We start from the raw sequence: 57,671 nt of genomic DNA, 5'->3' as shown, positions 1-57,671 counted from the left end.
ATCTCCATTACGATAGAGGACCCCTGACTCAGATGCTCGTGCCGATAATGAAATCCCCATGCATATGAATAAAATAAAATATAGTTTATCTCTTAATATTCTCACGTTTTACATATCGGTCACTTACATACCTTACCTTAGTAAAAGGGTAAGACTTTCTAAAATTTCATATACTTATATCAACTTAATCTGCTATAAATTAGGCGTGAAAAACAAAATCCAAGTCCTATTTGAAGATGATCACTACATTGCGGCCACAAAGCCCAGTGATCTTTTAGTTCACCCTTTTAAGGAAAGAAGCTCTGATCGTAGAAGTCTTCTTAGATCTCTAAAAAAGCAAACAGATCTTTACCTCTTTCCAATACACAGGCTTGATAAACCTGTTTCAGGGGTTGTCCTTTTTGCAAAGTCGAAAGAAGCGACAAGGCTTATGAAAGATCAGTGGAATAGTGATCATGTTTCTAAACACTATGTTGCCATGGTTAAAGGAATCTCAGAGAAAGAAGGTGTTTACGATTTCCCGATTAAAACGGACAAAGGTGTTCAAGATGCTAAAACAGCATTTAAAAGAATCACTACCAATGAAGAGTATAGCCTTGTTGATATTGAAATTTTCACAGGACGCCAGCACCAGATAAGAAAGCATTTTTCTCGTCGAATGCATAACTTAGTGGGTGATACTAAGTACGGACACTCTTCGATTAACAACTTATTTAGAAAAGATTATAAATTCTATCGTATCTTTCTTCATTCATACAAACTGTGCTTTAAGCATCCAATCACTCAAGAAGATATTATTATAGAATCTCCAGTGACTGAAGATTGCCTTAAAATTGCAAAGGATCTATTTGCTTTTGACCTCAGCAATATAACCAAGAAGATTGAAGAAAACTGACCATAGACTAGGATCACTTAACTTCTCTTCCTCTATATCTTCCACGGCAGAAATAATTGTTTCGTGACTTCTTAAATTAGAGATGAGTTCAAAAATTCCCTCTGAGATAATTTGAATTTGCATCTTCTCTTCTTTTTTATAAAGAATGACTAGCTCATTACCTTGAATGTCATCAAAGCTCTTATTACTATCCCCTTTTCTCATCTGCCATAACTGGGACAATTGAACATCAGACGAAAAAAGAGCGAAAGTACCTTTTAGTTCTAAAGGCGTTTCAAAGATTCCCTCTCCTAGCTCTTGAGGATTAAAAGCTTTAGAATTGTCTTCTTGATGAAATAAGTGCCAAAACGTTTTTTCAAATTCTGCAAGATCTTTAATGAAAGAAAACTCTTTCACTCGAGAGGTAATGAAATCAGGAAAATCATCACCGTAATGAAGAAGATTAGTGAACTCTGAAGGCCTAGATTCAACATAAGAAAGCGAGATATCCAGAAAATCTTCATCTCCTAAGACAAACCAACATGTTTCATAATTATCACCAATCACTTCTTGCAAGCGTGCACGATAGTCATTTTGATAAACCTCCAACACCTGCTCATTTGATAATTCTCCAATTGGTATCATCTCAGTCATAATATCTTCTGAGATATCCTTAGCAATGACACCCTTTAAAAATTTATTTTGAAACTCATCATGATTCATAAGAGAGCTCCTTCAAATATTTCTTTCGCCTTTAAGACTTCAGCTTCTAAGACAGGAAACTCTGGTATGTCTTCGTCCCATTCAAGAAGAATTGGAACATCGAATTTATGACAGTATTTTTTGAACAACTGCCATACTTCGGCATGAACGGAATGAGAATGAGTATCAAAGAGATGTGTACCAAGATCAGAGTAGCCGGCCAAATGAATCTGGGAAACATTCTTCGACTCAATTGACTCGAAAAACTCACTTGCATCAAATTTTTGGTTAATTGCATTCACATAGACATTATTAAAGTCTAAAAGAATTTTACACCCACTCTTATTAGCCAATTCATTTAGAAATTGGGCCTCAGTCATTGTCGAATTCTTAAGTGTAAAATAAGCAGAGAGGTTCTCGAAGGCAATCTCCCTACCATAGAAATCTTGGACCCTCATGACTTTCTCTGCAATGAAACCGAGGTTTTCTTCGGTATACGCAAAAGGCAAAAGATTGTGTAGATTTGAATGGGCATGCCCTGTCCAACACATATGATCACTTATCACGAAAGGATCAAAGTTATCATATAATTCTTTTGCCTTTTTCATGTAGTCAAAGTTTAAGTCTTCGCTAGATGCAATCGATAGAGAAACTCCATGAAACGCTATTGGATAATCTGCTCTAATCTTCTCTAACATTTTATATGGCCGTCCAAATGTCCCCATATAATTTTCGAGAAGGGCCTCAAACCACTCAACACCTTCTTTTGATTTTGAGTGCTCACTTTCCAAGTAGGGAAAATGAGTATGTCTTAATCCAACACCGTACTTTTGCATTTCTTACCTTTTGGCTACTTTTCCGCCTTTAGCATCACACTCATCTTTTGTAAGTTTAATTAGACCTTTTCCTTTACAAGAGTTTTGTCCACCACATTTAAGCTCAGCTTGGCATCCGTTTTTACCGTTACAAGCATCAACTTTACCATGACATGCCCCTTGTCCTTTACATGAGTTTACTCCGTAACACATTACTTCATTCGCTGAAGTTTCAGGCATTTTCTTTGTTTCAGTCCCTGTACAAGAGATCATTAGTCCTGCTACAGCAGCACCCATTAATAACGATTTTTTAGAATTCATAATATTCTCCTTTAATATTTCTTTTAAGAAGATTAGGGCCTTCTTACTTTGATATTCGAACTAATAACTAATATTGTTACACTCTATCTAATATTTTTAGTTAATTTAAAAATTAATAAACCTAAAGTTGTAATCACAATAATCGGAATATAATGAGATACAACTAAGTGTTGAGTTGAGAATGAACATCCAAAATATAGTATTACTAATGGAATCATTCCGCTTGTTAATAAGCCTGTTGCAATAGTTGCACTATTAAAAGCAATAAGGCCCTTTTTGAGCATATAATAATTGTGAACAAAGCCAATAATCATTAGTGCACTTAGCTCTTGATAGCAATTTGTACGATGCTCATGTGCAAGATCAACTCCTACAGGGTAAATAATATTGAAGATAATAAGTCCTAGTAAAATAATAAATGGGATAAAGGCAAGTTTGGCCTTTTTTTCGCTAAGAAGTCCGGGAATAGTATTAGTAAAACCAAGATAAGACCCAACTCCAAGAGCAATAATGGCAAATATCACTTGAATAACAAATTGTGTGTTTAATAAATACTTAAACTCAATTGGAGAGCTTATTGATATGGCAATAACGCTTAGAAGAAATTGTGGCACGGCCCATAGCATTGCACGAATACCGGGAGAGGCCAATCGTTTAATAGGCCTTAAATCACTCACTAATGAATTTATTAATTTTTCATTTACCATTATTAATCCTAACCGCTTTTTTTAGTTTTGCCATTGCACGAGAAATTCTCGTTCGAGTTGCTGCTTCAGAAATTCCAAGCACCCTTGAGATCTCCTTCGTCTTGTGCCCCTCAAGCTTTGCCATTAAAAGTGGCCTACGTAATTCTTCAGTCAGATACTTTTCAATAAGCATCTCTAATTGCTGTTCAACAGCAAGTCTTTCTACATTGTTATTCGTTGCATTAGTCTCTTTTGTGACGGCCTCATCAAAGATTTCTTCTCTTTCTTCTAATTTCGTGTATTTACGGATGTAATCAATAATTCTGCGCTCAATAATACAATTAATCCAAGGCATGATTGGCCTTTTAGGAGAATAAGTTGGGAGTGAATGATGAATACTTATTAATATTTCCTGACATATGTCGTCGCGATGTGACTCGTTAAAAACCTTAAAGGAAACAATTCGTTTTATTGTTTGCGATATCGTTTCCAAAAAGACGTGATATGCCTCAGTGTCACCGCCTTGGGCAAGAATAACTAGTTTCTTTAAATCATTCACAGAGCAATTTTAACATAGTATATTTATTACGAAACTAAATCATGAGGTGTATTTTTGAAAATTTATCATATCGTATGGTCGATGATTGCCGTTCTTGCTTTCCTCTTTATCCTTACTCCTTACTACCGAAAGAAGGAAGAGAAAAAGAATAAATTAGAAAGAGATTATTTCTCTCTTCTTAAGAATGAAATAGATAAGGAAGAGCCTTCTAAAGAGTTAATCGAAGCAGCTAAAAAAGTTCATACATCTAACTATATCGACACAGATGAGAAATTAATTGCGCAAATTAAAAACGATAAACAAATGATGAAAGCAATTTAATAGGAAATTAATATGAACGATGAAAATAATAATGAGAACCTATTAGAAAGATTAACAAATGACATTGATGATGCGAAGTGGGACCTTCTTAAGCCTCACCATGAAAGAGAAGCATTATTTATGATCACTGAAGAACTTGAACTTGCAGCTGTTGGATTTACAATGGCACGTGACGAAGTTGAATATATTAAGAAGTGGCTTGCTGACGAACAAATGTTTCGCCCTACGGATGAACAAATTGGAACATGGGAACAAGAGAATACAGAATTCCAATACCTAATTGTTCAACCATATGTTTTAGTTAAGATTAAAAGAGAAGGACTAAACTAATGATGAGACTCACTAGACTATCACTGATTACCGCTATTCTTTTAATAACAATATCTTGTTCAAAAGAGTTCCTTATTCAAGAGTCTACGAGTCTCGATAATTTTACCTGCCCATCAATCGATAATTGTCTTTCTTCAAAAGAAAAGAAGGCTTCCTCTAGCTATATCATGCCTTTCAAAATGCTGGGTGCAACGTCTGAAGAAAATATTGAAAAGCTTGCAAGTGTGATTAGAAAAATTGGTGGCCACAAGATAGAAAGAAACGATGTCTACCTAAAAGCAACAAATGAAGAAGTTCAACTTGAATTTATCCTCAACCAGAAAACTAAGCAGATTGAAGTACGCTCCCAAGTTTTAAAACATAGTTTCTTCTCATATAACCAGGGTAGAAAGGATATTGAGACGATTCGCTTCAACTTCTTCCAGGGCAATTTCTAGTCATTTATACCTAGTTAAAGACACCCCTAAGTTATGTTAAAATTTCTTCAGTGAAGAGATTAATCCTACCTATATTCTTACTAATATCATCAACTACTTTTGGCGCCGTTGACACAGGCGATGGTAGTGACCTTTCATGTAACTGGGTAGGTGCTATTCCTAGTGGAACCTATAATTGTACAGACCTTACAACAACAGGTGCGATTACAATTACAGGAGGTAATCCCCTTATTATCAAAGTTCAAGGTGACGTGACAATTGATCACACAATATCAGTAGCAGAAGGAATTGCAGGAGGCTACGGTCCAGGATTAGGTCCAGCAACACTTCCAGGTTCAGAAGGTTCAAGTGCAACGAATGCATCCTGTGGTGGCTCAAGCTTTGCAGATATTGGTGGAAGCGGTGGCGCTGGTGGTTCACATACAACTCTTGGTAGTAATGGCGGCTCAGGTGTTTCTTCTGGCCCAGTTGATGGCTCCGACACTCTTAGTGCTCCGGGATCAACATCTGTTACATATGACTCGGCCCTAAGCCTCGAATCACAAATGCTTGGTGGCGCTGGTGGTGGAAATGGCGGCGGAGGCTGTGAGCAAGGCGGAGGAACTGAACCCGGAGGAACACCTGGTGGAAGTGGTGGTGGAATTATTCACATCGCGGCCGGTGGAGATATGTATATCAATGCTTCAATCTTGGCCAATGGTGGAGCTGGACAGCCAGGAACAACTTCAGCTTCTGGAGACTCTGGTGGCTCAGGTGGTGGTGCCGGTGGAATAATCTTTTTGCAGGCAAATGGTAATATCGAACTCAATTCAGCTCTCGATGCCTCGGGTGGAAACGGTGGTGCTGCCGGTGGAGTACTTGGACGAGCAGGAGGAGATGGAGGCGATGGAATTATTCGTCTTGATGAACTAGACGGAGTTATCACTGGTGTTGGTGGTTCTTACTCACCTAGCCCAACGATTGTAACTCTTGGAGCAAGTGGCTTTGAAACTCTTCAATCAGGAATTGAACCAGGATGTGCAGTAAGAGAAGATATGACACCGAATAATGAAAGTCTACTCGGTGCTATTGTTCTTATGATTTTATTATTTGGAATTAATTGTTTAAATATCAAAAAGGGCAAGGAAACTTGCTAGTACTGGCGACTCATCATCACCTATAGACTCAGTGTTTCCATTACCAAGTTGTCCCTTACTACCATTTCCAATACATTTTACAAGGCCTTCATCTGTCGTTAAGAAACAGTGGTGATTCAGCCCACCAGAAACTTGAGAAACACTCTTGCCAAGTTCAACTGCGGGAAGATTTGCAAGATCACCTGTAATCTTCGTTGTCCCAACTTGTCCTAACTTACCTGATGCTCCATTTCCCCAACACTTTGCATCTCCAGCTTTAGAAATTGCACAAGTCGCTGTATTAGAAGCAACAACAGAGGCCACTTCAAATCCTAGATTTAGGGCCGTGTGATTCTCTAGTGTTTCATTATCTCCTATGGCCTCACTTGTTCCATCTCCTAGCTGTCCTTGAGAGTTATGTCCAAAACAGTAAACAGTAGAGTCAGAAAGAAGTGCACAAGTATGAATACCACCAGTAGTAACAGCGATAACCCCTTTAGGTGTTGGTGTTGCTAAACTTGGAGAATAAACGCTATCGGTGTTTCCTAAGCCAAGTTGCCCGTGTGTACCACGTCCCCAACATTTTAGAGTACCACCTGATAAAATTGCGCAGGCATGGTAACTCATAGATGAAATATCCATCTGAATTGCTTTAGCACCAAGAGCAACAAGACTACCTTCGGCCGGTGTTTCATCATCTCCAATTATTTCCGTATCTCCTGTTCCTAATTGGCCATAGTAATTTTGTCCCCAACAACGAACATCACCTGTCGTTAAAAGTGCACAGTTATGATAAGTGCCGCCATAAAGCTTCCTTACAATGCCACCAATCTGAGTGTATCCATAATCAGACAGCTGTTCATCATCTCCTAAAGTATCAATTGACGCCATTCCTAACTGTCCATATGTATTATCACCAAAACACTTCACCTTATTAGATTCAGTAAGTACACATGTATGAAGATTACCTGCAATAACTTGTAGAGCAAGCTCTCCATTTAAATCAATAGCAGGAATTGAATTTATATCTTCATCATCACCACGGTTAATAGTGTCTCCCTGTCCTAGTTGACCTTTTGAATTGTCACCCCAACACTTTACTTCACCATTAGCAATAAGGGCACAAGAGTGAGAACCACCAGCAACGATCTGAATGACTTGTTTTGAGACGGAAGGTTTTTCACAGTATTGAACAGCTGCAATTGAAAAAGGGCCTCTTTCTTCATTTAAAGAAACAATATTAAGTTCAGCATCATATGAATACTCCACTTCCTTTCCATCTACAAAAGTTCTAATTGTATTCGTATCAATATTTGCAACTTCTAAATTAAAAGAATTAACTGGATCAATGCGTGACATGGCAAGTGTACCTAACTTAGATAAGCCATCACCGTACTCCCCCGTAGCCATATCAACAGTAAAGCCTCCACCAAACTCAACGAACTCTTTATATCCATAACCAATCTCATTTTCTCCACCAAATGGAATGGTACTTAAGTTGTTATAAATAACACCACCAGTAACTAATGGACGATCCGTATAGCGTGCCTTTAGTTTTTCAAAGACACTCTTTGGAGTTACAATCTGCGTGTCTCCATCAAAACATTCTGTAATACGTGAGCGATCCTCACCACCTTGTGGATCAGGAACAGGTGTTACACCTTCAGGATAGATCGCACAAATATCTTGCTCATCTGCTACAAAGACTACAACAAGGGCAGCATCCTCTCTAAAGAAGCCTTGTGTTTGAATACTACTATAGTAATCATCTTCAAGTGCACGATTAAGGGAAGCAAGACCGGCCTCTCCACCGTCGGTACGATAATCACCTGCAGGGTTTTCCATCTTAGTTTTTAAGTGTGCTTTAATCTCTTCAATTGTCAGAGAACGATTTGAAAGAATTGTTGGTTCAGTTGACTTTGTATAAAGCGCTCCAAAATGTGAAGAGCCAGAACCGTGGCCAAGCATAACTGCGATATTCACATCCGCTGCAGCAGGAAGAACATCTAAGAAGGCATTAAAACCCTCCGCAATCTGTGCTCTTTCTGCAATAATCGAAGCTGATGTATCAGGAATGACTAGGATATCGATATTTCTCGTAATATCTTCTTCTTTAGGTGCATATATATCCTGGTAACAAGCAACATCTAAGTTTGGAAGTGTTGGTAGGTCAGCTCCTGGAACATTAACTAAATCGTCAACCTCATCTTGTGGAACACAAGAAGAAGTTGTCACTAAAACTCCCAAAAGAAAAGCAAGTAACTTTACCGAATATAAATGTGAATGTGGCCTTCTTCTTTCTCTCATCAAAATGCCCTCACAAGCTCTAATTTAAATCTAACTTAATTATAAAGCGCCCTTTGGCATGCCTAGAAACTGGCCTTGTTTTTTGTAGTTTTCAGTAACTTAGGAGGGGAGAATAAAGATAAATAGGCCCAGAATCTGGCCCATATACTGGTCAGTCCATAAAATATATTTCTTAATAGTTATACTGGATACGAAGGGCAATATTACTTGCTTCGGCCTCAATCTTGGAATGACTTCTAGTTTCTAAACTAATCCCGACTTCGTAATTACGTTTTATTGTATAACTAAGCTGAGTGCTTAGTCCTGCGTAATTTAAGAAGAAATAATCGACGTAGAAGTTAATATTTTCATATTGCAACTTACTACTAAGCCCTAGATTAAAATAGAACTGCGCATTTGAAGTAACTTCACTGCCATTGTAATCAAGTTCACTACGATACTCTAAAAGTGAAGTTAGTCCATATTGAAACTGATGATATTCCTTAAGGGCCTTTGCCTTAAGAAGCGTTTGATTAAAGCCAAGATCATTAAAGACAACTCCAGTTGATTGCTTCAGTTCAACAAGGTATTGATAGTTATCTATTTTTTCCTTAAGGCCACCATAGAAAGAAATGAAGTTCATATCATCAACAACTATCTTCTTTCCACTGCTAATGACTTCATAACTTATTTTTTCAGGAGCATAACCAAAATACCATTTCTTTTTATTCATTGTTTTTTTTGAAATCGTCACACTACCATTCTTTTTAGGCCGAACGACTTCTTTTCTAGAAACATCGACTCTTCTCTTCTTAGAATAAATAATATCTTTTTTCTCAATGGCCTTAACACGCCAATAAAAACTTGTCCCCAACTTATTTCTAAACTTATATGTCGTTTTTTTCCCAAGTGGTATTTCTTTAATACTTGTAAAGTATTTATCCATAGAGATTTCAATAAAGAATTCATCACCACGGACTTGATTAAATTTCATTTCGACGACATCGCCTTCGTCAATATTGATACCATGTTTTGGAGTAACTAGATCAATCCCTTTTGCTCCGCCAAACTTCTTTGTTATGATTAAATCTTCTAGCGGAGAAAATGGACTTTCTTGATTCCAGAAATCAATAGCAGAAACTCTCCATTGAAAGTGACCTGTTAAGTAATCGTTCCATTCGAAATGATTAAGTTTTACTTTTTCATCAACAATAACTTTTTCACCATCAAGAATCTGAATACGATACTCTTTCACGTCACTTACAGGCTCCCACTTTAACTCAACACTATCTTTAGCAAATGCCTGATCAATCAACATATCTAATATGGCCAAAGGGATAGATTTTTTTAAAACCTGAACTCTCTTTTCTACTTTATCAATTCGAGGTGCCTTTGGAGGTGGCGGAGGAACAATAATTATTTTCACAGGAGGTACAAATTTATTCTCTTCATTCTTCACGCGCCAATAATGTACACCAAGCTCTTTAATAAGAAGTTTAGTATTACTACCAGTCGTTTTTATCGATTCCTTTATAGATTTAAAATTTCGTTCTCGTGAAACTTCTACAACAAATTTGTCACTCCCCTGCTGCTGCCAAGTTAAGTCAATAACATCTCCGGGCTTCTTTACAACAATCTTGCGTCCACTTTCAAGTGCACTATTATCATCATCAAAAGTTACACGGTATTTATTTTCTTTGGAACGTGCAATCACTTCATTATTTAATACATACTCTAACGACCAGAGATATTCTCCACTCTCAGTTACAGGAGTAGAAAAAGAATTCCCTGCAACTAATTGCCTTTTTCCATTCAAGACGAGATAAGTACTCACTTCACTAAAGAGGTCTTGTGTTTCCCAAGAGAACTTAATAACGTCATCATTATAAAAATAATACTCTTCCCCATTAAATGGTCTCTTTAAAACAATCTCCTCAGGCTTTGCAACTACCTTTATTAAAGATGGTTTTGAAAAAAGAGCATGTGGTCGCACTTTGGCTTTATTTCGGTAAGAAATTTCGTAGTCACCGACTTCTTCAAAAGTAAACCTAAGTTCACCATCGTCATATTCATAATCATTCCATACTTTTCCGTTAACCATTAATTCAATGTCATCAAAAGCTTGTGTATAAATAATCTTTTCATTATCAACTAAGATTGTATTTTGCGTCTCATCCAGGTTCTCAAACTCAGGCATCACTTCATATACAATTTCAAAAGACTTCTCTGTTGAAATATTACTTTCATCATTTACCTGCCAATAGAAAATCCCCTCAGGCAAGTTCTCAAGTTCAACTGTAAGGCCGTTGACCTCATGGGCTTCGCCATTTTCAAAGGCCGAGCGAGACTTTGAAAGAAATAGTTTCCCTACTTTTTCATTGAAGTTAAATTTAATTAAATTCTTCTCATTGACGTAAAAGACATCGCCATCAACTGGTGAAAACTCACTTGGCCAACTCTGCTTAACCGTATAGCTTTCGTCTGTAAGTAGAACTCTTACACCCTTTTCAATTGTTTCCTCGCGATCTCCAAGCCTAACACTTGCCTTCCCATCGAGAACAGAAAGTTCCTTATTACCACTTGAGTTTGAGATTTTAATCTTTGAATCATTCGAAGTGATTTCATATACCTGATCGCCTACTTTTACGACAAAAGCTTCGTTTGCATTGTTAAGAGTTGCAAATATAATACCTTGCTCGATATTCAGATTAATCCCATCTGTTTCTTGAGTAATTTTAAAAAGACTTTCTTCTGACACTTTGATGCGATTACCAGAACTAAATTCTAACTGCGCGGTAGAGTCTTTATCAGTGAAAATACGATCGTTATGAAAGAGCGCCTCATTTGAACCTAGGTTATGCCAAGAGAAGTTATCAAAGCTTCTTCTTCTCACATCATTTTGTAACTCGAAGACTTGACCTAAAGTAATACGCTCCCCACCCATAATCGGTGGAATATATGATGTATTAAAAACTTGGTTGCCAGCAAAGGCCGCAACACAAATGCACATCAAGATTAGAAATGTATCAACTAATGAATTTAGTCGCCCCAAATTTGTTCCTGGTACTCTTTTCTTATTCTTGCGCATGGCGCAAATCGTTAATATCATTGTAGCTAAATAATCAATAGACTTCTACATAGGTAAATAATGGGCAAGAGACCGACATTTCCGATCAAGCTTAAATTGATATCGCTAAATACAGCGCTGCTAATTATCGTTATCGCTTTTTTAACGAAATATGCTACCCACCTCTTTGAAAAAGATAAGAAGGCTTACTTATACGAGAATTCACTATTTAATGTCACAAGTGTAGCTAAGGAGATTAATTACACTCTTAATAAAATAGAGAATGATCTTCAAAACTTAGCTCTTATAAAAAATAATAAACTAAGAGCAAAGGCCGTTGCGGAAAGTAAATATATTCTCGCTTTCGTTGAAAAGAACCAATTCATCATTAATAAAGATTTTGAAAAGAATGAAAATGACTTTAAATTAGCAATTCCAAAAGATACAAGGGACAATTCTCTTAGCTCTTTTAAGTACAAGGATGACCTTTTTGTCATCCTTACTAAAAAGGTAAACAAAGGTCTTACTTCAATCGTAATTAAGGCCAATATCTTAAATAATCTACTTTCACAAAATAGAACCTATAATACGATTGTCTTTAAAGATGGAAGCCTCGTTCTTGGTAATGACCTAATTGGTCTTCACAATTATGATAAGAGTGAACTTAAAGGTAATAATATCGTAAAAAAAGTTTCCTTTAATGAAGATGACTACTTGGTTTCTCTGGCACAAACGAAGGCCTTCGCCCTCTCTATAGTGTCTACAATCTCTGAGTCAGATGCCTTATCTGTAACGAAGTTTCTTGTCCAAAGAGCAATCTTCTTTGCCATCTTTATCATTGCCTTGTCGACAATCATTATCATCTTATTGTCTAAAACAATTTCCAAACCAATTGAAAAGCTCTACCAAAGGGCCATCAGCATTGGACAAGGAGACTTTGAATCAACAGTTGAAATCAAAACAAGAGATGAGCTTGGGACACTTGGAGATTCTTTTAATCAGATGAGTCGAGAGATTCTGGAATATATTGAAAAGATGAAAGAGAAGGCACGCCTAGACGAAGAAGTTAAGGTAGCAAAAATGGTGCAAGAAGAATTCTTTCCACCAAAAGATATTGATACTCACTATGTTAGACTTAGCTCTTACGCAGCTCCAGCTTCAGAATGTGGTGGCGATTGGTGGGGACACTATGAGTTTAATGAATATATCATTACTATTATTGCAGATGCTACAGGTCATGGGCTACCTGCTGCTCTACTTACCTCCGCGATCAACTCGGCCTTTAATAGTATTAAAATAAGACTGTCAGAAGATGGGACTCAAATCTCTCCTGCGCTAATTACTTCACATTTAAATAAGGTTATTAACCTTTCAAATAATAAGATCCTTCTTACGGCCTTTGTATCTGTCTACAACACAAAAACAAAGGAGTACTCATATACAAATGCCAGTCACCTAGAAGTACTTAAAGTTCCAAAGAAGTCTGAAATATCAAAGGCAGATATACTTCCCCTACTTGAAGCAAAAGGTCCACGATTAGGTGAAAGCTGTGAGTCTAAATATGACTATGAAACCATTATTCTTGAGCAAGGAGACCTTCTTGTGTACATGACCGATGGAATCACTGAAGCAGAAAATAGTGATGGTAAACAGTGGGGGCTTAGAAACCTACTAAAGATCTTAATGACATACGGGGATCACACGGGTCCCGAGATTCGTGATACAATAGTTTCTATTGTACACAATCACAGAGGAAGTAATTCATTTGACGATGATCTCACTCTGATCTGCCAGGAAATAAAGTGATGTGCTTATGGGGATAGAATTTAAGATTGAGAATTCAAAATTCAACGAGGTTGAAACGCTAGATTTTCAAGTTCCAAATGTGAACCTTAAAATAAGTGATGAACTATCAGGTTCATGCGATATCTTCTTAAGTCGTTATGAAACGCTCGTGAATATAAAATATCTAAAAGATAATAGAACGAATCATCTAATAGGAAGCTCCCCTTGTTTAGAGGATGAAATCACAAATATTATTTCATACTTAACAAAACAAAAGCCAAATAATTTTGAAAGTAGAATTAATTCTAAGAAATCAAATAAGGTGACGATTAATCTTGAAAAAGAATTTGATCAAAAATGTAATATTCTCTTAAAGGGTATTGACCTAAAAGATTATCACGATAGTTTTGAAAATAAACTAAAATTAATTACAAACGAGTTTTACACAAATGATATTTTTCATCGATTAAGCACTCAAAAACACGGAGAAATTGAAATTTCTCAAGATGAATACAAAACGATTGTGCACTACAAGAGTTATACTAGAGTGGCCAAATCTTCAATCATTGACTCTCTCTACCGAGCAGCTATAGAGAAGACCCCAAGGCAAGAAGGAAGAGGTGCAGGACTAGGACTTTACTTAATTTTCCAAAACTGTGATCGACTTCATATTGTCGCAAATGAAGATAGCACTAGTTTCTACCTCTATATAGAAAAGAATAAAAGGTATAAAGAAATTAGTAAGAGAATACCATCGATAAGTTTTTATAATTTAAAGGATTAAAATATGAGTAACTTAAAGGTCGAGATAAAGACTGAAAATGATGTAACAAATTTAAATTTAACGGGAAGAATTGATGAAGATGCAGACCTTTCTCCAATCCTTGGAGTGAAGGATAAAAATCTTCATATTAATTTTAATGCTGTTGAAATGATTAACTCGTGTGGAATTCGAGAATGGATTAACATGCTTGGACAACTATCTGGTGCAATCACCTACTCTCATTGTCCACAGACCGTCATTGAACAAATTAATATGGTCCATGGCTTTATTAAACCAGGAATAAAAGTAGAAAGCTTTTACGCTCCCTACTATGAAGAGTCTTCTGACGATGTAAAGATGATACTTATTAAAACGAATGATGTCGTTGATAACAAAGCACCAGTCATGAAAAATGATAATGGTGAAGAACTAGAATTTGATGCTATTGAAGCACAGTACTTTCAATTCATTAAACAAATGAAATAACCAAAGAAGTAACTGATGGCCAAATACGAATTATATGACTCTATTTTTGAACCAATCTGTGTCATTAATCATGATAATGAAATTATCTACTACAATCACTTCTTTGCTTCTTTCTTCAAGAAGTCACCAAGAGTGTTAAAGAAGTCTCCTAAACTTAGTGCCCTATTTTCAGGCTTTGATATCGAACATTTTCTAGAAGATATACATGATGTTAAGGTTGGGCCTGAAGTAGAGATTTTTCTCGATGACCAAACTTTTTATCATGTTGTCATCAAAGTTATTGAAAGTGAAAACAATGAGAAAGTAATATGTTTTAATGACATCAGTATCGAAAAGAATCTCTACACAAAGTATCGCTTTCAAATTGAAGAACTTAAGCAAATTCATAATCAAATTATTCAAGCTGATAAACTAAGCACAATTGGTGAAATTACTGCAACCATTTCCCATGAAATCTCAAACCCATTAACTATTGCTTCAGGAAATATTGAATTGATAAGTGTCCTTTTGTCGGGGGAAGAACTTAAAGAGCAAAGTATTATCAATGAAAGCATTAGTGATACTCGAGAGTCTATTGATCGTATTACAAAAATTGTTAAAGGATTAAAGAGCTTCCTTCATAATAAAGATAGTGAAAAGAAGTTTATGTCTTTAGAAGATATTATTGATAAGTCATTATCGCTTTTAAAGCTACCACTTGAGCAAAATCAAATTGAATTAGACTTTACCCCATCTATTTCTTCGATTGTAAAAGTTAACCCAATTGAAATTGAGCAAGTTATCATAAATTTAATAACAAATGCCATCCATGCACTAACTGAAGCACAGACAGCTTCACCAAAGATTAATATCAAGATTTCAAGTAATGATGTTTGTTACCTCTTAACAATTAATGACAATGGACCAGGTATCCCAAAAGAGAATCAAGACAAGATCTTTGATTCTTTTTTTACAACAAAGGAAGTTGGCGAAGGTACCGGCCTTGGACTTTCAATCTCATCTAAGATAATTGATTCTTATTCAGGATCACTCGAGTTAATGGATACAAAGTCAGGATGTGAATTTCAAATAACTCTTCCAAAAATGGAGACGACAACATTTACGGATAGTGAGTTAAGTACAAATAATGAATTTAAGAAAGTACTCGTGATCGATAATGAACCAAAGATTCTAAATCTCTTTACTAACTACTTTGCTCAAGGGCCAATTACTCTCATCTTTGCATCAAATGCTATTGAAGCGAAAAGAATTTTAGATGGGACTGATGTTGATGCTATTATTTCAGATTATGATATGCCCAAGGTAAATGGTGTTGAGTTTGCAAGGGATATCATCGATCTTGGTATTCAAGCTCCAACATATATTATGTCTGGAGTAGCAGATCGATCAAAGATAGAGAAAAATAAAGAAGTAAAAGGCTTTATTGAAAAGCCGTTTAGTAAAGAAGATATTTTAAATATGCTTGGTATTAAAAATGAGGAGCAGGGCTAATGGCGATGTCCCCTTCTAAAAATACACTTACGCCTAAAAAACCTTCAATTCTCATCGTTGATGATGAAGAAAAAATTTGTTTTTTAATAAAAACATTCCTTGAGCAAACAGGTGCTTTTAGAAATATCGTCACGGCCGACTCAGTAAGCGTTGCTCTTTTGAAGTTGAGAAATGAAGAGTTTGATCTTGTTATTATTGATTACAAGCTACCTGATAAGGATGGTACCTATTTCATCGATATCGCTAGTAAATCCATGAAGTATCAAAAAATGAAATACCTTCTTATTTCAGGGTTCTTAGATAACCGATCGATGGTGAGTGTCATCAACTCAGGTGTAACGAATGTTCTTGTTAAGCCTTTCTCTAGAGATGATCTTGTGGATAAGGTCTTTAATCTTTTAAAACTTAGCAAATAACTTCGACGTCGTTTAAGTACTCATCTTTTGTAATTAAGTACGACTTATAGTGATTACTATACTGCTCCACCTCTTGTGGTGTTAGCTTTCTTTTTACAACTGCAGGAGTCCCAATAATGAAACTCTCAGGAGGATAAACCTTTCCAGGAGGAACAACACTTCCGGCCGCTACAATTGAGTTCTTACCAATGACTGCACCATCTAAAACTGTCGCCCCCATTCCAATAAGACATCCCTCTTCAACAGTACAAGCATGAAGTGTCACACTGTGACCAACACTCACATTCTCTTTAATAATTAGGGGAATATTGTCTTCTACATGAAGCATTGATAGGTCTTGAATATTGCAATTGTCGCCAATATGAATTTCATTCACATCACCGCGGGCCACTACTTGAAACCATAGAGAAACATTCTTTCCTAGGAAAACCTTCCCTATGACATCGGCCGAGCCTGCGATAAAACATCCTTCTGCAATAGTTGGTTCAATATTTTTGTAACGATATAAAGTCATTTATCTCCACCCAATTACTTCGTAGCCTTTCTCTGCAAGACATCGATTTACAAAACGCTGCTTAATCTGATCTTCACTAAGTCCTTCTCGAGCTGCACCACTAGCACCACCAATAGCGGCCCCCTGAGCTGCCCCCTTACCTGCATTACCACCAAAGACAGCACTTGCAACGGCACCTACGATAGCCCCCCATGCAGCGCCTTTGCCACCTTCACGGAGCATTTGTCTTCCACGATCACTCTCTAGAAATTCATCTGCCTTGGCCATACAAATCTCAATATCGCGCTCAGCCTGTACCTTTCCATGCTTCTGATAAGCTGAATTTGGATAAAGTTTTGGCTTCGACGCACAAGCTACAATCGTTAAAAGAAGTAAAAGTGAAAAGATCTTCATAATTTCTCCCAAAAAAAAAGCCGCTTAAAAAGCGGCTTCTTATTGAAATTCGATTTTAGTTTTTAACTCCGCCCCATGGCACCTTTGATAAATAAGCCGCTAGGTCTGCAATATCTTCAGCCGAAAGCTTTTTTACAATCGTTAACATTTGCTGGTTAACACGGGCCCCTGATTTCATATCAAGAAGTTGCTTCTCAATATACCATTCCATTTGGCCACCGATTCTTGGTGCTTTATTTGCAGCTTTTCCTGAACCATCTTTAGCGTGACATGCAATACATTGCTTATAAAGTTTGTCAGCTCTTACTAGCTGTGGAGTATCAAGTGGGATTAAAGTTTTTTCTTCAATAACTTCGTCAGTTACTTTAGGAGGTGCCGTTACTTCAGCATGCTTTTTCGCAAGTTCTGCTACTTCAATAACATGAGCAGCGTGCGCTTTCTTTGCATCTTCAAAATTATATTTCTCATTGTTGACTTCAATACTCTGATAACCAGAAAGATTCATAACAAGAACTAGCCCTACTAGAGTAAGGGAAAAAAGCACTAAACGATACATCGTTTCTCCATTCAAAAAATTAATCTACTTTTAATGGCTTAAGTATAAATCCACTGACTTATTTTGGCAATTCCTTTAGCAGGCCAACTCCAAGATAACGCAACACACATAATGGACGATCTACATTATAGGGTTTATAATTCGCCCTGATATTTTACTAGTAAATTCAGGAGCTTTTAATGCAGTACAACTTTGGTGAAATTGAACCAAAATGGCAGAAGTTTTGGGACGACAACAAAACTTTTAGAACAGACTCAACAGACAAATCGAAACCTAAATACTATGTATTGGACATGTTCCCATACCCTTCAGGAGCTGGCCTTCATGTAGGTCACGTTGAAGGTTATACAGCAACAGATATCCTAGCTCGTTTTAAGAGAATGAATGGACACAATGTTCTTCACCCAATGGGTTGGGATTCATTTGGACTTCCGGCAGAAAACTATGCCATTAAGACAGGTACTCACCCTAATGTGATCACAAAAGAAAATATTGGTAACTTCACAAGACAACTAAAAGCTTGTGGTTTCTCATATGACTGGGATCGCGAGATCGCAACATCAAGCATTGACTACTACAAGTGGACTCAGTGGATCTTCACTCAACTTTACAATAAAGGTTTGGCCTTTGAAGATGAAATCTCAGTCAACTGGTGTCCAGAACTTAAAACAGTTCTGGCCAACGAAGAAGTCATTGACGGAAAGTCAGAAGTTGGTGGTCACCCTGTAGTTAGAAAACCAATGAAGCAGTGGATGTTAAAGATCACTGAATACGCTGACCGCCTCTTAGAAGATCTAGACGATCTAGACTGGCCAGAGTCTCTAAAAGAGCTTCAAAGAAATTGGATTGGGCGCTCGGAAGGTGCTCAAGTTTCTTTTACTGTAAAAGGTGTTGATTCAAAGATCGATGTTTTCACAACTCGTCCTGATACACTATTTGGTGCAACATATATGGTCCTAGCTCCTGAACACGACCTTGTTGCACAAATTACAACTGACGATAAGAAAGCTGAAGTTGAAGCTTATATCAAAGAAGCATCTCTTAAGTCTGATCTTGATCGAACAGATCTTAATAAGAATAAGTCAGGTGTTTTCACTGGCGCTTATGCAATCAATCCACTTAATGGAAAAGAGATTCCAGTTTGGATCGCAGACTATGTTCTCATCTCATACGGAACAGGTGCAATCATGGCCGTTCCAGCTCACGACGAAAGAGACTGGGAGTTTGCTAAGAAGTACGATTTAGAAATCATTCCAGTTCTTGAAGGTGGCGATGTAAATGAAGCGGCCTTCACTGGAGACGGAACACATATTAATTCAGGATTCCTTGATGGCCTAAACAAGGAAGATGGTATTGCAAAAGCAATCGCTCACCTTGAAGAAAATCAAATCGGTAAAAAAGAAATCAACTACAAGCTTCGCGACTGGTTATTCTCTCGCCAAAGATACTGGGGTGAACCATTCCCAATTCTTAAATTCGAAGACGGAACTGTTAGATGTCTTGATGAAGATGAGCTTCCTGTTGGTCTTCCAGAAGTTGAAAAGTATGAGCCATCAGGTACTGGAGAATCACCACTAGCTCGCATTGATGACTGGTTATACCTAACTGATCCAAAGACTGGTAAGAAAGCAAGACGTGAAACAAATACAATGCCTCAGTGGGCAGGTTCTTGTTGGTACTACCTTCGCTTTATCGACCCAAAGAACTCTGAAGTTGCTTGGGATAAACAATTAGAAGAGTACTGGATGCCAGTCGATCTATATGTTGGTGGTGTTGAGCACGCAGTTCTTCACCTACTCTATGCTCGTTTCTGGCACAAGGTTCTATTTGATCTAGGACTTGTTTCAACAAAAGAGCCATTTCAAAAACTTTTCAACCAAGGTCTTATCTTAGATGAGCATGGTGAAAAGATGAGTAAGTCAAAAGGAAATACAGTAAACCCTGATGATATCATCAAAGAATACGGAGCCGACGCTCTAAGACTTTATGAGATGTTTATGGGGCCACTTGAAAAAGTTAAGCCATGGCAAACAAAGGGTGTTAAGGGTGTATTTAACTTTCTAAGAAAGTCATTCTCTTTCTACGGAAACCCAGAAAATACTTATGAAGGTGAAGAAACAAATCAAGACGTTCTAAAGCACCTACACAAGACAATAAAGAAAGTTACTGAAGATGTTGAGAACCTTCGTTTTAACACGGCGATCTCAGCGATGATGGTAATGAATAACGAAGTTATCAAGCTTGGAAAAGTCTCAGTTGAAACAGCTAAAGCATTTACAAGACTTCTTTCACCATTTGCTCCACACGCAGCTGAAGAGATGTGGGCAAACCTTGGTGAAACAACTTCTTGTTCACTTGCAGCTTGGCCAGCATTTGATGCTGATCTTGCAAAAGATGACCTCATCACAATGGCAATCCAAGTTAACGGTAAGACGAGATCAACAATTGATGTACCTGCTGATATCTCAAAAGAAGACTTCCTAGCTCAAGCAAAAGCTGATGAGAAGGTTGCGAAATTCCTAACGGGAACTATTGTTAAAGAGATCTATGTACCAGGAAGAATCTGTAATATTGTAGTTAAACCTTAAGTAGTACTCACCCTAAGAGCAAACTTGTTTAAAGGAAACTTGAAATGACTAAAAATACATTCTACGCAACTACTGCGATTGATTATCCAAACGGAAGACCACACATTGGTCACGCTTATGAAAAGATCGTAACTGACTCATACGTTCGTTGGAATAAAATTCTTGGAAAAGAAACTCACTTCCTAACAGGAACAGATGAGAACGGACAAAAGCTAATTGAATCAGCAAAAGCTGCAGGACTTGATACTCTTGAGTTCGTAAATGCTAATGTTGAAATTTTCAAAGAGCTTTGTACAAAAGCAAATATTCAATATGATGACTTCATTAGAACAACTGAAGATCGTCATGCTGAAACTTGTGTTGAACTGTGGAAGAACCTAGAAGCAAAGGGACTAATCTACCACGGTCACTACTCAGGGAATTACTGTCTTTCATGTGAGTCTTTCTATACTGAAGCGCAAGCTCCAGATGGTAATTGTCCAGAACACCACAAACCACTTGAGCTAAAGGAAGAAGAAGGTTTCTTCTTTAAGCTAAGCGAATATCAAAAATGGATTATCGATCACCTAAAAGCAAATCCAGACTTTATCGTGCCAGCTGCACGCTACAAAGAAATCCTCTCTCGCCTTGAAAATGACGACCTAAGAGATCTTGCTATCTCTCGTCCAAGCCAAGGTTGGGGTGTAAGCGTTCCAGGAAATGACAACTTTGTTATGTACACTTGGTTTGATGCTCTCATTAACTACTACTCTGCTTTAGATAAAGAGCAAGAAGCTAAGTTTTGGCCAGCTGATATGCACGTTATTGGTAAAGACATTCTTTGGTTCCACTCAGTAATTTGGCCATGTATGCTAAAGGCCGCAGACCTGCCACTTCCAAAACAAGTTTATGTTCACGGAATGGTTCTTGCTGAAGATGGAAAGAAAATGAGTAAGTCTCTTGGAAATGTTGTTGATCCATTTGAGATGCTTGAAAAATACCCAACGGATACTTTCCGTTACTATATGCTAAAGAATATTTCTTCTTCAGGAGATGGAAAATTCTCTGAACAAGAATTAGTTGATAAGCACAATAGTGAACTTGCAAATGACTACGGTAACCTTCTTATGAGAGTTATCAAATTAGGTCTTAAGAGCTTCCCTGATAAGGTTTATACTGCACAAGGTGTAACTCAAGAAATCGATGCGCTTCCACACTTTGAGCGCGCTAAAGAGTTTATGGAAAGACGTGAGCACAATAAAGCAATCGATGCGATCTGGGACCTAATCGTTAGCCTAAACCAATACGTTAACGACAAAGAACCATGGAAACACAAAGCTGATGAAGCAGCATTTGCACCAATCGCTTATAACTGTTTCTATGGAATGGCCGCCGCATCTTATATGCTTCAAGCTTTCCTTCCTGAGTGTACAAAGACTGCTCTTGAATATATTGGTTCAAGTGTAAACGGGTCTGAGCTTATGGAATTTGGTAAGGCGACTTATACGCCACAACCACCGGAAGCGCTTTTTCCTAAGGTTGAACTTAAATAACTGCGGTATCTTAGCGAAGCTAAGATTTAACGTTGTTATAGCTCCCTTACACTTTAGCTAGAAAACAATTTCAACAAGCCTGCGTTTATGCAGGCTTTTATGTTAAGGATGAATTGTATGTCAGAGAAAGGCAGGAGTCGCAGCTCACTGTTGCCTCTGGAGCAATGGTATTTTCCACAACTTCATATGTACTTGATAATCTGAGCAATATAGCGCTCGCCTGCGATGGCCAACTTCGGCTTAAATTTTAATCAAATGAAATTAATAACACGGAACGTTTACGACATAGTCCCCATACTTATTTACTGAATATTTTTTGAATTTTTGCGATCCACTTCTTGGTAGCTCATATGAATGTGGGCCACTAATGATCGATTTCCAACTTCTATTTTTTGCTGCTAAATAGAAGACACCATTTCGACTTACAGCAAGCTCTCTTCTCTCTCCAGCACCAACACTATAGAAACCTTTCTTTACCCACTCATCATCAAGATTTTTGAAATTTAAAGCAACTCTTGCTTCGTTATTATGACAAGTATTCTTTACAATAATTCGTACAAGTTGATCTTGCTCTATTTTCTTTGTTACCCACTGCTCCTCAAATTCATTTTCTGTTGAAAACTTTCCTTCAAAAATACTATTAAAGATTTTATATCGTTCTTTTGAAATAAAGCTTCCGTAATTTTCTTTGTACATAGTACTTTCACTTGTAACAACACCATGAATATAGAAATTATCGTACTTAGCATTATAGACAAAAATAGGTGAACCACTTTGTCCGCTAAAAACATCACAATCCATAACAAGTTTGTTTTCAACCTCAATATCAACTTCACAACCTGTTTCAAAAAACTGTCTTGCGTCTGGCTTATCTCCAGGGTAGCCAATTAATAAAGTTTCACCTTCAGGAAAATATTCTTTGCCCGAAATGCCACTAGTCCCTACCTTGCTTCCAGCAAGAGATCCATCACTAGCAGCTCCAAGCTCAACAATTGCGATATCATTTGTTGAATAAGGGCGCATATTATCGTAGTTATCTGGGTGGTAAACACGAATAACAGGATAACGTCCCTTATCAGCGTTGTTGAAACCATCGATTCCAGGATAAAAGAAAGTGTTCTTATGTAATTCATTTGTCTTTCCAAGATAAACACAATGAGCTGCTGTAATGATGAAACTTTTATTCACAAGAGCAGCACTACATGTTGAAGTCTTCTTAAGACCTGAATTAGAAAATGTGATATCTGTTCTTAACTGACCTACTTTTTGGTAAAAAACTTTATTTAAGTTATCAGCACTTAATCTACGATCTTCATTACCAATAACAATATTACTACTACTGGCTTCCACTAATTGTTCAATAGTTACACTATCATTTTGACAAGAAGTAACCCCCATAAGGATTGCCGTAAAACAAATAAGCTCTTTTGCTCTGATCATATTAAAACCTTTCATTAAGTTGATTAATATTTAGATTTTAGAGCTCCTGCGGGTAAATATCTTCTATTGTGAACATATTTCATAGGCCGTTCAAGAAAAACACAGTCAGAAAACACGTATTATTAAGCACTTAGATAATAGAAAGCCTCCATTCGGAGGCTTTCTATGTTCGTTGTTTCCCAAATTCGATCAATGCCTAGGCACTGATAAAACTAGTCGTTGTCGTATTGATTTGAACAATTCATATAGATTGGTAAATGGTCACTTATTACCTCTTTTAGATAGCTATAATAAGTCTTATCAAATAATTGAGAGTCGATCACACGATCGTAGAACTCTTGCTTGCTTTCTTCGATATCAAATCTCTTCACAAGCTGACCACTCTTTACCGTCATTTTATTTTCAATAGAGCGTACATAATTGCTTACAAGTGATTCTACTTTTTCACGGCCACCAGCTTTTAAGCGGTACATCTCTTTCTCTCTTGTCGTTGAATAATACATGGCATTTGAACGTACAAGGTATCTTCTGTTAATCAGACGAGAAAAATCTCCTTCAATAAAATTAAAGATTTTAGCAGAACCGTCACCTTGGCAGTTAGTTGTTTCACTAGGATCAAAAAGAAAATGATCATAATTACTCTTTGTCCCATGAGTAATTGTTCCATCTGAAAGGCTCTTTCCAACGGCCATTGAAGTTGCACCTTCAATTTTAATCTCTAGATTACTAAAGTCTTTAAAGAAAGTTTCCCAGTAATTATTTGAACTCTCTAAATTAAAGTCACCCAGAATAATATAGTCTTGTTCGTAGTATGACTTTCTTAGATAGTCGACAAACTCGGCCATTAATCTAACTTCGGCGAAACGAGCATACTTCAGTTGAGTAACACCTGGCCCAATATCTTTATAGTCTTCAACACCATAAACATTTTTAAGAATTTTTTTCTGAAGATCTTCGTCTGAAGGAGCATTATGAATAACGTGTGTTGCAAGAAGAGTAAAATCAAACTCTCCTGATTCAAATGTAGAAATAAATGGCCTTCTAGAAAATAGCCCATCAACATCACGGCCAAAAGTCTTCTCATCTAAAACAGGAAGACAACCAAATTTACCACTTCTTCCATAACGATCACGACAGTAGTTAGTCTTCTTTAGACTCACAACACTACTTCTATAGTAGAAACCTGTAAGTTCCTTTACTGTTGCGTTCTCACTTCCCTCTTGCTTACCAGATAGAACAAGCGACCAAGAAGGGTCTAGCTTTTGTAGTTCTTTAAGAAGAAGAATATATCCTGGAAAATCGTATTGCTCACGAATAAGGGCCAATTCATTTCGTGTTGTTAAAGAATTTAAGTCAGTACTAGTTGTTTCAATTTCAGTTAGACGATTTGTATAGTACTCAACGATTGCGTCATTGTGCCTCTTGCTTAGTCCGTTGTTTGAAGTAAGCTCAATTGCTGCAACAACATCCCAGTGATTAACTACTTCAGCAACTAATTGATGATCTTTGTATTCTGTCTGAGTAGCACCTGGCTTAAATAAATTAAAGGCACCAATACGAACATTCTTTGATTCATTTTTTACTCTCTGGCGATCGTAGTTCCCGACAAACTTAGAGTAGATCTGATATTCAGTTTGGCATTCTACTTCACCAACAGCTCCAGCAAGAAAAATTCTTAGACGGCGACAAGTTTCAATCTCAGATTCTGTCGCTCCATCGATACTTGCCAATGCCAGATTTGGTAGTAAAAAAGTAGATAAAACTAATACTTTAAATAAGTTTACCATAATATGTTCCCCAAAGTGAGGCGTCATTGTACCCAAGTGAATATCTTAATTCAAGAATTGTTCATCTTCATAACATCCTGATTTCCTTGATATTTCAAGGATTCACACTCGTAACACACAGCTCCTTACTAAATATTTGATCAAATTTAGCCGATATTTTACTTAAGAAATTATCAGAAGAGGGTTTGAATGAAATTATCATCAAAAATAGTATTCCTAATGCTTACGAGTCAATTGTCATTTGGTTCGGTATTCAGTGTATTTAAGTCAGCAGGTCACGGCCTAGATGAGCTTTTAGTAAAAAGTGGAATCGCAGATCAAGAAGTAAGGTCTGTAGTTGCCAACAATATTGAATTAGCAATGAAAGATCTTTCTCATACTGGAAAGAAAGAAGACTTTAGTATGAATACATTAAAGATGATGGTTTCTGGATCTCAAGATAAGGCCCGCTTTCAGAGAGTAGAAGAAGTCTTTTCAAAAGAGTCTGCTACAGCTGAAGAAATTAAGAATGCAATCAATAACTTTGTCTACCTGTCGCAACGTTATGGTTATAATAAGAGCGGTATACTTTCATGTGCACCGTGCGTGAATAAGAATCTATCTGATGCTGGTTTCAATTTTGTTCTGTCTGAGATGAAAGATGATTACTCTCAAAGAATCTTTAAGGTAATGTCTCGTTATAGCTCACCTGTTAAGCTAACACGCCAAATTAACTCTGCAGTTAAGTCTCAAAAATGGTCAAGCCGTACACCAATGCTTAATGCAACGGATGAAGAAGCACTACTCTACTTTTTAACAGCGGAGAAAGTCGGTTCACCTGTACAAAAAGATTTAATCGCGGCCATCAGAGATGTTTCAGTTAGTGGTGGGAAGGTTGATCTATTCAGTAATACAAATGGACACAAGTTCTACTCATTCCTATCAAGTGGCTTTAGTGACGCAGAAATGACTGAGTTAACTCGTCTTTTAAAAGCGACATCTGATGAAATGAAAGATACGAAAAAAGGTACGATGGATGCTTTCTTTGATGTTCTTCAAAGAGAAGCCGATGAAGCAAGAACACCAGCAACTCGTCAAAAGAAGCTGGCCTTGCTTGAATATTTAAGAGATCCAGATACTAAATGTTTTTCTAAATAGTCTAAAAAATTTCGACGCTACCAAGTGTTCCATTGTCCTTAATTTGTAGTACTTTGAGAGCATTTAGGTAGCGTTGTAAACTTCCAATATTATCTTTTTCAATTGTGTCTCTCATAACTTTATAAGCTAAACCTGAAAATTCAGGGGCCTTAAATAGTCCTTCAACATCAGCACTTGCCCACAGATAGCGAGAAAGAGTGTTTTCAATAGTCCCATTTGGAGAATAAAGAATTCTATTTAGCTCTGTATATGTTTGATCAGGAGTAAGGCCATCAAAGCTTACACCGTACTTATTCATAAACTTAACGGTAGTACGATCACTTTCTAAATTTCTAATAATACCTGAAATTGCCTTCTCTTTTACAGTAGCAATCATTGATTCAACTTCAGCAACTTCCTTCTTAGTCATCTTTGGGAGCGCCTCAAGAGCAGATACTTCAAGTCCACGGTAAAGGTCGCCTACAGTCTCGGCCATAAGAACTTTCTTCATTCCAAGAGTTTCACGAGCTGAGCGACGTGCTACTTCAGAGATAAGTCTTGCGCGTGCAGTAAATATCTTTCTCATTAGTACGCCTTCGCCGACAGCAGAGATGACAGGAAGTCTTCTTCCAAAAAAGCCACCAGTATGAGGTGCTCCTTGAATTAGCATATATGGAAAGTCTCTCTTTCTTAAAGGAATCTTCACAAAAATCTCAGTTAATATATCTGCATTCTTAGCAATATAGTCAGCTAATTCTGCTTCCGGAAGTCTTTGTAGCTCATCATAAATTTTAAGGAACTGACGACGGTTCTTAGCAAGGTTTGCAGTATTCTCATTCCAAGCACGAACGATCCAATTAGTTCCTGTCATATATTGACCTTGGTCTGCTTTTCTCACTCTCAGTTTTGAACGTGCAGCTTTTGAAGAATTATTTAGTTTAGAAGCATTAAGTCTTTTCACATAGCTACCCATATAGTGTCTTAGCTCCAGTGGGCTTCCATTAAAAAGTTTTGAAACAGTATTTCCCAGGGCCTCATCTACTTGAGAGTAATTTAAGTTAACAGCAACATCACTTGTATAACGATAGATTCCACCATGAGAGCGAGTAATTGCTTCTTCAACACTTGCAACAATATTCTTAATTGCTTTGTTATAACTCGTCTGAGATAGCTTTCCAGCTGTATAATTAGCTTCAATACGATCCATTTTCTTAAGAGTTTTCTCAACGAACTCTTCATCTAAATCTAGGTTTCTTAAATTCTCAGCGATATCATCCATCGACTTAGAAGAAAGCATTTTCTTGAATACATCACTATATTTTTTTAGTCCTAGAACTAGCTTTGCAAATTCAACTTCTGATTCATTTACGATAACAGAAGCATCTTTCCCCGACTGCTTTAAAGCTTCTTTAATTCCTAGTTGGGAACGATTCTTAACAATGGCCTTCAGTGATTCTTTGAAGATTTTTGAACCAACTGAAACACTTCTTGTCAGGATTGAAATCATTGAGATTGTTCCAATAACTTCAAATGCTACGGCCATCCACCCTCTTGCAACATTCTCAGTTGAGTTTGAATCAGTGAAACCAAGATCGGCCATTTCACCTACATATTCTTCACTTCTATCAGCACGGAACTTTACTTTTGTTTCTAAGCGAATTGCATTTGCTTGCATACCAAATCCGACGGCCCCGGCCCCAGCGATAGCAAGACCACATAGTCCACCAGTAACTATTGTACATGAACCAGCTGCTAGAACAGCTCCCATACCAAGAAGGAAGCCAAATACACCATTAAACATGGCCCATTTTTCATCGCTATTCCAATCATCCATTCTATCCATTAATTCTTTTGGAACAGCAGGAATTCCAAGAAGCTGATTTAGCTGATCTTGAATCTTAACAGTTGCAAAGAAGTTCTCTTTAAGACTATCAATATCGTCTTCATCAATTTGGCAGAATTTATTCATCTTCTTATAAGTATCTTGCTGACGCTTAAGAGCTGATCTCTTTAAAATCTCTTTATATACTGGAGTCTTAAGATCCATATTTAGCTTTAGGAAGTTATGTACTAAATCATAGTCATCAAAGATATCAATGCTAGCTGGACGAGAATCAAAAATTGCAGCTCTTTCAGTATGTGACTTAGCTGCTAAAATCTCTTTATAAAAAGCGATTTTTTCAACATCTTCTTCTTGTAGACGAGCGCTAATATCTTCTGCTGTTTGATAAAGTAGACGACCTTCAATTGCTTCATTTGCAGCATCTTCAATTTGATTACGTTCTAGAGTTACTTTATTCGATAGAGAATCAATTAACTCAAAAGCTTTCTTACCAGTGTTAAGCTCTGCAGTCATAATTTGAGTCGTATCTTTATTAAACTCATCAAAGATTGTATTCCATAGTCTTTTATACTCATCTTTATTTAATTCACTTGTAAGAAAGTTAGGTCTGATACTACGGTTAACTTTAAGGATCTCTGCGGCCTCTTCAAGATTTTCAAGATAAGCATTCATATTATTATTAAAACACTTATAGCTATAATCAACTCTCATTCCACGAGAAGTTTTCTTATATGTCTTAACTCGACCATCTCGAATATTTTTAAGCTCCTCACGAGCGACAAGATAGCCAAGTCTCACTTTTGCAAGAGGATTTAGCGCCTGCATTTGATCTAATAAGTAATCGTACTCATTTGTTACTAGCTCAGGAAAAGCTTTTGGCCCCGTTCTTAGGTAATCAAATACCTTTGCAAGAGTTACATAACTCTCCTTAACCTTTGTTTTATCCAAACGAGCAACAGGAATAAATTTTCCATCAATCTTTAGAGAATCGATATAACTTACAACTCTTTTAAGTACATTTGATTTTCTTGATAGTCCCTTACAAAGCTGAGCTGGGTTTCTATAACAAAAACCAAATAGCATATTATTGTGACGTGAACCTACTTTAAACTCTTCTTCATCTTGAAGATCTAGTGCCTTTTGATAAAGAGTATTAAGTCCCCAGTTACGGTAAGCTTCTTGAGAGTATAAAGATGGAAATTCAATAACAACTCTATTATTCTTAAGCTCATTTTTAATTGAGTCACTAATGATATCTTCTAAATTTTCTGTTCGGGCCTGGGCCATTTTAGATGCGAGGTACGGAGAAACATTAATTGCTGAAGGATATATATTTTCAACATACTTCTGATCACCTTCATAAATATCAACTTCTATTGTTTTTGATTCTGGAACAACGGCAATGATATCATTTATAAGAGCGATATCCTTAGTTGTTACCTCTTTAGACTTTCTTGATCTTGATCCTCTCTCATAAGAGTAGATATTCTTCTTATAAGCCTGAGCAACTTCACCCATCTTCATATCAACAAATTTATTATAAGCATTGACTTCATCAAAACCGGCCTTTAGAAACTTTTGGTAGAAATTAGTTCCTTCCTTACCCTTTGCCGCTCTTAGAAAGTTCTCAACAGAAGTTGAAGAAACCATTGTCTCAGCTAGAGGGTTTAGCTCCTGCGCTTCTCTAACACTCATAAGCTCTAGACTTCCTTCATCATATGAAAGCCCAGAATTCTTAATAAGATTATCTAGATATGTCTTTGCAACAGACTCATCTACTTTAAGCTCTAAAAGGTGTGGCCATGAGCCATTTAACTCACTACGACAGCTTTTTGGAATTACAATCTTATCTTCTTTAGACTCGATCATTAGATCATAGTTTTTAATTTGAGTTGCCATCATTTGAATCGTTAGAATTCTAAGTGCACGCAGATAGTTCTTTGCACTTGGTGATTCATTAATTGTAACAACATTTCTCTTGGAGTTTAGGAATGTATTAAGTTTTAACTCAACATCACTTCCATCAATATTCACTGTAAAGAAAATTTTATCCTTCATTTCACCGTGAATAAGAAAGTTATATAATTCAGTATCCTCTTCGATAAAGTCCGTCGTAAGCTTTGGAAGAATTTCATTCATGTTAATTGCAGACATATTTCTAAATGGAGAAAGAATTACTTTAATATCATAAAGGCCTTTAACAATAGAATCATTGAAGGCCAGAAGTAATTCTTCTTTATCTGCATAAGCTTCATTTGTATTATTGATAATATTCTCAACCTTAGACTTTAGAGATTTAGCTCTTGAAAAATACTTTAGAACTTGGGCCGATAAAGTGTCGATTTTTCTATTTTGTTTACGATTTAGTTTTTCATCAACTTTAACTTCAGCAATAACTGCAGCAATACTAGAAAAAAGGTTATCTCCCCTTGTAACTTTCTTTGCTTCTACCGGCTTTTGCTCTTCTTGATAATCCTTTACACCACATGAATTCTTCTTAATCGAATCAAGAAAAGTTATGAACTCAGTTTGAAACTCCGCTTCACCTTGTGACTCTTGTGCGCTTTGAGCTTGCAGGCCCAGTGCAATTTGTGCCATCTCTTCTTCAGATAAATCGCTTGAAACTCTACCACGTAGATTCTTCTTAATTTCTTTTAGCTCGGCCAGAGTTTCGGCCAGATCATAAACGCTTGCCACAGATCTTGTATTTTCGATAGTTTGAGCAAAAGCCATCTGGAATGAACATAGAGAGATAATAATGAATGAGATTAGCTTTTGAAGTTTCATACCCTGTATGATGCAATCATAGTGCCAACTAACAGGTATAGAACATCAATGATTTCATGAACTTATATTATTACATGGTGTCTAAAAAATGAACATAGTGTCTACTTCATGTGATTTGATCAAATGGCCTCATTCAAGGCAAAGTACATCGTAAATTCTTTCTCTCGGCCATAAGCGATATCAATACGGGAATTAAGGTTTTGCTTAGGAAGAACTTTGTAGCGAACCCCTGTCCCAATATGGGCCAATGGATCTGCTTCAAAAATATCTGCCGGGATCTCATTTCCAACTCTTGATTCTCCACCAAAGGCAAAACCAACGCCCGCAAAACCAGCAACCCCAAGTTTTCCTTCCATTATAGATTCAAAGTAATGCTTATACTCTCCTTCAACACGAATCATATTTGCACCTTCATAAACCTTTCCAGTGTATCCACGAGGGCCACGTGAACCATAATTATAGTTATAATTTGGGTTCGTATCACCAAGATTAAAACTTGAATCGAGGAGCCAAGAAAAGAGATGATTAGAGTTTCCGGCTAGGGAAATATAGCGTGAAAATGTCGCTTCAAGCGTTGTAATATTATCATCTCCACCAAGATTCTCACGGTAAAAATTTGTACGAGTATTAAAATAGAAACCGCTTGTTGGAGAAAATGTATTATCTCGAGTATCGTAAAATAGATTAAATTTTAATCCAGTATTTGTTGCATAATTTGCAGGATTTATATCGGCCTTAAAAATAACTTCATTCCAAATGATTCCTCCACCGATAAATAAACTCTTCCAGACTCTTCGGTTTACATTAACAATTACAGCACGAATTTTATTTGAAGTATCAAGAAAGCGTTCAAGGTCAGCTTGAAACATCTGACTAAGAATATTTCCTTCAATATAACCAGCAGTAAGTCGCCATTTATCTTCACCTAAGTGAAGCTTAGCTCCAATCGCCCCCATGGCCGTTCCATTTGTTGTAATCTTTCCAAAAGCACCAATAATTGAAGGCGGTACCGGCTTTAAACTATTCTTATACTTTCCTCCATTTGCATCAAAGAGATACATTCCAATGAGATCAACTCCAAGTTTAGTACTTGGCATATATGACGGACCTGGCACAATGACGAATTGCTTATCATCAAGAGCAGGAGTAGCTTTAACGTTGCGTTGCACTTTTTGAGCAAAAGTCATAGAATGAAGTAAAATTAGCACTAATAACAAAATTCTCATTGGGGATGCCTATGTTTAAAATAATTTTTGTTTTATTTTTATCATTCTCCTTTTCTTTTGCAAATAATATTAATTTTTACCAATCTGTTTTTCCTAAGATCACAAAACTTAAGAAAGTTAATATTTTGGACACGATTAGTGACAACCCAATTAATACGGCCATTCAAATTGCCTATGACAAAAATGGAAAGAAACTGGGATTTATCCGCGAAGTAAATACGACGACAGGATGCAATAGTGCCTGCTTACCTGTGATTTTCACACTCTTTTACAATACTAAGTATGAGTTTCTAAAACTAAAATCTAAGAGTGGATTAACAAAAAAGTTTCATAGGCCAATGACTGAAGATGATATCAGTCGCCTTCATCTGCTAATTGGACTAAACCCAAAAGTTTTTAAAAAGGTTAAACATCCAACTGAAATGACGGATGCCTTAACAGGGGCAACAAAGCCAGAGTTTGTAGATGCAGTTGTGAAGGAAGCAGCTTATTCGACGTTGAGAATTAATACTTATAATCTGGATACTATTAGTCAGTTAAAAAAATTGAAATTATAAAATATAAAGGGAGCTAAATAGCTCCCTTTTATTTTGCGAGGATTACTGTCCTCTTAGATCTTTTCTTAGAATCTTCCCGACATTTGATTTAGGAAGTTCAGTTCTAAATTCGATAATCTTTGGCCTCTTATAACCAGTTAAATTCTCTTTACAGAATGCCATTAATTCTTCTTCAGTTAAGGACTGATCATTTTTAACGACAAAGAGTTTTACAATTTCACCTGATTTTTCATGTGGTACACCAACAGCAGCACATTCAAAAACTTTAGGGTGAGTTACAATAATCTCTTCGATTTCATTTGGATAAACATTGAACCCTGAAACAAGGATCATATCTTTTTTACGGTCAACAATCTTAAAGAAACCATCTTCATCCATAATCCCGATATCACCTGACTTGAAGAATCCATCATCAGTCATAACTTTGGCCGTCTCTTCAGGACGTCCCCAATACCCCTTCATTACCTGTGGACCTTTAATACAAATCTCACCAACTTCACCTACATTTAACGTATTACCATCGTCATCTTTGATACATACATCTGTTGACGAAACAGGTAGACCGATCTTTCCATTGTAGTCTTTAAGATCTAATGGATTGATACAAGCGGCAGGAGATGTTTCAGTTAAACCATAAGCTTCAATTAATGGAGTTTTTGTTACTTCTTTCCATCTTTCAGCTACGGCACGTTGAACGGCCATTCCACCACCAAGAGTTAGCTTTAGTGATGAAAAATCAACAGTTTTAAAATCTTCATTATTTAAAAGTCCATTAAAGAGAGTATTAACACCTGTAAGGGCGGTAAACTCCCATTTCTTAAGTTCTTTAATAAATCCAGGAATATCTCTTGGATTAGTAATCAGAACATTTAATGCTCCAATTTTAGAAAACGTGAAGCAGTTCGCTGTTAAAGAGAAGATATGGTAAAGTGGCAATGGCGTGATAATAATCTCTTCACCTTCTTTAACAACCGGAGAAATCCACTCTCCAGCTTGAAGCAAGTTGGCAACAATATTTCTGTGAATAAGCTCTGCGCCTTTAGAGACACCAGTTGTTCCACCTGTGTACTGAAGAAACGCTAGATCTGAGCTATTTATTTCTGGTTTCTTAAACTTAGTCTCATCCCCTTTATCAAGGGCCTCAAGGAATGACTTTGCTCCAGGAAGATCCCAATTTGGTACCATCTTCTTAACGTGCTTAATAACAAAATTTACAAGTAATGACTTTGGAAACTTTAGCATATCACCTATTTGAGTTACTAAAACATGCTCAATCGGTGTGTTCTTTACAACCTCTGCAAGAACAGAAGCTGAGTTTTCAAAAATGATAATAACTTTTGATTGTGAATCTGTTAACTGGTGCTCAAGCTCCCTCGCAGTATAAAGAGGGTTCACGTTAACACAAACCATACCTGCACGAAGAATTCCGAAAAGCGCAACCGGATACTGAAGAATATTAGGCATCATTATTGCGACACGGTCACCTTTTTTAAGCCCAAGATCGTTCTGTAAATAAGAAGCAAACTTCTTAGAAAGATGATCGATTTCTTTATACGTTAGAGTCTTTCCCATACAGTGAAAAGATGGCCTATCAGCAAATTTTGCAAAGCTTTCATCTAATAATGCTGGAATTGAAGTATATAATTCAGGATTAATTTCTTCAGAAACACCATTCTGGTAGTGCTTAAGCCAAGGTTTAGTCACAGGACAGCTCCATTTGTTACCATTAATAAATTTAGTCTAGATTTTATTGTATTTTAATTTTTAGCTACTTACAATATGCAATCTGTATACGTGTTGCATCATTGTAGATCTACTTGAAAATTCCCTTGATGTAATAAATTTTATTCGATATAAGAATGACCGTTTTGCAAAACACCACACACACTTTAGGCCCCCTGAATTAGGGGCCTTACTTATTTAAAGCCTATGACCAATTCTTACGACGATTCCAAAAAAGATTTCTACATTAATGAAGACGGTAATACTGTTTTTACTAAAGAGTTCCATTTACGTCGTGGTTACTGCTGTGAAAGTGGCTGTCTTCATTGCCCATTTGGATTCAATGAGAAAGTTGATGATGATTCTAGTAGTATTCCTCTTGAGCTTAGAAAGAAGGATTTAAAAGAAGAGGTTTCAGATGAAGACCTTGCGGAATACTACCTCAAGGATTTCGAATAAAATTTAGACAATTGCAAAATAATTACACCTTCTCCCCCTTCCTAACCATCCGATATCACATCTAAATAATTGGCATTATTCCTGCAACTAAGACAGTGTCTAAATCTTGGAGGGAATATGAAACTACTTAGCTTAATTGCATTTTCACTATTATTTACAGTATCAGCTCAGGCTTCTGTTAATTTTAAATGCTCTACAATGCGCAAGAATATTGAGTTCAATTTAAAAGGAAATCAGATTCAAGTAGAAGGTCGTACACCGGCCCATGCCCTAATAGGACGCACACACAAAGTTGGGAACTCAGTAACAAAGCACTACCAACTTGCCGGCCAAAAATATCAAATTCACTTTGATGATGTGACGAATTCAAATGAGATGAATACTTATATCTCTATTCGAACTAAGAATGGGCACGAAGTAACATACCCACTAAGTTGTAATATTATCTAAATTTGTTTAACAACTAAAACCTTCGAGTCCGTTATTGCCTTCAAGATAGCGGACTCAATATCCTTAACCACTGCCGACTCATACTCATTAATCTCAGTATCATCAATTTCACAAGTTCCTTCCAACATAACAATCGAGCTTATTCCATTTAAAGACAAAACACTTTCGTCTCCTGCTTTGAGTACTTTTATTCTTGCATTGAAATAGTTATTACTTGTTAGTAAGCCGCTGCTATCTAGGTTCTTATATTGAAAATATTCTAACTTGTTAGCGCTTGGTTTAAAATTAATAACATCCATGGCCTTCTTTACATGAAGCTCACGAGGCTTTCCATCTAGACCCATGCGATTCCAATCCCAAACACGATATGTCACACCAGAGCTTTGCTGAACCTCTACAAGTGTAACTCCCTCACCGATAGCATGAATTGAACCGGCCGGAATATTGAAAAAATCGCCCTTTTGAACATTAATGAAATTTAGAAGCTCATTTACATTCTCACCACTTTCGATGGCCTCTTGTAATCTTTCTTTAGTGACTTCATCTTTTAGGCCGAGATAAATTCCTGCATTATTTTCAGCATCTAGAATATACCAACACTCATCTTTTCCAAGAGCATCTTCATGGATATGAGCGTATTCATTATCTGGGTGAACTTGTATTGATAAGTTCTTATTCGTGTCGATAAATTTAATTAAATAAGTAAGGATTTTACCTTCTAGGGCCTCTTCGAGGCTTTGTTTATTCTCACAAAGAGAAAGGCCATTTTCTAAAGTTGAAACTTCCCATGTTTCACCTAATGGGCCATCAAATGAACCCTCAGGATCTTTATATTTCTTTAACTTTTCACCACCCCAAACAGTGGAAACTAAATGTGGAATTTGCTTTAAAATCATAGTGCTATGCTATCGTACTTTCCAGCATGAGCAAAGAAGATTTACTTATTTTAATAAGGTTTAATATGCTTCAAATGCCTATAAAAGCTAAGATAAAGCATGACTTTAAACTTCCCAGAACGTATCGAAATTCCAGTAATCACACTTCCCAATATCGTTTTTTTTCCGGGAACATCCCTTCCTCTTTATGTTGTGGATGATATTTTTCAAGACATTTTCGAAGAGGCCACTTGCGCAGGAAACCCCATTGGGATATCTCTGGCCATGGAAAAAGATTTTGAAACCTACTTCGCATACCCATGTGAAGTCTTTGGTATTGGCCAACCTCTTATGATTGAAAGAGTGGATGGAAATACACTCAAGGTCTTGGTACGTTGTATTGGAAAATGCCAAGTAAATTACCCTACCCAATCTAATCCCTACCCAATGTATAACGTTACAATTTTAAAAGATGATGAATGTGTCATGAGTAATATTGATGAATTCTATCGCCTTGAAAGCATTCTCTATAATTGGCTCGATATCAATATTCCAAATGATCAAGATCGTGACTACTTTATTGAAACTCTAAATAAGCCAGATCAAATCATCAATTATGTTGCCACTTTTATTATCAAGAGTCGTCAAATTAGACAGCTCCTCTTAGAGCAAGACAATATCAATGATAAAATTAAAATTTTAAGTTCTCTAATTACAGATGAACACATCTTTCATGAAGATCCTATCGTGGCACAGGCTTTTGAAGAATTTGTTAGTGAAAAACTTCAGCTTAAACAGGCCAATTAAACAAGGGCCACTAAAATATTTATTAGGGCCATGGCACAAGCACTAAAGAACGAAAGAGTGAAATTATCATCAATTCTTGTCGATAATAATTCAATCAATGCCGTCGCAATTGCTGTAAAGAAAGCAAAGATAATAATTTTCAAGCTTAGTGGGAAATACATAAGCCCATAAATTGCCACAATTAAAAATGTCATAAGAAAGCAAGCATACGACCCCTCAAAAGTTCGATCATGCATTACTTTTCTTTTACCATAACGAATGCCCACAAATGAAGAAGCTGGATCCGCTAACGAAAGAATCATTGTTGCTAAGAGTGCAATTTGCTCATCAAAAAAGAAAAAGGACAGACCAATACCTAGAAGAAAGAATGGCGTCCCCGTAAAACCATTAATCTCAGTATCCCTAAGAATCCCACGACAAGAGTTAATAAATACCTGATTAATTCCATCAAACTTCAAACGAAGAATTTCAACGAGTGTAAATAAAGCACTCGCTCCAAGAACAACAATTGAAAACTTATAAGAATCAAGATTAGTCAGAAGATAAATTGAGGCAATCCCCAATCCTGCAAAAATATGAACTAACTTTCTCAATAAGTGTGGTTCAAACTTACTTGGGAATCTATAAATACTTTCCATTACAACAATATATAATTTTAGAAAAATAAAATAAAGACCTTTTCGAGGCTTTTTAATTTTGGCTATAATGATGGAAAGTTAAGCAAGCAATACAAGGACGTATTTTGAATAATAGTACAAATTCACATTTAGCAGATGCTGGCCAATATCTAGGTGCATCAAATAATGGCAAAAAAATCTGGGCCATTGGCGGCGGAAAAGGTGGCGTAGGAAAAAGTCTTGTTACGTCAAATTTATCAATTTGTCTCGCCCTTATGGGGATGAAGGTTATTGCCATTGATATGGACCTTGGAGGAGCTAACCTTCACACATGTCTAGGGGTAAGTGTTCCGTCTAAAACTTTAAGTGACTACTTCACTAAACCAAATACAAAACTTTCAGATCTAATAACTCCTACTCCACTTAAGAATTTAAGTTTAATCAGTGGAGCACAGGATAATTTAGGAATGGCCAATCTTAAGGCCGCTCATAAATCAAAAGTTTTAAATGACCTTCGTGAATTAGACGCCGATTATATTCTTCTCGACCTGGGAGCGGGAACAACTAATAATACTTTAGATTTCTTCTTAGGAGCAGACCAAGGTATTTTAGTTACTCTTCCAGAGCCAACCTCGATTGAGAATACTTACCGTTTTATCAAGTCAATCTATCACCGTAAACTTCAATCAGTTGATGATTTTTTAGAGCTAGGGCCACTAATAGATAAAGTTCTAAATGGAAAAGTCGGTGAAAACCGTACTCCATCTGAGATTATTGAAAAGGCCATGCAAATCAACGAGGCTCAAGGTTTAAAATTAAAGAGAGAAATCGAAGCAATTACTCCAAAACTAGTTATCAATCAGGCAAGAACGCAGGCCGATATTGATATTGGTTTTGCTATGAGAATCATTTCTAAGAAGTACTTTGGTATCAATTTAGATTATGTTGGATTTCTTGAATATGATGCAACAGTTTGGCAAAGTGTAAAGAAAAAGAGACCTCTGATTCTAGAGTTCCCAAACTCAGCACTTGTAAAGAATTTTGAGCACGTCATCAATCGTATTTTAAATCTAACGAAGAAAATTGTTTAATAAATTTAATGAGGAATAAATGAGTAAAGAGAAGAACTATTATGAGGTTTTAGAAGTTGCACCAAATGCTTCGGCCGATGAGATTCAAAAGGCATATACAGCGGCAAAAACTGCATACAGTGGAGACAGTCTTGCCATTTACTCTCTCCTATCAGAAGAAGAGGCTCACAAAGTACTTGAGCTTATTGAGGAAGCTTATAATATTTTAAGTAATCCAACGAAGAGAAAAAAGTATAATCAAGCACGTGGAATTGTTATCGAAGATGATACAAACTACATACCAACAACAAAGCCTGAAGATGAAAATACGATTAAAGTGACAAATCAGATGAATCGTCTTGTTGCAAAGAAACGCTACGGCCTAGAATACGAGCAGAATGCAGAGTTTGAAAAAGAAATTGAACAATGTAGTGAATACACTGGTGAATTCCTAAAGAGAGTTCGTGAGTACAAAAAAGTTGATGTTAGTCGTATGTCTGATATGACAAAAATTTCTAAAACATTTTTACAATATATTGAAAATGAAGAAGTCGATAAGATGCCTGCAATCGTTTACGTTAGAGGATTCGTCTACCAATATGCAAAAGTCTTAAAGCTAAACCCTGATCTAGTTGCTAACTCATACCTTCAAAGAGTAAAAGCTTTAAAAGAAGGCAATTAAGTTGTCATGAGTGATCAAAATTCTAAGTTTATTATTAAGATCACCCAAGAAGACCATGATGAGTTTACTCGACTCGATCAAGTCCTTGCCAGTAAGCTTGAGCAATCTAGAAGTTTTTTAAAGGAGCTTTTTAAAAAGGGCTCCATTACTTCTAATGTAAAAATAGAACTAAAGAAAATGCCTGCAGTAGGTACAGAAGTTCTAGTTGATATACCTCCTCCAAGAGAGTCCACAGCAAAAGCAGAAGATATTCCGCTTAAGATTTTATTTGAAGATGAACACCTTGCTATTGTCGTAAAGCCTGTTGGAATGGTGACTCACCCAGCACCAGGAAATTACACAGGAACGCTTGTCAACGCAATCCTTCATCACTGTAAAGATATTCAAGGTGTTGGTGATGAAAAACGCCCGGGGATTGTTCACCGTCTTGATAAAGGAACAAGTGGTGTTATGGTTGTGGCAAAAAATCAAAAGTGCCACGAAGAACTTGTAAAACTCTTTCAGGCCCATGATATTGATCGCTACTATGAGTGTATTAGTGTAAGCACAAAGCTTGCTCCAGAAGGTAGACTAGAGTCTACTATCGGACGTCATCCAAATAATCGTTTAAAGATGGCGGTGAATGTACGCACAGGTAAGAACTCTATCACTAATTATAAAGTACTAAAGTATTACCAAAATCTAAGCCATGTTGAGCTTAAGCTTGAAACAGGACGTACACATCAAATTCGTGTTCATCTGAGTCAGCTTCTCAATGCGCCTATTCTTATGGACCCACTTTATGGTGTGCCTAAGAACGACCTCTTACGAGTTGATAATCGACTTAAGGCCATTATCAAAGATTACGAACATCCTTTTTTACATGCAAAAATTCTTGGTTTCACACACCCGATTACTAAAGAGAAATTATTCTTTGAAGAGCCAGCTCCGCCAATCTTTCAAGAAGTCCTCGATTTTCTTGAGTCGGAATCGGAGTAGATTTGGCAAAGCTACTTTATCAAAAGAAAATTTCAAATTACCTCTTTGAAGTTTATGATGATCGACCGGATTTTGATTTTGATGAAGTAAACCAGATCCATTCCTCTACCGTGGTCAATGCACCTGCTTCAAATAATAATGAAGCTGATGCAATAATATCTGGCCTCGAGCTCGAACGTCCACTAGCGATAAAGACCGCAGACTGTCTTCCCATAGTAATTATTGGCAAGTCAGGAGTCGCTAATATCCATGCTGGCTGGCGTGGCTTGGCCGAACAAATTATTCTAGACAGTGAAATTAAAAGGATTGAGCCTGAAATTATTCTGATTGGCCCACACATAAGTGCTGTAAATTATGAGGTTAGCGAAGAATTTAAACAAAATTTTCCTAACTCCCAAGCTTTTGCCGTGATAGAAGGCAAGACAACGTTTAGCTTAGAGAAGGAATTAAGGGCAAAAATTGCGGCTAATTTTTCAAATGCACATGTCATATCTACCAATATATGCACATTTGCAAATCTCAACTATAATAGCTTTAGAAGAAATCAAACAACTAAGAGAAATTATAATATTTTAAAAAGGAATTAAAATATGACTGATAGTTTTTTAAATCGCCTAAGTTTTAACAAGAAAATTTTATTCTTCGTTGCAGGTCTTGCAATGTTTATCCTCTCTATTTACCTAACAAATCACTACTACCAAGTTAAGTTCCCAGTAGGTTTTGGTTCGGCTTCTGCATGTAATATTAATTCATTCTTAACATGTGATGCTGCGACTCTTTCACCTCTATCAAATATTGCTGGAGTTCCTATCTCTATCTTTGGAATTGTAATGGGTGCTATGGTGATGCTTTTTTATATGATTGATAATAAAAGAGCTGAAGGTAGTTTATTTCTTCTACTTCTACTAAACGGTATTGGGTGTCTTATCCTATTTATCTACTCTTTAGTAATTCTTGGAACTCTATGTCCATTCTGTACACTTTACTATCTCGCATCTTGGACTGGACTGGGCATGATGTTTCAAAACAAAGCAGATCGTGATTTTGATGCAAAATTCTTTGTAACAGCTACTATCTCTATGGTTATTAGTGGATCTGTCGCTTATGGTTTTACAAATTCAAAAATTGAAAATTCGACTGCAAGAAGCGCGCAAATTGTTGCTATGTTTAAGAACCTAAATAACTTAGGAACTCCGGCCAAAGCTTCTCCTTACCGTCTAGCTTCTTCAACTGAAGATTTTAAGGATGCACCTATTCAAATGTCAGTCTTTTCTGACTTTCAATGTCCAGCGTGTAATGCACTGAACCTAGTTCTTCCAACGATTGAAAAAAAATACGAAGGTAAAATTAATATTCAATACTTTTTCTATCCACTAGATCACAATTGTAATGCTGGAATGACTGGACCTCTACACCAGTTGGCCTGTGAAGCAGCTTACCTTGCAAGTTGTGTTGGACCTCAAAAATTTAAATCTGTTCATGATGCAATTTTTGAAAATCAATCAAATCTAACTGCCGAGTGGATTAGTAATAAAGGAAAAGAACTTGGTGTAACTGAGTGTATGGCAAAGCCTGAAACAAAGCAGGCCGTTGTGGATATGATCACTCAGGCCAATTCATTTAATGTACAATCGACGCCAACTCAGTTAATCAATGGTGTAAAGATTGAAGGCGTAAGGCCATTAAGTGACTATACGGCCATTATGGATCACCTTTTAAAAGAAAATAAAGCTAAAAACTAATGAGCAAAAAAAAAGAAAGAATTATTCCTAAATATGCAGTGGGTCCGATCGAGACCCACTGTCATCTCGACTATCTCAAAGGCCAAGAGTTAATTGATACACTAGAAAAATGCCAGGAATATGGCGTAAACAAAGTTGTGACAATTGCAGTCTCCCCTGACAATCTTAAAAAAGTGAGAGATCTCACGGCCAATGAAATCGTCTACGGTACTCAAGGGATACACCCTCATGAGGCCAAGCATATTACACAAGGAACTTATCAAGAAATTGAAGAAAGTTTAACTAATCCTAAAATTGTTGCTGTTGGCGAAATCGGACTTGATTACTACTATGAGTTCTCAGATCCTAATATTCAAAAAGAGGCCTTTGAAAAACAATTACAAATTGCATGTGATAATGATCTTCCAGTTGTAATTCATACACGTGAAGCAGATGCAGACACAAAGGCAATCTTGAAGAATTTTTCAACTACGCTTAAAAGAAAAGGTGTTATCCACTCATTTACCTCAGGTATCGAACTTGCTGAATTTTGTTTAAGCGAAGGGTTTCATATTGGATTTAATGGTATTGTAACTTTTAAGAATGCAGGAAATGTTCGCAATGTTTTAGACATTGTACCTGTTGAGCAAATGCTTCTTGAAACAGACTCTCCATATCTTACTCCAGTTCCATTTAGAGGACGTGAAAATGCGCCATTCTACCTTCCATGTATTGCTGACTTCATTGCTACTCACAAAGAAATAGATGCCCAAAAGTTAATCGACATTGCTAATAGTAACGCCGAAAATCTATTCTTTAAGTTAAGATAATCTTTCAGCTGATAGGTAACGCTCACCTGTTCTATAGAAAATCAATACTACCATCGATATTTTCTAATATTTCAATTGCAGTTATGATTAATAAAATGATTAAGGGTAGCTGCGAAGAATTTCGTCTGAGTACTTATCTGCACAACTTAAAAGATCTTTTTCGTTTTTGATACCAAAGCACTCTTGAGCAATTTTAATATTTCGCCCACAGTGGAAGTCACTAAATTCATCAGAGACTCCTGTCGCCATTTTAATCCAACATGCAGAATGATAAGCAAGAGAATATAAAGTGGCATACTTTCCTTCAGCACAAAATCCGAATGAAGCTGAGACAATGGCCGCTATCTTCTTGACTCCATTAACATCAACAAAAACCGGGCCGCCACTATCGATATAGCAAGTATCAGTTTGCTTATTTCTCATATCGATTTCATTGAAGAAAGCTTCAAAGATTGGGATATCGGCCACCCTCTTTTGCCCATAAATAATATTAGAGTGAGCAGAGTCCATTGGCATGAAACCAATTTCACCTGTGTATCCGAACCCAACAGCTGTCGTCATTCCACCGGGAATAATCTTGGCCAGTACTTCTCTTGGGTCAGTAAGGAGAGAGTAAAACTTTTTAATTCTTAAGGGTACATCAACAGTTAAAACAGCAAGATCAACTGTTTTTAAACTTGCCAGGTCGGCCAGCGGCCCATTTGGGTATTTAAATTTTAAGCTCGGATGTAGCTCTACTCCTATGACGCTATATTGGGCATCAAGACTTTCTCTAGCTGAGGCCGTCATAGACTTACCTTCACCTAGGTAGACGCGAATCGATTTGAAGTTTTTATTTTCAAGACAATGAGCTGCCGTAAGAATATGCATTGGAGTTAGGGCAACCCCTGTACAAAATGGACGCCCAAGTCTTACGAGTGCCACCACACTCTGATATTCACCTTTGCTCACAGCTTCTCCCCCAACAATTGCAAAGCAAGAGCTAGATAAAACAACGCAAAGGATCATAACATATTTTAGCATGACACTTCATAGCATAATCAGTGGGTAAAGACTAGAAAGGATTAAGAGTTATTTTGCTGGTTCATCTCATAGAAGGCGCGATAGAGACCCGCAAGTTGTTGCTTTCTCTTGGCCAAGTAATTCTGATCCAAAACTTGGGTAATTTCTTGAAAAATTTCGCGATGCACATCGGCTGCTTCATCTATTTTAGTGTGGCCTTCTGGCCTTAAAATATTAATTACATCTGTCGTCTTAAAATCACGAGCAACATTAGGTCCATCATTGAAAATAAAGGAGCGATCCAGCATAAAATTGAGATTCTTTTTTACATTTTTTGGAATGATATCATTATCAAAACCTACTGAATCAAGGGTCACAAGAAGATTTACCTCTCGAAAACCGGCCTGGGCACTATTGAGTCGATTGGCCAAGTTCACGACCGCATCACCTCCAAGAGAGTGGCCAACTAATATTATTGGTTGATCCTTAGGTCGCCTAAGAACATCCTCGAAAACCTTATCTTCATCATTCCAACTGACAAATTCTCCATCACTAAAAGACTTAGCGATATCTTCAAGTCCACCTTTTGAGCTAAGAGTTGAAAGATGAAGTCCTTCTAAAAAGAATATCGCAGGCCTATTAATAGGTAATAATTCCTTTACCGGCGCAACCTTCTCAGCTTCACTACTCTCTTCTGGGGCATTAACCGCTGACTTAGCAATTGTTGTCACAGCATCCACGGCCAATTTCTTTCCGGCCTGAGCAATCGCAAGCGCATCAGTTGATATTGATGCCTTAGCAGCAGCTTCAGTAACCTTAGCTGTCTTCTCCACAACTTTAGTTACATCCTTAGCAAGCTTTTCAGGCACAGAGATCTCACTCTTAATTCCACTTTCATAATCCGCTTTGGATTTATAGTGAATGATATTTGATGGCATTTTCGAACTTGTCTGCATTAGTAAAATTATAGCTTGTTCAGCTATTTTTTGGGCAGTGAGAAAAAACGTCGCATCCTCTTAGAAATATGTGCTTTAGGTAGGCAATCTCTCTCGATTGTGGCATATTACAGGGGAATTTTTTTTTAATAATTAAGCACAGGAGTCAGGTATGTCTGGAAAGATCCGCGTTGGTATTAATGGTATGGGCCGAATTGGTCGTACAGTTCTTAGAGAAATTTTTAACCGCAATATTGAAAACTTAGAAGTTGTTGCAGTTAACTCACCAGGAGATATCAATGACTACGTTCACCTAATCAAATACGATTCAGTATTTGGTCGTTTTAACGGTGATGTAAGTGTAGATGAATCACACAAAATGCACGTTAACGGAAAAGAGATTTCTTTTCACAAGTATAGAGACCCAAGTGAAATCCCTTGGACACAAGATAAAGTTGATATTGTAATTGATGCTACAGGTGTTTTTAAAGATCAAAAATCTCTAATGAAGCATGTAACAGGAACAGTTAAAAAAGTTATTCTTTGTTGCCCAGGTAAAGACGTTGATAACACAATCGTCATGGGTATCAATGAGAACACTTACGATGCTCAAAAGCACACAGTAGTTTCAAACGCATCATGTACAACAAACTGTCTCTCACCAGTTGCTAAAGTACTCCACGATAAGTTTGGAGTTATAAATGGTCACATGACAACTGTTCACTCTTATACAGGTGATCAAAATATCCTAGATGCTTCACACTCAGACCTTCGTCGTGCACGTGCAGCAGCAGTTTCAATGATCCCTACAACGACTGGTGCAGCGAAGGCCGTTGGCCTTGTTATTCCAGAACTTAAAGGAAAACTTGATGGCTTCGCAATTCGCGTTCCTACTCCAAATGTTTCACTAGTTGATCTTACTGTTAATCTAGAGACAGAAGTAACAGAAGAAGAAGTAAACGCGGCCCTAAAAGAAGCAAGTGAAACTTCAATGAAAGGTATTCTTGGATTTGAAAATGAGCCACTAGTATCAGTTGATTATATGGGTATGAGAGAGTCTTCATGTGTTGATTCTTCTCTAACAAAAGTAATCGATGGAAAGAGCGTTAAGGTTGTAACTTGGTATGACAACGAAGCAGGCTTCTCTAACCGTGTTATTGATCTTGCAACCTTTATCGGAAGCCAACTTTAATACTGAAAAAGTATATTAGGAAAAACTATGGCGTTACAATTTATAGACAGCATTGAAGAGTCGCAAATCAAAGACAAGAAAGTTCTTGTTCGTTTTGACTTCAATGTACCTCTAGATAAAGAAACTAAAGAGATTACTGATACAACAAGAATTGATAATGCTCTTGAAACAATCAAGCTAATCCTAGACAAAGGAGCATCTAAACTTATTATGATGTCTCACCTTGGTCGTCCAAAGGGACAAATAAATCCAGACTTCTCTCTTGAGCCAGTTGCAACTTACCTAGCAGATAAACTAGGAGAAGAAGTTACTCTAACTGAGTCATGTCTTGATCGTGGTATTAAAACACTACTTACACTTAACTCAAATAAAATCATCCTTCTTGAAAACCTTCGTTTTCACAAAGAAGAAACGCAAAATGATCGCGAGTTTGCTCGTAAGCTTTCTGAATACGCAGACATCTATGTTAACGATGCATTTGGTGCTGCTCACAGAAAACATGCTTCCACTTTTGAAATCAACGCATTCTTTAAGAACCGTGCTTACGCTGGACTTCTTATGAAGAAAGAAATTGAGGCCCTTTCAAAAATTATTCAAAAACCAGAGACTCCATTCGTGGCAGTAGTTGGTGGTGCAAAAGTAAGTGATAAAATTAAGATAATTGAAAGATTACTTTCAAGCGTATCAAGTCTTTTAATCGGCGGTGCGATGGCCTACCCATTTCTTAAAGCAAAAGGAAATGAAGTAGGATCTTCTCTTTGTTCTGATGAAGACGTAAGCCTAGCAAAGAAGATCTTTTCACAAAGTACTGCACACAAAATTGTTCTTCCAATTGACCACATCATTTCAAGTGAGTTTGGTGGTAAGCCAGAAGCAGTTGATAAAGTAGGTATTCCGGATGGAAAAATGGGCCTAGATATTGGAGAACAAACAATTGCAAAGTACAGCTCTCTTCTTCGTGAAGCAAAGACAATTCTTTGGAATGGGCCAATGGGAATCTTTGAAAATGAAGATTATGCCAAGGGTACTTTTGCAATCGCTGAAGCTTTAAGTGAGTCAGATGCCTACACTCTTGTTGGTGGTGGAGACTCGGTAAGTGCTGTAAACAAATCAGGACTTGCAAGCAAAATGAGTCACGTTTCAACTGGTGGTGGTGCTTCTCTTGAGTTTATCGAGAAAGGTAGTCTTCCAGGAATTAGTGCTCTAAAATTTGGTGTTGAATAAAACTTAAATAATTAAAAGGGATGTAAATATGACTGAGAGAACGAAGTATATCGTAGGAAACTGGAAGATGAATCAGAACACAGAAGACGTTATCGCCTTCTTTGATGCCATCGACAGCTCTAAACTTCGTCACGAAGCATGGATTGCTCCACAAGCAATCCACATCCCTATTTGTCTTCAAAATACTGACGACTTTAAAATCGGTGCCCAAAACTGTGCAACTGAAAATAGCGGAGCTTTTACAGGAGAAATCTCTCCAGCTTCACTAAAAGACATTGGTGCCCACTTTGTGATTATCGGTCACTCTGAGCGTCGCTCAATCTACAATGAAGACGATGCAACTCTAAATACAAAAACAAAAACTGCCCTTTCAAATGAGCTAACAGTTATCTTCTGCATCGGTGAAACTCTTGAACAAAGAGAAGCAGGGAAGGTCGAAGAAGTTCTTTCAGAGCAACTTCGTCTTGGGCTTGCCGGTATCAATAGTAATAAAGTAATCATTGCCTATGAACCAGTATGGGCCATTGGAACAGGTGTAACGGCCACTCCCGAGCAAGCACAAGAAACTCATGCCTTCATTAGAAAGTTCATCAATGAAAGCTTAGAAATCGATGGCGAAAAAACTTCGATTCTCTATGGTGGATCTGTTAAGCCTTCAAATGTAGAAGACCTCCTATCATGCCGAGACATTGACGGAGGCCTTGTTGGTGGTGCTGCCCTACAAGCGGACAGCTACATGGGTCTTCACGCTTAATTAATAAACGTGAACTTTCATTTCTTCAGTATCGTTACAACTTAATTCCTTGTAAGTCTGAACATCATCAATTGATGGCAAACTTCCCCTTGGTAAGTATAGATTCTTAGTAACTCCTAAGACCGTTCCGTCGGACTTAGCAAAGACACGCCAGTCTGTTCCCCAATCTGTTTCAAAATCAAACTCACCTAAGTATTTTCTTTCTTCACCAAAATAAATAAGACTATCAACACTGATCTTCATATCACGACGAGCAAACTCCGGATGATATGGTAAGTAGAATTGAAACTCTTGGCGATCACCAGCTTTAGCAGCTGGAAGAATTTTTAGAATACCTTGTGAGTTAGTAATTGCAACTTCCATTGAGTCCTGAGAAAGAGTACGAACACCTTTTACAAGATAGCCATTTTCTTTCGCACAATGAAAATAGTTATTAACTTTTAAGAGATCTTCTCTTCCATAGAAATCATGACGAAAGATAAGTGATTTTTTCTTCAAGAAGAATAATCTCTTCTTTGTATATCCAAGTTGGCCTACTGAAGCTTTTAGAGACTTCTTCAGTCCCTTTCGTGCATCAATTTTCTTTGTGAATGAATGAGTCATTAAGTTTGGGTTATAACGATAATGCCCTTCGCGTGAGATCTCATTAAGAATTCCTTCAGCATCACATCCAACAAGTCCAAGGTAGCGAATATTTGGATGCACAGACTTAAAAAGATCCTTAACGTCCTTTCCGTTAATACTTAGAACTGCGCCCGTGTTATTTGAGCCCGTTGTATTCTGACTTGTTCCGGCCGCATGAGATGCCCAGAACACAGCAATATTATTTGGGTTGTGAAGCTGACGACGTAGCTCATGAAAGTCAACACTATGTTTGACAACAATATTGTAGCCAGACTTATCAAAGTGCTTCTTGAAGATTTTTTCAAGTTTTGGATCAATCTTCCACCCTTTAGGCTTGTACCAAATACGAGGTGTTTCAAGAGATGTTAGTAATACGACATTTGGTTTTGCATCTTGTGCATAAGAAAAATGCGCAGAAACAAACGTCAGGACTGAGAGTGACAAAATAATTAAAGCTTTCATGCCTGAAAAATTAGCATAATAAAATGAACACTAAGGCCTAATTAAAGTTAAATTCAAATGTTAAAATTTACCAACAATTAAGATTACTATTTGATATCGACTCTAAGGGATACTGGACAGTGGTCAGAAATAAAGCGTTGGTACCAAGAGAGATTTTCCATTCTCTTTGTATTGCGGCTACTTCCACTACAGGCACGCCAAATTTCAACATACTTCGTTTCAGTATTATCAGAAACGTAGAAGTGATCAAAAACATTTCCAGAGCTACCATTGCGATAAGTATAATCGTAGTCACTAGTTCTTCTTGTCACATTTATCGAATTAAAGGCATCTCCTAAAACAACTAGGTCTGACTTTTTGTCTTCATATCGAGAATTTCGGTAAGTATTAAAATCCCCCGCAATAACGACAGGAAGATTATCCTGACGATATTCGAGAACCCTCTTATTTAAATTATTAACCTGCTCAAGGCGTGCATCGATGGAACTTGGCCCGGCCTTTAAATGAAGACCGACTAAGTGAATTAATGGCCTCTTTGAATAGCGATCGATAACTTGTCCATAAAGGGCCGGCCTTAAGTAAGGACGGTTCTCCATAAGTGAATAAGTATAGTCGTCATCACCTTTTTCAGGAATGATATCAAGTGACTTTTTCAAGCAAATCATTAAGTGCTGGTGATTAAATTGTTCATGACGGTAGGAAACACAATGATGACCAAGGCCACCCATTAGTTGCCCTAGTCTTTCTGTGTCGATGACCTCTTGGAAGAGAAAAATATCAGTATTGATATACTTCGTACTTAGAAACTCTGTAATAAATGGATCACGGTACTCATCAGTTCTTTGTCCTGAGATTTCTCCCCCCAGTCCATACCAACGTAAATTAAATGTTGTAATTTTTAAACTACTTGCAAAGCTACTTCCGGAAATTGAAAATACTGCTGCAGTACAGGCCAGCCATGGCCAAAGTCTCTTAAGTCTTCCCATATAAAAATGGTAAAGAAGCGATTGCCGAAGGTCAAAGAAATAATCCATTTAAGTTACTGATATTACTTTCTGAGTATTTTTTTTATTGAAATAATTTCTTACATCCTTCTCATTTTGCATTGCGCGAGATACATAATGCTCAAATCTGAAGGGAGACTGAATGAAAAAACTGCTATTTACGACACTAATTGCAAGTAATATCTTCGCTGGCGCAAGCTTTTGGGCGCTCTTCTCACCACATCAAGGAGAGGAAGCATTTAATCAGATATACTCTGCAATCGATGGTTCAAAAGAAAAGGTTTGGCTAACCGTCTATAGCTGGTCAGATTCAAAAGTTGCAAAAAGTCTAGAAGTCGCATGTCTATCAGGAGTTGATGTAAAAGTAGTCCTTCACCCTAACCTTAGGAAGAACTCTCGAGTTAATGATTACGCAACAGCAATCGAAGATGCTGGTTGTGGTGTAAAGTTTGCTTATAAGAAAATGCATGAGAAATTTTCTATTGTCGATGACAAGTGGGCCTTCAACTCAAGTGCCAATCTATCAGGTGGGGCAAAGTCTCGTTACTCTGAGAATTTTATTTTCAACAATGACTCTTCACAAGAGGGCCGCCTAACAATTAATACCCTTAATCGTGAGTTCAAGTTTCTATGGAACTCAGGGAAAGATATCTACACTTCTGAAACTAAAGAAGAAAACCTAGCATCTCTTGATCTTGAAAGTTTAAAGAATGATCCAAACGAAGAAGAAAATCCTTTCTTTGTTTCAAGTTCAATGAACTTTAAATACACAAAGCTAAAACCATCTTCTAAGAGCTACCTTTCGGGACGCTATATTAAGATGACTGCTCGTAAATTAAATGGACAAAAGACATGGTTAGTTCGCGATGCCATGATTAAGCTAATCAATGAATCGCAAAAGAATATTTTAGTTAATGTTAATCACCTTGTTATCAAAGAAGTTGCTGATGCACTTTTAGATGCAGTTAAAAGAGGTGTTGATGTAAAGATTGTTGCCGATAATCAAGAATACAAAACAAGTACGAAATCAAAAGAGATGACTCCTTACTTTGTTTACAATTGGAAGAAACTTCCTGGAAATAAGAATAAGGTCGCACCAGTAAGAATAAAGTACTATTCTCACGCACCATCTCCACGCCACTGGGCCCTGAATCACCACAAGTATATGCTCTTTGATTATGATGAGAAAGATTTCTCACAAACAAAATTAATGAGTGGTTCATATAATATTTCGGAAACAGCTGAGCTCACACAGTTTGATAATATGTTCACTTATAAAGGCGAAACTTTCGCTCAACTCTTTAAAGACTTTAAAGGTGAATTTGATAACCTTTGGTTCTTAAACAGAGACGAGGATGACAGACCGACTCAAGAAGCTTGGGATCGAGTTGCAAAACCTTATAATGGAAATATCTATCTTCACACAAAGATGCCCGTTTCTCTTACTTGGCCAGAGATCTACAAGGTTAGAAAGGCCGTTGCAAAAGCAGCTCCTCAATTCTTTAGAAATGCTTATAAGAAGCGTGACTGCTATCTTTTCAATCTTGAAAAACAGATCTTCACAGGTTGTCCAAACTAAATAAACGCTCAATTTCAATATATAACTCATCAGGTCATAGACAGTAAGTACTTGTCATGGCCTCGATGTGTTGATATAAATTGTTGTTAATTTATCTATTTATATTGAAAGGAAATAAATTATGGTTACTGGTTTAATGATTTTTCACGGTGTTGTTTCAGTACTTCTAATCATCGTAGTTCTTCTACAATTTGGTAAAGGTGCGGAAGCAGGTCTTCTAGGTGGTGCTTCAGAAGCCGTATTCACAGGTAGCCAACAAGGTAATATCCTTAGCAAAATCACAGTTGTTCTTACTGTTCTTTTCTTAGGTAACTGTATTCTTCTAGCAAAGATTCAATCAGGTAAAGAGTCTAAGTCACTTCTTGATAGTGCAGCACCAATTGCAGCTCCACTTAACTCTGATACGGCCGCTCCAGCTCAAACAGCTCCAGCGACTGAAGAAACTGCTCCAGCAGCAAAGTAATCAAACAAAGAAATTACATAGTAAAAAAGCTCCCATCGGGAGCTTTTTTTATTTCTTCTTCATTAATTTTATAATTGATTGTATCCCCATCTCTTGTGCATATTGGGCAACTGTCTTGCCACTGGCATCAGGGATATTTGGATCGGCCTTCATGCCTAATAGTGCACGAACATTGTCAAAGCGCTTATTCTTGATCGCAATATGAAGAGGAGTATCCCCTCTCTTATTCTTCTCGTTTACATCAGCACCTTTTTTAGCAATATAGTAACGAATTGATTCCGGAGTTGATTTCTTTGCCATAGCAAAAAGCGAGGCAGGTCTTCTTTTCTTATGGACTAGGCTTACTTCTGGAACAGAAGCAATACCACGAGACTTTCTCTTCTTGGCCGCTTCAGCGGCCTTGGCTTCAGCAACTAGTTGGGCCTCATTTTTAAACTTATCTTCAACAAAACTTACTTCATAGTCACTAATAACAAATGAGCTATTTTCAATTTCATTCAGATTTACATCCTCAAGTTGCCAATCCTTTTCAGTTTGGACAACCCTTTTGGGAGCATCACCTTTAAGATCGAGTTTCTCTTCCGAGATCCCATAAAGGTCAGCAAGGTAACGATACTCTGCCTCTTCACTTTCTGTTAAAAGCATTTCATTACTTTCAACTTTACTCAATGGAAGAAGTCCCCCGTGTTTCTCAAAGGAACCACATGAAGCTAGAACAACAATTAATGTTAAAAATCTTAACTGACTCATCAACTCACTTATCGCCAAGAAGTTAAGATTTCTTTAACAAATAGTAAGGCCACTCATAAGAGTGGCCTTAAGTACTCAAATTTATTTAGAAAATTAATCTCTAGAATGGGATATCATCAGCTGTGAATGAAGCGTTCGATGAAATATCGTAACCTTGGTTCATATCATCTTGCTGAGGTGGCTCTTGGTTGAATGAGTTATTATTTGACTGACCCATTGAAGCACCTTGACCTGCAGATGGAGCTGCTCCACCAAGGAATTGTACAGTTCTTGCATTGATTTCTGTTGTGTATCTCTTGTTACCGTCTTTGTCTTCCCAAGATCTTGTTTGAAGTTGACCTTCTAGATAAGCTTGACGACCTTTTGCTAGGTATTGACCACATAATTCAGCAAGTTTTCCCCAAACAACAACTCTGTGCCATTCAGTTCTTTCTTGTTTTTGTCCGTTCTTATCTGTCCAAGACTCACCTGTTGCAAGTGAGAAGTTACATACTGCCATCCCAGATGGTGTGTACTTAAGTTCTGGATCTTGTCCTAAACGTCCTACTAAAATAACCTTGTTTACACTCATTTGTTCCTCCAATCTTCATCGCGTACAACTGAAACAATACTTTAGAATTCAGCTATAACCGCAAGGTTGAGTATTACCTTAATACTTTACTACAATAATACGACTTTCCCTTATCGAGAAGTCATAAATAGCCTTGCAAATACAAAAAAAAGAGCAAGCTGCGTCAAGAGCTTGAAATGATAAAAGTGCGAAAATTGAGATTGTAAATTTTTTTAATTCATGTCTGCAAAAGCTTGCTCAACATTCTCTGGAGCAATTTGAGCATGGCCACCTCTGGTCTGCCAAAACTCTTTTACTTTCGACTTGGCCATACGAACATCTTTTTTATACCAAGCTGCATCAAAGCCACAGTGAGGACATGGAATTTCTTTTTTGAAATTCAATCTTAGTGCTGCTTCAAAACCGGCCCAATATAAAAAGAATGAGAAGACTCCTGCAAAACTCACAAATGGATAAAGTATTCCCGTTGTGGCAACAGTTAGCATAAACACCTGAAGATAATTCTTAGCATTCATGTGAGGGTTTGTGATAACTGCCCTTTGAGTGCGACAAAGAGGACAGAAGAATTCAATATGCGCTTTCTTAAATTTGTAAGTGCGCTTCTCTAATGGATTAAATGAATTCAATGTCTTCAATTATCGCCCTCCTAAGCATCGACAAAGTTAACAAACTTCGACTCCTTAATTTTACCAATTTAACTCCCTTGTTATAAGCAGGTAAAAAAGGTACCAGGCCCTGTTCTTATTCATCCATGAGTCGAACAAGACCATAAGCCTGGTAGAGATAAGCACCCAATAATCAGGCACTTAAAGATGACCGATATGGCCATGGTTAAGGTGGTTAGCCTTGCCTGCACAAACGTTCTACTCCAGGGATCAGGCACCATATCCTTGGTACCTATTACTATTACAAGTTCAATGCCAAAATAACTCAGTGCAACTAACTGAAAACAGAAAGTGTTCATATGAATTGACGCATAAATGCCACTTTCGGTAGCATTAAGTTACCGGAAAAGTAAGGCACTATGACACAAGAACAACATTCACATTCAAATAAACTAGTAAAAAATAAAAAAGGCCAAATCAGTATCTTTTTTGGAGTTACCCTCGTGGCCATTTTCTCATTTATAGCATTCGTGGTGAATGTGGGACTCTTTGTAAAGGCCAAAATTAATCTGCAGAATGCAGTTGATTCGGCCGCTTGGTCAGGAGCAGCTTCTCAGGCCAGACAGCTAACAAATATCGCTCACCTAAACTGGGAAATGCGAAATACTTATAAAGAGTGGATGTTTAAGTACTACGTTCTAGGCCAGCTTGCTAATGAAAATACTCACGCTAATACAACAGCGACAATGAATTTTGCTTTAAAAAGATTTGATGAAACAGGGTCTGACTTTAGTAGCGGTGTTAAAGGCGACCATTATAACGTTCCTTCTATATGCCTTCACTTTGGAACAGGTAATAATGAAAACCTTTGTACAATTTATCAAATTCCAGGCCTTCCGCGTTTTCACGTTGCGGGTATTCCAGATGTAAGTGAAGAGTTTGAAAAGACTATGGACGCCTTTGTTAACTTAAAGGCCAAGAACTGTATGGTTCGTTCGACTTATAATTTTTCGGCCGCAAAGAACTATGCCTTTGCCGCTGGAGTTTCACAAAATGACGTACCAATTGCGGCGGCAGACCGCACAGGTGCTTGGATTGAATCGATGGAGCTTGCTCTTCGAATTAGAAATCTAGAGATGATTGTTAACCGCCCACCTATCACTCAAGGAATTTGCGGTGGAGGAGCAGCTTCAGGTTGTATTAATCCACAACAATTAAATATGGAAAATCAGTCAACAGGTATTCCGATTAATGACCGACCACTTAAAGCCTATTTTGCAGCATCTAAGTCTGTAGGCGGTGGAATTTTTAATGAAAGCTTTGGTTCTTCACTACAGAACTCTTTAGTGCTTTATGAACTAGCACCAAAAACTTTTACTCCTTCACCACAGTCTCTTTCAAGCTTTCTTATTCCACAGGATGCCAGTTACAACGGTGGAGAGCTTGTTGCTTCTTCAAAACGCTACCTTGATCTTGTTCCAATGATCATGAACTTCACGACATTCTTTACAACTTTTGCACCAACCACTGAAGGTATCTCAACAATTGCCGTTCCAGACTCAAGTGGAACAGCTGCTGAAGCCTCATGTGCCTCGACTAAAACGGCCCTTCCAGTACCTGGTTATATTCTTGGTTTCTATAAGAATCCAAAGGTTGTGACTTACTATGCGGTTAAAGCAAAAGTTAAATACACAGGACTTTTAAATCCATTTGGCCAAGTTATCGATATGGCGGCATACGCAGCGGCAAAGCCATTTGGTGGTCGTATTGGGCCAGCACTTGTTTCTCCAACAGTAGGAAAAGACTACGCTGAATCAAGCTCAAACTCTGCTCGTATCGCTAATGCTTCTGGTTCTAGAAGTGCCAATTTTATTATGGGATTTACGACAACAGGTGACCCGAGGACAACTAGTGATCCTACTGATGGTGTAAAGGTTCAAGGGCTTCCTCTTCCGGCAACGTCAGATTTCTTCCTTGATGCAGCAGATACGACAGCAGCAATTGGTGGTATTCCTTCAAATGTCGATGTTAAGTTTACAATTCCAAATATGATCTACAATTTAAACTCGCAAACGACTTCTGAATCAGATCTCCCAACCCTTGCTTACAATCCAAATCCAAGTAATATTACAGGTGAAAATGCCGGGTTATTTACAACGAAGCAATTTGTTGACCTGAGAGCAAATATTCCAAACTATACAGTTAATCAAGCTGGTGTAACGGCCCAGAATCTTCAGGAGGCCTTTCAAAATGTTCGTGCTCCTACCAATTATGATGCCCTTAACTACATGGTTCCTACAGTTGATAGTTTAGAGACAGATACATCATCTGATCACTTTCCTTCTGTTCGTTATATTGATACGTCGGCCAAGACAATTGGCTACTTTGCTCCACTCTTTCACGGGACTCTTCTCTACAAAGATCGTGAGGCACTAACTGGAGTTCTAACTGACTATATCGACACTTTAAGTGATGCTGTTATTGTTTTTCGTAAGGCCCTAAGCTTTTATGCTACAAAAGTTAGGAATACGAGTGCTCAAGACCCTACCGCTTATATTGATGCATCAAAGGCCATATTTGATCCAGATATTGATGGGGACCCAACGACAACAACAGTCGCTCTACCAATTCCGCAGTGCCAAAAACAAAGTATCGCCTCACGCTTCACATACTTCATTCTCGGTAAAGATGAAGAAGCAAAACCAGATAATTGTGAAACGATCCCACTTCTTGGGGCCGTAAAAACCTTTATTAATGATAAGGCCCAAAGAGATCAGTCTAACCTCTATTATATTACGACATATCGTCAAAATAATGAGGCTAATCCGCCTTCTCCTTCGTTGAATAATAATTCACTTAGGACAGGTTATGCTCCAGGTAAGGATTATGGTGGTGAAAATAATGGCCGTTCGGTGAACCCATTTACTAATAAAGCTAAGAATCATCGTCGAAACGCCTATTCAACAAAGCTTATTAGCCTCGTATCAATAACAGATACTGCATCTGGTTATGCAAAGAATGAATCAAATTACATGGAGTTTCAGGCAGGTTTTTCACCAGAAGGAGAAACACCTCGAAGCCCGGAAGATGTTAAGGCCACTGGAGACGTTATATCAAACCCTCTACCAAAAACAGAGCTCTCAGAATTTGGTTCTGATTTATACTTCTAATCAATTTACTTAAGTTTACCGATTCCCCTTTAAAATGGCCTGTAATGGGCCATTATAAATAAAAAAGAACTTGCGAAATTTTAACTATCTTTTATATACTAGGGTCGTATTTATAACTTTTTCGCGAGGTATATATGGCAAAGAAAAAAGTAGCCAAGAAGACTGCCAAAAAAACAGCAAAGAAAGCAACTAAGAAAGTTGCAAAAAAAGCGGCAAAGAAAGTAACTAAGAAAAAAACAACTAAGAAAGTTGCAAAGAAAGCTGCCAAAAAAACAGCAAAGAAGGCAACAAAGAAAGTAGCTAAAAAAGCAGCGAAGAAAGCAACGAAGAAA

The 57,671-nt window shown here is 37.2% G+C and carries 55 protein-coding genes (2 of these 55 running past the window's edge); 30 read left to right on the top strand and 25 right to left on the bottom strand.

The genetic code is table 11. The features are described 5' to 3' along the window. On the bottom strand, positions 1–60 hold the start of the coding sequence (locus tag M902_RS12215) for a hypothetical protein (RefSeq protein ID WP_021268396.1). The gene continues 1,302 nt to the left of window position 1, outside the view; only the first 60 of its 1,362 coding nucleotides appear in the window; it begins with the start codon at positions 58–60; its stop codon lies beyond the left edge, outside the window. Between the two features lie 145 nt (positions 61–205). Between M902_RS12215 and M902_RS12210 the strand changes: the two genes are divergently transcribed. After that, positions 206–895 carry an RluA family pseudouridine synthase gene (locus M902_RS12210; protein ID WP_198011900.1) on the top strand — a complete coding sequence of 230 codons (690 nt, stop codon included), beginning with the start codon at positions 206–208 and terminating at the stop codon, positions 893–895. Here M902_RS12210 and M902_RS12205 read toward each other — a convergent pair. The 5 genes from M902_RS12205 to M902_RS16375 form a co-directional block, all read right to left on the bottom strand. Further along, complete coding sequence (locus M902_RS12205; RefSeq protein ID WP_021268725.1) at positions 845–1,597, bottom strand: DNA-binding domain-containing protein; 753 nt, start codon at positions 1,595–1,597, stop codon at positions 845–847. The genes M902_RS12210 and M902_RS12205 overlap by 51 nt on opposite strands. Then, positions 1,594–2,412 (bottom strand): DUF692 domain-containing protein, encoded by an 819-nt coding sequence (locus M902_RS12200; protein ID WP_021268497.1) that lies wholly within the window; start codon positions 2,410–2,412, stop codon positions 1,594–1,596. The genes M902_RS12205 and M902_RS12200 overlap by 4 nt, the downstream gene beginning before the upstream one ends. 3 nt (positions 2,413–2,415) lie before the next feature. Continuing rightward, a complete protein-coding gene (locus M902_RS12195; protein ID WP_021268498.1) occupies positions 2,416–2,712 on the bottom strand; it encodes a hypothetical protein in 297 nt (98 codons plus the stop codon). A gap of 83 nt (positions 2,713–2,795) precedes the next feature. Further along, entirely contained in the window at positions 2,796–3,419 is a 624-nt protein-coding gene (locus M902_RS12190; RefSeq protein WP_021268282.1) for an NrsF family protein, read from the bottom strand. Next, positions 3,409–3,957: an RNA polymerase sigma factor gene (locus M902_RS16375; protein ID WP_084710539.1), complete on the bottom strand. Its 549-nt coding sequence runs from the start codon at positions 3,955–3,957 to the stop codon at positions 3,409–3,411. Before M902_RS16375 ends, M902_RS12190 begins: the two co-directional genes overlap by 11 nt. Before the next feature lie 54 nt (positions 3,958–4,011). Here M902_RS16375 and M902_RS12180 point away from each other — a divergent pair, with 54 nt between their 5' ends. The 4 genes from M902_RS12180 to M902_RS12165 are packed head-to-tail and all read left to right on the top strand — an operon-like array spanning position 4,012 to position 6,181. Beyond that, positions 4,012–4,278: a hypothetical protein gene (locus tag M902_RS12180; protein ID WP_021268178.1), complete on the top strand. Its 267-nt coding sequence runs from the start codon at positions 4,012–4,014 to the stop codon at positions 4,276–4,278. Between the two features lie 12 nt (positions 4,279–4,290). Further along, complete coding sequence (locus tag M902_RS12175) at positions 4,291–4,608, top strand: DUF2288 family protein (RefSeq protein ID WP_021268051.1); 318 nt, start codon at positions 4,291–4,293, stop codon at positions 4,606–4,608. Further along, positions 4,608–5,045, top strand: a complete 438-nt coding sequence (locus M902_RS12170) for a DUF1499 domain-containing protein (RefSeq protein WP_021267989.1) — start codon at positions 4,608–4,610, stop codon at positions 5,043–5,045. Before M902_RS12175 ends, M902_RS12170 begins: the two co-directional genes overlap by 1 nt. 50 nt (positions 5,046–5,095) lie before the next feature. Beyond that, a complete protein-coding gene (locus M902_RS12165) occupies positions 5,096–6,181 on the top strand; it encodes a hypothetical protein (RefSeq protein WP_021268348.1) in 1,086 nt (361 codons plus the stop codon). Here M902_RS12165 and M902_RS16125 read toward each other — a convergent pair. Next, a complete protein-coding gene (locus tag M902_RS16125; protein ID WP_198011899.1) occupies positions 6,149–8,395 on the bottom strand; it encodes a hypothetical protein in 2,247 nt (748 codons plus the stop codon). The two genes, M902_RS12165 and M902_RS16125, sit on opposite strands and share 33 nt — an antisense overlap. A gap of 244 nt (positions 8,396–8,639) precedes the next feature. Beyond that, positions 8,640–11,534: a FecR domain-containing protein gene (locus M902_RS12155; protein ID WP_040314777.1), complete on the bottom strand. Its 2,895-nt coding sequence runs from the start codon at positions 11,532–11,534 to the stop codon at positions 8,640–8,642. A gap of 60 nt (positions 11,535–11,594) precedes the next feature. Here M902_RS12155 and M902_RS12150 point away from each other — a divergent pair, with 60 nt between their 5' ends. The 5 genes from M902_RS12150 to M902_RS12130 are packed head-to-tail and all read left to right on the top strand — an operon-like array spanning position 11,595 to position 16,454. Next, positions 11,595–13,319, top strand: a complete 1,725-nt coding sequence (locus M902_RS12150; protein WP_021268530.1) for a SpoIIE family protein phosphatase — start codon at positions 11,595–11,597, stop codon at positions 13,317–13,319. Positions 13,320–13,326: 7 nt separating this feature from the next. After that, complete coding sequence (locus M902_RS12145) at positions 13,327–14,082, top strand: hypothetical protein (protein ID WP_156979838.1); 756 nt, start codon at positions 13,327–13,329, stop codon at positions 14,080–14,082. Between the two features lie 3 nt (positions 14,083–14,085). After that, positions 14,086–14,547, top strand: coding sequence for a hypothetical protein (locus M902_RS12140; RefSeq protein ID WP_021268431.1), 462 nt, complete (start codon positions 14,086–14,088; stop codon positions 14,545–14,547). A gap of 15 nt (positions 14,548–14,562) precedes the next feature. Next, a complete protein-coding gene (locus M902_RS12135; RefSeq protein ID WP_021268639.1) occupies positions 14,563–16,038 on the top strand; it encodes an ATP-binding protein in 1,476 nt (491 codons plus the stop codon). Then, positions 16,038–16,454, top strand: a complete 417-nt coding sequence (locus tag M902_RS12130; RefSeq protein ID WP_021267872.1) for a response regulator — start codon at positions 16,038–16,040, stop codon at positions 16,452–16,454. Before M902_RS12135 ends, M902_RS12130 begins: the two co-directional genes overlap by 1 nt. On the opposite strand, the gene M902_RS12125 is transcribed toward M902_RS12130, so the two are convergent. From M902_RS12125 to M902_RS16120, 3 genes are read right to left on the bottom strand one after another with little or no spacing between them, the layout of a single operon-like run. Further along, the gene (locus tag M902_RS12125; RefSeq protein WP_021268524.1) at positions 16,444–16,968 is read right to left on the bottom strand and encodes a gamma carbonic anhydrase family protein; all 525 of its coding nucleotides are present in this window, start codon (positions 16,966–16,968) and stop codon (positions 16,444–16,446) included. The two genes, M902_RS12130 and M902_RS12125, sit on opposite strands and share 11 nt — an antisense overlap. Beyond that, positions 16,969–17,361: a glycine zipper family protein gene (locus M902_RS12120; protein WP_021267817.1), complete on the bottom strand. Its 393-nt coding sequence runs from the start codon at positions 17,359–17,361 to the stop codon at positions 16,969–16,971. 55 nt (positions 17,362–17,416) lie between these two features. After that, positions 17,417–17,917 (bottom strand): c-type cytochrome, encoded by a 501-nt coding sequence (locus tag M902_RS16120; RefSeq protein WP_021267756.1) that lies wholly within the window; start codon positions 17,915–17,917, stop codon positions 17,417–17,419. A 179-nt stretch (positions 17,918–18,096) separates the two neighbouring features. Between M902_RS16120 and leuS the strand changes: the two genes are divergently transcribed. Together leuS and metG are read left to right on the top strand one after the other, a co-directional pair. Further along, a complete protein-coding gene (gene leuS / locus M902_RS12110) occupies positions 18,097–20,505 on the top strand; it encodes a leucine--tRNA ligase (RefSeq protein ID WP_021267760.1) in 2,409 nt (802 codons plus the stop codon). 44 nt (positions 20,506–20,549) lie between these two features. After that, a complete protein-coding gene (gene metG, locus M902_RS12105; RefSeq protein WP_021267897.1) occupies positions 20,550–22,037 on the top strand; it encodes a methionine--tRNA ligase in 1,488 nt (495 codons plus the stop codon). A 261-nt stretch (positions 22,038–22,298) separates the two neighbouring features. On the opposite strand, the gene M902_RS12100 is transcribed toward metG, so the two are convergent. Together M902_RS12100 and M902_RS12095 are read right to left on the bottom strand one after the other, a co-directional pair. Beyond that, entirely contained in the window at positions 22,299–23,492 is a 1,194-nt protein-coding gene (locus M902_RS12100; RefSeq protein WP_040314774.1) for a serine protease, read from the bottom strand. A gap of 197 nt (positions 23,493–23,689) precedes the next feature. After that, a complete protein-coding gene (locus M902_RS12095) occupies positions 23,690–25,264 on the bottom strand; it encodes an endonuclease/exonuclease/phosphatase (RefSeq protein ID WP_021268650.1) in 1,575 nt (524 codons plus the stop codon). Between the two features lie 189 nt (positions 25,265–25,453). Here M902_RS12095 and M902_RS12090 point away from each other — a divergent pair, with 189 nt between their 5' ends. Beyond that, the gene (locus tag M902_RS12090; RefSeq protein WP_021268367.1) at positions 25,454–26,401 is read left to right on the top strand and encodes a hypothetical protein; all 948 of its coding nucleotides are present in this window, start codon (positions 25,454–25,456) and stop codon (positions 26,399–26,401) included. A 1-nt stretch (position 26,402) separates the two neighbouring features. On the opposite strand, the gene M902_RS12085 is transcribed toward M902_RS12090, so the two are convergent. Continuing rightward, positions 26,403–31,010, bottom strand: coding sequence for a hypothetical protein (locus M902_RS12085; protein ID WP_021268122.1), 4,608 nt, complete (start codon positions 31,008–31,010; stop codon positions 26,403–26,405). 119 nt (positions 31,011–31,129) lie between these two features. After that, positions 31,130–32,236 (bottom strand): BamA/TamA family outer membrane protein, encoded by a 1,107-nt coding sequence (locus M902_RS12080; RefSeq protein ID WP_021268000.1) that lies wholly within the window; start codon positions 32,234–32,236, stop codon positions 31,130–31,132. A gap of 11 nt (positions 32,237–32,247) precedes the next feature. Here M902_RS12080 and M902_RS12075 point away from each other — a divergent pair, with 11 nt between their 5' ends. Further along, positions 32,248–32,793, top strand: a complete 546-nt coding sequence (locus M902_RS12075) for a hypothetical protein (RefSeq protein ID WP_021267906.1) — start codon at positions 32,248–32,250, stop codon at positions 32,791–32,793. A gap of 42 nt (positions 32,794–32,835) precedes the next feature. Here M902_RS12075 and M902_RS12070 read toward each other — a convergent pair whose 3' ends face one another. After that, entirely contained in the window at positions 32,836–34,497 is a 1,662-nt protein-coding gene (locus M902_RS12070) for a long-chain-fatty-acid--CoA ligase (protein ID WP_021267779.1), read from the bottom strand. A gap of 225 nt (positions 34,498–34,722) precedes the next feature. Here M902_RS12070 and M902_RS12065 point away from each other — a divergent pair, with 225 nt between their 5' ends. Both M902_RS12065 and M902_RS12060 read left to right on the top strand, forming a co-directional pair. Beyond that, positions 34,723–34,974, top strand: a complete 252-nt coding sequence (locus M902_RS12065) for a DUF5522 domain-containing protein (protein WP_021268137.1) — start codon at positions 34,723–34,725, stop codon at positions 34,972–34,974. A gap of 117 nt (positions 34,975–35,091) precedes the next feature. Further along, a complete protein-coding gene (locus tag M902_RS12060; RefSeq protein ID WP_021267790.1) occupies positions 35,092–35,424 on the top strand; it encodes a hypothetical protein in 333 nt (110 codons plus the stop codon). Here the strand turns inward: M902_RS12060 and M902_RS12055 are convergent. Further along, the gene (locus M902_RS12055) at positions 35,421–36,320 is read right to left on the bottom strand and encodes a type I phosphomannose isomerase catalytic subunit (protein WP_021268312.1); all 900 of its coding nucleotides are present in this window, start codon (positions 36,318–36,320) and stop codon (positions 35,421–35,423) included. The two genes, M902_RS12060 and M902_RS12055, sit on opposite strands and share 4 nt — an antisense overlap. Before the next feature lie 99 nt (positions 36,321–36,419). Between M902_RS12055 and M902_RS12050 the strand changes: the two genes are divergently transcribed. Next, the gene (locus M902_RS12050; RefSeq protein ID WP_021268070.1) at positions 36,420–37,106 is read left to right on the top strand and encodes an LON peptidase substrate-binding domain-containing protein; all 687 of its coding nucleotides are present in this window, start codon (positions 36,420–36,422) and stop codon (positions 37,104–37,106) included. On the opposite strand, the gene M902_RS12045 is transcribed toward M902_RS12050, so the two are convergent. Continuing rightward, complete coding sequence (locus tag M902_RS12045; protein WP_021267990.1) at positions 37,103–37,744, bottom strand: diacylglycerol/polyprenol kinase family protein; 642 nt, start codon at positions 37,742–37,744, stop codon at positions 37,103–37,105. The genes M902_RS12050 and M902_RS12045 overlap by 4 nt on opposite strands. Positions 37,745–37,848: 104 nt before the next feature. On the opposite strand from M902_RS12045, the gene M902_RS12040 reads away from it, so the two are divergent. The 6 genes from M902_RS12040 to M902_RS12015 are packed head-to-tail and all read left to right on the top strand — an operon-like array spanning position 37,849 to position 43,004. Beyond that, positions 37,849–38,814, top strand: a complete 966-nt coding sequence (locus M902_RS12040; protein ID WP_021268144.1) for a P-loop NTPase — start codon at positions 37,849–37,851, stop codon at positions 38,812–38,814. Positions 38,815–38,833: 19 nt separating this feature from the next. Beyond that, positions 38,834–39,475 carry a helix-turn-helix transcriptional regulator gene (locus M902_RS12035; protein ID WP_021268298.1) on the top strand — a complete coding sequence of 214 codons (642 nt, stop codon included), beginning with the start codon at positions 38,834–38,836 and terminating at the stop codon, positions 39,473–39,475. A 6-nt stretch (positions 39,476–39,481) separates the two neighbouring features. Then, positions 39,482–40,453, top strand: a complete 972-nt coding sequence (locus M902_RS12030; RefSeq protein ID WP_021268512.1) for an RluA family pseudouridine synthase — start codon at positions 39,482–39,484, stop codon at positions 40,451–40,453. Positions 40,454–40,455: 2 nt separating this feature from the next. Beyond that, positions 40,456–41,040 (top strand): polyphenol oxidase family protein, encoded by a 585-nt coding sequence (locus M902_RS12025; RefSeq protein WP_021268633.1) that lies wholly within the window; start codon positions 40,456–40,458, stop codon positions 41,038–41,040. Positions 41,041–41,043: 3 nt separating this feature from the next. Beyond that, a complete protein-coding gene (locus M902_RS12020; RefSeq protein WP_021267800.1) occupies positions 41,044–42,195 on the top strand; it encodes a thioredoxin domain-containing protein in 1,152 nt (383 codons plus the stop codon). Beyond that, the gene (locus M902_RS12015; protein WP_021268063.1) at positions 42,195–43,004 is read left to right on the top strand and encodes a TatD family hydrolase; all 810 of its coding nucleotides are present in this window, start codon (positions 42,195–42,197) and stop codon (positions 43,002–43,004) included. Before M902_RS12020 ends, M902_RS12015 begins: the two co-directional genes overlap by 1 nt. A gap of 99 nt (positions 43,005–43,103) precedes the next feature. On the opposite strand, the gene M902_RS12010 is transcribed toward M902_RS12015, so the two are convergent. Together M902_RS12010 and M902_RS12005 are read right to left on the bottom strand one after the other, a co-directional pair. Next, positions 43,104–44,027 carry a trypsin-like serine protease gene (locus M902_RS12010; protein WP_021267815.1) on the bottom strand — a complete coding sequence of 308 codons (924 nt, stop codon included), beginning with the start codon at positions 44,025–44,027 and terminating at the stop codon, positions 43,104–43,106. A gap of 41 nt (positions 44,028–44,068) precedes the next feature. After that, complete coding sequence (locus tag M902_RS12005) at positions 44,069–44,962, bottom strand: hypothetical protein (protein WP_156979835.1); 894 nt, start codon at positions 44,960–44,962, stop codon at positions 44,069–44,071. 151 nt (positions 44,963–45,113) lie between these two features. Here M902_RS12005 and gap point away from each other — a divergent pair, with 151 nt between their 5' ends. The 3 genes from gap to tpiA are packed head-to-tail and all read left to right on the top strand — an operon-like array spanning position 45,114 to position 48,111. Continuing rightward, on the top strand, positions 45,114–46,133 hold the full coding sequence (gene gap / locus M902_RS12000) for a type I glyceraldehyde-3-phosphate dehydrogenase (RefSeq protein WP_021267892.1): 1,020 nt from the start codon (positions 45,114–45,116) through the stop codon (positions 46,131–46,133). Positions 46,134–46,160: 27 nt separating this feature from the next. Beyond that, positions 46,161–47,357, top strand: a complete 1,197-nt coding sequence (gene pgk, locus M902_RS11995) for a phosphoglycerate kinase (RefSeq protein ID WP_021267944.1) — start codon at positions 46,161–46,163, stop codon at positions 47,355–47,357. Positions 47,358–47,385: 28 nt separating this feature from the next. Further along, complete coding sequence (tpiA, locus tag M902_RS11990; protein ID WP_021268190.1) at positions 47,386–48,111, top strand: triose-phosphate isomerase; 726 nt, start codon at positions 47,386–47,388, stop codon at positions 48,109–48,111. On the opposite strand, the gene M902_RS11985 is transcribed toward tpiA, so the two are convergent. After that, complete coding sequence (locus M902_RS11985) at positions 48,112–49,197, bottom strand: hypothetical protein (RefSeq protein WP_021268074.1); 1,086 nt, start codon at positions 49,195–49,197, stop codon at positions 48,112–48,114. Between the two features lie 86 nt (positions 49,198–49,283). Next, entirely contained in the window at positions 49,284–50,183 is a 900-nt protein-coding gene (locus tag M902_RS11980) for an endonuclease/exonuclease/phosphatase family protein (RefSeq protein ID WP_021268491.1), read from the bottom strand. Between the two features lie 160 nt (positions 50,184–50,343). On the opposite strand from M902_RS11980, the gene M902_RS11975 reads away from it, so the two are divergent. Both M902_RS11975 and secG read left to right on the top strand, forming a co-directional pair. After that, positions 50,344–51,780, top strand: coding sequence for a phosphatidylserine/phosphatidylglycerophosphate/cardiolipin synthase family protein (locus M902_RS11975; RefSeq protein ID WP_021268309.1), 1,437 nt, complete (start codon positions 50,344–50,346; stop codon positions 51,778–51,780). Between the two features lie 121 nt (positions 51,781–51,901). After that, positions 51,902–52,243, top strand: coding sequence for a preprotein translocase subunit SecG (gene secG, locus M902_RS16115; RefSeq protein WP_021268703.1), 342 nt, complete (start codon positions 51,902–51,904; stop codon positions 52,241–52,243). Positions 52,244–52,291: 48 nt separating this feature from the next. Here the strand turns inward: secG and M902_RS11965 are convergent, their stop codons facing one another. From M902_RS11965 to M902_RS11955, 3 genes are all read right to left on the bottom strand, one after another. Continuing rightward, positions 52,292–52,993, bottom strand: a complete 702-nt coding sequence (locus M902_RS11965; protein WP_021268596.1) for an ankyrin repeat domain-containing protein — start codon at positions 52,991–52,993, stop codon at positions 52,292–52,294. 100 nt (positions 52,994–53,093) lie between these two features. Then, positions 53,094–53,564 (bottom strand): single-stranded DNA-binding protein, encoded by a 471-nt coding sequence (locus M902_RS11960; RefSeq protein WP_021268448.1) that lies wholly within the window; start codon positions 53,562–53,564, stop codon positions 53,094–53,096. Between the two features lie 212 nt (positions 53,565–53,776). Next, on the bottom strand, positions 53,777–54,199 hold the full coding sequence (locus M902_RS11955; RefSeq protein ID WP_021268607.1) for a hypothetical protein: 423 nt from the start codon (positions 54,197–54,199) through the stop codon (positions 53,777–53,779). 389 nt (positions 54,200–54,588) lie between these two features. On the opposite strand from M902_RS11955, the gene M902_RS11950 reads away from it, so the two are divergent. Both M902_RS11950 and M902_RS16370 read left to right on the top strand, forming a co-directional pair. Then, complete coding sequence (locus M902_RS11950) at positions 54,589–57,339, top strand: Tad domain-containing protein (RefSeq protein ID WP_021268693.1); 2,751 nt, start codon at positions 54,589–54,591, stop codon at positions 57,337–57,339. Positions 57,340–57,473: 134 nt separating this feature from the next. Continuing rightward, positions 57,474–57,671: the 5' portion of a hypothetical protein gene (locus M902_RS16370; protein WP_021268359.1), read on the top strand. It continues 780 nt past the right edge of the window; 198 of the gene's 978 nt are visible here — the first part of the coding sequence; its start codon is at positions 57,474–57,476; the stop codon falls past the right edge of the window.

It is taken from the genome of Bacteriovorax sp. BAL6_X (assembly GCF_000443995.1).
GTDB lineage: Bacteria > Bdellovibrionota > Bacteriovoracia > Bacteriovoracales > Bacteriovoracaceae > Halobacteriovorax_A.
The sequence above is the reverse complement of the archived record's forward strand: the minus strand, read 5'-3'. Positions and strand labels throughout refer to the sequence as shown.

Excerpts from the sequence above, each read along its gene's own strand:
- M902_RS12125 (WP_021268524.1), bottom strand. The coding sequence starts at position 16,968 with ATGACTTTATATCGTTACAAAAATATTGAACCAACTATTGCAGAAGGA.
- M902_RS11975 (WP_021268309.1), top strand. The coding sequence starts at position 50,344 with ATGAAAAAACTGCTATTTACGACACTAATTGCAAGTAATATCTTCGCT.
- M902_RS12100 (WP_040314774.1), bottom strand. The coding sequence starts at position 23,492 with ATGAAAGGTTTTAATATGATCAGAGCAAAAGAGCTTATTTGTTTTACG.
- M902_RS12200 (WP_021268497.1), bottom strand. The coding sequence starts at position 2,412 with ATGCAAAAGTACGGTGTTGGATTAAGACATACTCATTTTCCCTACTTG.
- M902_RS12030 (WP_021268512.1), top strand. The coding sequence starts at position 39,482 with ATGAGTGATCAAAATTCTAAGTTTATTATTAAGATCACCCAAGAAGAC.
- M902_RS16120 (WP_021267756.1), bottom strand. The coding sequence starts at position 17,917 with ATGTATCGTTTAGTGCTTTTTTCCCTTACTCTAGTAGGGCTAGTTCTT.
- M902_RS11985 (WP_021268074.1), bottom strand. The coding sequence starts at position 49,197 with ATGAAAGCTTTAATTATTTTGTCACTCTCAGTCCTGACGTTTGTTTCT.
- M902_RS12075 (WP_021267906.1), top strand. The coding sequence starts at position 32,248 with ATGTTTAAAATAATTTTTGTTTTATTTTTATCATTCTCCTTTTCTTTT.
- secG (WP_021268703.1), top strand. The coding sequence starts at position 51,902 with ATGGTTACTGGTTTAATGATTTTTCACGGTGTTGTTTCAGTACTTCTA.
- gap (WP_021267892.1), top strand. The coding sequence starts at position 45,114 with ATGTCTGGAAAGATCCGCGTTGGTATTAATGGTATGGGCCGAATTGGT.
- M902_RS11980 (WP_021268491.1), bottom strand. The coding sequence starts at position 50,183 with ATGGGAAGACTTAAGAGACTTTGGCCATGGCTGGCCTGTACTGCAGCA.
- M902_RS12150 (WP_021268530.1), top strand. The coding sequence starts at position 11,595 with ATGGGCAAGAGACCGACATTTCCGATCAAGCTTAAATTGATATCGCTA.
- M902_RS12060 (WP_021267790.1), top strand. The coding sequence starts at position 35,092 with ATGAAACTACTTAGCTTAATTGCATTTTCACTATTATTTACAGTATCA.
- M902_RS12045 (WP_021267990.1), bottom strand. The coding sequence starts at position 37,744 with ATGGAAAGTATTTATAGATTCCCAAGTAAGTTTGAACCACACTTATTG.
- M902_RS11965 (WP_021268596.1), bottom strand. The coding sequence starts at position 52,993 with ATGAGTCAGTTAAGATTTTTAACATTAATTGTTGTTCTAGCTTCATGT.
- M902_RS12205 (WP_021268725.1), bottom strand. The coding sequence starts at position 1,597 with ATGAATCATGATGAGTTTCAAAATAAATTTTTAAAGGGTGTCATTGCT.
- M902_RS12130 (WP_021267872.1), top strand. The coding sequence starts at position 16,038 with ATGGCGATGTCCCCTTCTAAAAATACACTTACGCCTAAAAAACCTTCA.
- M902_RS12135 (WP_021268639.1), top strand. The coding sequence starts at position 14,563 with ATGGCCAAATACGAATTATATGACTCTATTTTTGAACCAATCTGTGTC.
- M902_RS12170 (WP_021267989.1), top strand. The coding sequence starts at position 4,608 with ATGATGAGACTCACTAGACTATCACTGATTACCGCTATTCTTTTAATA.
- M902_RS12035 (WP_021268298.1), top strand. The coding sequence starts at position 38,834 with ATGAGTAAAGAGAAGAACTATTATGAGGTTTTAGAAGTTGCACCAAAT.
- M902_RS12010 (WP_021267815.1), bottom strand. The coding sequence starts at position 44,027 with ATGCTAAAATATGTTATGATCCTTTGCGTTGTTTTATCTAGCTCTTGC.
- M902_RS12020 (WP_021267800.1), top strand. The coding sequence starts at position 41,044 with ATGACTGATAGTTTTTTAAATCGCCTAAGTTTTAACAAGAAAATTTTA.
- pgk (WP_021267944.1), top strand. The coding sequence starts at position 46,161 with ATGGCGTTACAATTTATAGACAGCATTGAAGAGTCGCAAATCAAAGAC.
- M902_RS12050 (WP_021268070.1), top strand. The coding sequence starts at position 36,420 with ATGACTTTAAACTTCCCAGAACGTATCGAAATTCCAGTAATCACACTT.
- M902_RS12195 (WP_021268498.1), bottom strand. The coding sequence starts at position 2,712 with ATGAATTCTAAAAAATCGTTATTAATGGGTGCTGCTGTAGCAGGACTA.
- M902_RS12095 (WP_021268650.1), bottom strand. The coding sequence starts at position 25,264 with ATGGTAAACTTATTTAAAGTATTAGTTTTATCTACTTTTTTACTACCA.
- M902_RS12065 (WP_021268137.1), top strand. The coding sequence starts at position 34,723 with ATGACCAATTCTTACGACGATTCCAAAAAAGATTTCTACATTAATGAA.
- M902_RS12155 (WP_040314777.1), bottom strand. The coding sequence starts at position 11,534 with ATGCGCAAGAATAAGAAAAGAGTACCAGGAACAAATTTGGGGCGACTA.
- M902_RS12190 (WP_021268282.1), bottom strand. The coding sequence starts at position 3,419 with ATGGTAAATGAAAAATTAATAAATTCATTAGTGAGTGATTTAAGGCCT.
- M902_RS12080 (WP_021268000.1), bottom strand. The coding sequence starts at position 32,236 with ATGAGAATTTTGTTATTAGTGCTAATTTTACTTCATTCTATGACTTTT.
- M902_RS12055 (WP_021268312.1), bottom strand. The coding sequence starts at position 36,320 with ATGATTTTAAAGCAAATTCCACATTTAGTTTCCACTGTTTGGGGTGGT.
- M902_RS12145 (WP_156979838.1), top strand. The coding sequence starts at position 13,327 with ATGGGGATAGAATTTAAGATTGAGAATTCAAAATTCAACGAGGTTGAA.
- M902_RS11950 (WP_021268693.1), top strand. The coding sequence starts at position 54,589 with ATGACACAAGAACAACATTCACATTCAAATAAACTAGTAAAAAATAAA.
- M902_RS12140 (WP_021268431.1), top strand. The coding sequence starts at position 14,086 with ATGAGTAACTTAAAGGTCGAGATAAAGACTGAAAATGATGTAACAAAT.
- M902_RS12005 (WP_156979835.1), bottom strand. The coding sequence starts at position 44,962 with ATGCAGACAAGTTCGAAAATGCCATCAAATATCATTCACTATAAATCC.
- metG (WP_021267897.1), top strand. The coding sequence starts at position 20,550 with ATGACTAAAAATACATTCTACGCAACTACTGCGATTGATTATCCAAAC.
- M902_RS12090 (WP_021268367.1), top strand. The coding sequence starts at position 25,454 with ATGAAATTATCATCAAAAATAGTATTCCTAATGCTTACGAGTCAATTG.
- tpiA (WP_021268190.1), top strand. The coding sequence starts at position 47,386 with ATGACTGAGAGAACGAAGTATATCGTAGGAAACTGGAAGATGAATCAG.
- M902_RS12085 (WP_021268122.1), bottom strand. The coding sequence starts at position 31,010 with ATGAAACTTCAAAAGCTAATCTCATTCATTATTATCTCTCTATGTTCA.
- M902_RS12175 (WP_021268051.1), top strand. The coding sequence starts at position 4,291 with ATGAACGATGAAAATAATAATGAGAACCTATTAGAAAGATTAACAAAT.
- M902_RS12015 (WP_021268063.1), top strand. The coding sequence starts at position 42,195 with ATGAGCAAAAAAAAAGAAAGAATTATTCCTAAATATGCAGTGGGTCCG.
- M902_RS12120 (WP_021267817.1), bottom strand. The coding sequence starts at position 17,361 with ATGAAGATCTTTTCACTTTTACTTCTTTTAACGATTGTAGCTTGTGCG.
- M902_RS11960 (WP_021268448.1), bottom strand. The coding sequence starts at position 53,564 with ATGAGTGTAAACAAGGTTATTTTAGTAGGACGTTTAGGACAAGATCCA.
- leuS (WP_021267760.1), top strand. The coding sequence starts at position 18,097 with ATGCAGTACAACTTTGGTGAAATTGAACCAAAATGGCAGAAGTTTTGG.